Genomic DNA, 56798 nt, shown 5'->3' on the forward strand with positions numbered 1-56798 from the left:
GGGGGCCGGGGGGGGGCGGTCGCCGCGGCGGTTCTCTCCCTGGTGGCGGCGGTGCTCGCGGGCGTGGCGCCCGCCGCCCGCGCCGACCAGGTGACCGCCGGCGGCGACAACCTGCGGACCAGCTGGGACCGGAACGAGCCGGGGCTCTCCCCGGCCGCCGTGCAGAGCTCGGTCTTCGGCCAGTTGTTCCGGACCCAGCTCGACGGGCAGGTCTACGCCCAGCCGCTGGTGATCGGCGACGAGGTGGTCGCGCTCACCGAGAACGACACCGCCTACGGGCTCGACGCGGCCACCGGCGCGGTGCGCTGGCACGTCCACTACGGGACGCCGTTCCAGGCCTCCTCGATCGGGTGCGGCGACCTGACGCCGACGATCGGCGCGACGGCCACGCCCGTCTACGACCCGGCCACCGGCACCCTGTACTTCACCACCAAGGTCGCCGACGGCACGGCGGCCGACCTGCACCCGACCTGGCTGATGCACGCCGTCGACGCGACCAGCGGGGCCGAGCGGCCGGGCTGGCCGGTCACCATCGCGGGCACGGCCACCAACCAGCCCGGGGGCACCTTCGACCCGTTCCACGAGATGCAGCGTCCGGGCCTGCTGCTGCTGGACGGCGTCGTCTACGCCGGCTTCGGCGCCCACTGCGACGTCCAGCCCTACCGCGGCTACGTCGTCGGCGTCAGCACCACCACCCACAGCATCACCTCGATGTGGGCCTCCGAGGCGGGGGCCAGCACCAGCGGGGCCGGGGTGTGGCAGTCCGGCGGCGGCCTCGTCTCCGACGGCTCCGGCCGGATCTTCTTCAGCACCGGAAACGGCATCAGCCCCAGCCCCGGGCCCGGCAGCAGCCCGCCCGGCACCCTCGCCGAGTCGGTCGTGCGGCTCCAGGTCGGCAGCGACGGCTCGCTGACCGCCGCCGACTACTTCAGCCCGACGAACAACGCCACGCTCGACCTCAACGACCAGGACATCTCCTCCGGCGCCCCGTTGGCCGTCCCGGACGGCTACGGCACCGCCGCGCACCCGCATCTGATGGTGGAGCAGGGCAAGGACGGGCGGGTCTTCCTGCTCGACCGCGACCACCTCGGCGGCACCGCCCAGGGCAACGGCGGCGGCGACGACGTCCTCGGCGTCTCCGGCCCCTACCAGGGGCAGTGGGGCCACCCGGCCTTCTTCGGCGGCGACGGCGGCTACGTCTACCTCGTCGGCAACAACGGACCGCTGCGCGCGCTGCACCTGGGCGTCGGGGGCGACGGCCTGCCGGCGCTCACGCAGACCGGCCAGACCCAGGACGTCTTCGGCTACACCAGCGGCTCGCCGCTGGTCACCTCCGACGGCACCACCGACGGCAGCGGCGTGGTGTGGACCGTCTCCGCGTCCAACGCCGCGGGTGCGAACGGGACGCTGCGGGCGTACTCGGCGACCCCGGACGGGAACGGCCTGCTCCAGCTGCTGTGGTCCGCGCCGATCGGCAACGCCGCCAAGTTCGCCACCCCGACCGCGGCGGCCGGCCGCGTCTACGTGGGCACCAGGGACGGCTTCCTGTACGGGTTCGGCAGCCCGGCCGCCACCGCGCTGACGGCCGCCCCGGTCGACTTCGGACCCACCGCCGTCGGCGGCACCGCGCAGGGCACGCTCCAGCTGACCGCGACCGTCCCGGCCGGCGTCACCGTGACTGGGGCGAGCACCGCCGCACCCTTCGCCATCGGCCCCACGCCGCCCGCCTTCCCCGCCACGGTGGCGAACGGTCAGACCCTGTCCCTGCCGGTGCAGTACACGCCGACGGCCACGGGAGGCGCCAACGGCGCGGTCAAGGTGTCGCTCTCCGACGGCTCGAACCTGGTCTTCGCGCTGCACGGGGTCGGCACCCGGCCCGGACTCGGTGCCGCGCCCGCCTCGCTCGACTTCGGCGAGGTGCCGACCGGCACCAGCCTGACCATGAACGTGCAGCTCACCAACACCGGGACCGTCACCGAGACGGTCGGCGCCGCCACCGCGCCCACCGGCCCGTTCCAGGCCGCGGGGCTGCCGGCCGCCGGCACGCAGATCGCGCCGGGCGGCTCGGTCGTGGTCACCGTCGTCTACACCCCGCAGGCGGCCCAGCAGGACACCGGTTCCCTCGCGGTGACCAGCACCGACGGGACCGTCACCGTCCCGCTGACCGGCACCGGCGTCGCCGGGCACGGCCACCTGGCGCTGTCGACGGCCACCACGAACTTCGGCGCCGTCCCCGTCGGCGCCTCCAGGACGCTGTCCTTCACCCTCACCAACGACGGCAACATCCCCGTCACCGTCACCAAGGCCAAGGCGCCGACGGGGGACTACAACAGCGCCGTCGGCCTGTCCGAGGGCCTGGTCATCGGCCCCGGGCAGAGCGCGGTCCAGCAGGTGACGTTCACCCCGCGCAGCTCCGGGACGCTGACGGCCGCCTACGAGATCACCGGCGACGGCGTCGACGCCGCGGGCGCGCCGCAGGGCGCGATGTACGAGCAGCTGACCGGGGTCGGCCAGGGGACGGCCGACGTCGCCGGCGTGCAGACCGGCGCCTGGACCGTCAACGGCTCGGCGAGCCTGCCCGGCGACGGCAGCATCCAGTTGACCGGCGCGGTGGGCGGCCAGGCGGGCAGCGCCTACCTGACCAGGCCGCTGCGCACCGACGGGCTGCGCGCCACCTTCACCGCCAAGCTCGGCCAGGGCACCGGCGGCGACGGGCTCGCGTTCGACCTGCTCGACCCGGCGCTGGGCCGGACCACGGCGCTCGGCACCGGTGGCGCGGGCGTCGGCGCGGCCGGTGTGCCGGCGGTCGTGGTCAAGCTCGGCACCACCCCCGACGGCCCGATCGCCGGCCGCAACGACCTGGCGGTCGCGCTGGCCACGCCGGGCTCCGGCGCGCTGCACTACGTCGCCTGGACGGGGCTGCCCAACTCGTTGCGGCAGGGCACGCACCAGGTCGACGTGCAGGTGACCGGCGGTCAGCTCTCGGTCTGGTTGGACGGGGTGCAGCGCCTGACCTGGCAGGGCTACGTGCCCTCCGCCGCGTACGTCGGCTTCTCCGGCGGCACCGGGGCCCTCAACGACGTGCACGCGGTGAGCGGAGTGGTCGTCGGCGGCGGCGCGGCCGCCGGCTACGTGCCGGTGACGCCGGGCCGGGCCCTGGCCACCTGGGCGGGCGCCGGCCGTCCCGGCACCACGCCGCTGGCCGCCGGCGCGACCGCGAGTGTCGTCGTGGGCGGCGCGTTCGGGGTGCCGGCGGGCGCGAGCTCGGTGTTGGTGGAGGTCCAGGCGGCGTCCCCGAGCACCTCGAGCGGCTCGCTGACGGTGCTTCCGCACGGCGGCACCGCTCCGGCCCACGGCGTGCTCAGCTGGAACGCGACCGGGCAGAACGTGGCCCGTACGGCGGTGGTGCCGCTGGGCACGGGCGGCCGGATCGACGTGGTGAACTCCAGCCGCGGCAGCGTGCACGCGGCGCTGTACGTGCTCGGCTACACCATGCCGGGCGCCGGGAGCGGCTTCACCCCGGTCCCGCCGGTCTTCGACCTGGACACTGCCCGCGCCGTCGGCCAGCACGGCACGGCGGCGCTGGCCCCGCACGGCACGCTGAACGTCAAGGTGGCCGGGGTCGGCGGGGTTCCCGCCACGGCGCGCTCGGTGGTGGTCAACCTGACCGCCTCGCGGGCGTCGGCGGACGCCTCGGTCACCGCGTACCCGCAGGGCGGGGCGCGTCCCGGCTTCGGCAACGTGTACGTGAAGCAGGGCGGCGACCTGATGTCGGACCTGCTGACCGTTCCGGTCGGCGCGAACGGCGGCATCTCGCTGTACAACTGGGGCGGCGGCAGCGTCGCGCTGACCGCGGTCGTCGTCGGCTGGTACGGCCCGGCCGGCGGCGTGGTCGCGCCCGCGTCGGGCTTCGTGTCCACGACGCCGAAGCTGCTGCTGGACACCGCCGCCGGCGTCGGCCAGACCGGCACCGGCAGGCTCGCCGCGGGGGGCACCGTCACGATGGCGGTCTCGGGCGCGGGCGTGCCCGCGGGCGCGAGGGCGGTCCTGGTCGACCTCGACGCGGACGGCAGCGCCGCCGGAGGCTCCCTCACCGCCTGGCCCGCGAACGGCGTCCGCCCGGCCACGACGGCGTTCTTCTGGAGCGTCCCCGGCCACCTGTGCGGCGACCTGGCGTTGGTCCCGCTGGACTCCTCGGGCCGGATCGCCGTGCGCAACAACGGTTCGGCGCCGACTGCCCTGCACGTGCAGGTGCTGGGCTACTTCTCCTGACCGACGCACGACCAGGGCCCCCGTCCGCGCTGCGGACGGGGGCCCTGCCTGTGATCCGGGTGACGGCGGAGCGTCAGGACAGGTCGTGGAACTGGCCCCAGCCCGACGTGCCGATGAGCGTCTTGGCGCCGAACATGCCGTTGCCGATGCCCGGGTAGAGCCAGAGCCGACCAGAGGAGTCCACTGCGGCCAGGTCCGCCTTGCCGTCGCCGGTCAGGTCGCCCGGGGCGACGAGGTGCGTGTAGTGCTCCCAGCCGTAGCCGACCTCGACGCGAGTGCCGAACTTCCCGTTGCCGAGGCCCGGGTAGAGGTACATGACGCCGCCAGGCGTGACGGCGACCAGGTCCGCGATGCCGTCGCCGTTGAGGTCGCCCGCGCCGACGATCCAGCGGTACTGGTTCCAGCCGCCGCCGATCAGGACCGGCCGTTCGTCGACGGAGGTCCCGCCGTTGCCGGGGATGAACCAGAGCCGCCCCGATCGGTCGCGGGCGACCAGGTCCGACTTGCCGTCACCGTTGAGGTCGCCCGGGCCGATGACGACGTTGTACCAGCTCTGCGGGAAGTTGCCGGTGGCCCCGATACCCGTCAGGTGACCGGTCGGGTCGACGCCCACCAGGCCGACCATGCCGGTGTCGTCCGGGGAGACGGTCGCGGACAGGATCGTGTACGACCCCACGTCGTTGCCGCACTGACCGGACGCGAGGGTGCCGTTCTCGTTGCCCTCGTACCAGCAGAAGGTGCCGTTGGAGTGGCGGGCCATGATCTCGCCCTTGCCGAAGTCGGGCTGGTGCCCCTCGTCGGCGAGCGCGTTGGTGCGGGACCACCCGGAGTCGACCTTGACCGGTTGGGCCAGGCCGCCAGCGCCGTTGCCCGCGTGCAGGTACAGATCGCCGGACTCGGTGCGGCCGACGACGTCGCCGTGGCCGTCCTTGTTCCAGTCCAGTCCGAGCAGCTGGTTGTAGCCGCCGAACCCGGAGCCCACGAGCCGACGCCCGGACAGCGAGCCGTCGCTGTGCCCGTCGTAGGCCCACAGGCGGCCCTGGAGGTCGCGGGCGAGCACGGTCGCGTTGGAGCCAGTGTCGAAGTTCGCGGCCCCGATCAGCTGGTCGTACCCGTTCCAGCCGCCGGTGCCGACGAGTACCCGGGGACGGAACGGGGAGGTCAGGCTCGTCTGGCTGGCGTAGTACCAGAGCCGACCCTGGTGATCGCGGGCCATCAGATCGGCCCGGCCGTCGCCGTTGAGGTCGCCGGCGACGAAGATCTGGCTGTACGTCTGCCAGCCCGAGCCGATCAGGATGTACTTGTCGCTGGGCCGTGCGTAGGTGGACGGGAACAGCCGCAGCTGTCCGGAGGCGGTGACGGCGAGGTAGTCCTCGCCCTGCCCGCCGCTGATGTTGCCGATGTCCAGCAGTTGCCGGTACTGGGCGTGCCTGGACGCTCCGCCGTCCTCGACGATGAGGTCGCCCATGGAGCCGACGGAGTAGAAGCCGTTGCCGTAGCCCGAGACGGTGAGCATGCTGGCCTCCGACCAGCTGGCACCCGCTGCCGAGGCGGAACCGGGCAGGGCGGTGAGGGCGAGGGCGGCGCCCGTCGCGAGGATGGCGAGGCGACGGAGGGCACGCCGCCCGAAAGTGGAACGAATGGTCACAGTCCCCCCAGGACTGAGTCGGAAGGCCACGCGCGATGCGGGCGGGGGGACTGTACACCGACGACCGACGGGGTTCAGCTCACTTTCCCGGCAGCGTCGCCGCGTGGTCCGGGACGTACTGCTGTTCGTCGCGCGGAGGGCGGACGTAGCCGGTCGGGGCGGGACGGTCGGGGAACTTGATCTTGCGGGCCCGCTGCTCGACGTAGGGGACCGCGGAGAGCAGGTGGGCGATCATGTTGATCCGGGCCCGCTTCTTGTCCTCGCTCTCGACGACGTTCCAGGGGGCCTCGGGGATGTCGGTGTGGACGAACATCTCGTCCTTGGCCCGGGAGTAGTCCTCCCAGCGCGTGATGGACTCCAGGTCCATCGGGGAGAGCTTCCAGCGCCGCATGGGGTCGTCCCGGCGGGCCCGGAACCGGCGTTCCTGCTCGCGGTCGCTGACCGAGAACCAGTACTTGAGCAGGATGATCCCGTCCTCGACCAGCATCCGCTCGAAGATCGGGCACTGGTGCAGGAACCGGTGGTACTCGTCCTGGGTGCAGAACCCCATGACCCGCTCGACGCCGGCGCGGTTGTACCAGCTGCGGTCGAACAGGACGATCTCGCCGGCGGCGGGCAGGTGGGCGATGTAGCGCTGGAAGTACCACTGCGTCCGCTCGCGTTCCGTCGGCGCGGGGAGCGCCGCGATCCGGGCGACGCGCGGGTTCAGGTACTGCGTCACCCGCTTGATCGCTCCGCCCTTGCCGGCGGCGTCGCGGCCCTCGAAGACGACGACCACCCGCGCGCCGGTGGCCTTCACCCACTCCTGAAGGGTGACCAGCTCGGCCTGGAGGCGGAAGAGTTCTTGCTCGTAGACCTTCTTGGGCAACTTGTCAGCCATTGCAGGAGGGTAACCACAAGGGGCGCGGAGAACGGCGCGACAAGCCAGTCCCCCGCGCCCCGACGGTTCAGCGGGCCGCCACCTGCTCGCGCGGTTCCGCGCTCAGCGGCTGCCGCTTGCGGGAGAGGGCCGAGGGCCACCACAGGCGGTGCTCCAGGTCCATGGCCAGGGCCGTGACCAGGATGGAGCGGACCACGAAGGTGTCCAGCAGGACGCCCACGCAGACCGCGAAGCCGATCTCGGCGAAGCCGACGATCGGGAGGGTGCCGAGGACGCCGAAGGTGCTGGCGAGGATCAGGCCCGCGGAGGTGATGACGCCGCCGGTGGCTGCCAGGCCCGCCAGCGCGCCGCCGCGGGTGCCGCGCCGGTCGGACTCCTCGCGCACCCGGGTCATCAGGAAGATGTTGTAGTCGATCCCCAGAGCCACCAGGAAGACGAAGACGAACAGCGGGAACGCGTTGTCCTCGCCCTCGAAGCCGAACAGGTGGGTGAAGGCCAGCGAGGAGATCCCGAGCGCCGCCGCGAAGGACAGCACCACGGTCAGGATCAGCACGATCGGCGCCACGACCGCCCGCAGCAGCAGGCCGAGGATGACCAGGACGACGACCAGCACCAGCGGGATGATCACCTGGTTGTCGTGGTTCGAGGCCCGCTGGACGTCCAGGCGCACGGCGGTGTCGCCGCCGACGTAGGCGTTCGCGCCCGGTACCGCGTGGACCGCGGCGCGGGCGGCGTCGACGGTGTTCTCCGCGGCCTTGGTGTCGGGGGCGTTGGTGAGCGTGGCGGTGACGTAGGACAGGCCGTTGCGGCTCACCGGCGGGGTGACGCCGGTCAGGCCGTGGCCGTCGAGACGGCTGAGGGCGGCCGAGACCTGGTCGCCGGCGGAGGCGTTCGCGATGACCTGGAGCGGGGAGCCGGTGCCGGCCGGGTAGTGGGCGTCGATGACCGTCTGCGCGGCGACCGAGTCGGGGGTGTTGCTGAAGGAGCCGGCCGTGGAGAGGCCGTCGGCCTTGAGACCGAGCATGCCCAGCGCCAGCGCGCCCAGCGCGAGCGCCGTGCCGACCCAGACGATCCGCGGGCGGTGCGAGATCCCGGTGCCGATCCTGGCCCACACGCCCGTCTCGGTCGGCTCGGCGGAGCCGAACGCCGGGCGGACCGGCCAGAAGACCCAGCGGCCGCAGATGACCAGCAGCGCGGGCAGCAGCGTGATCATGGCGAGCAGGGCGACGCCGACGCCGATGGCGCAGACGGGACCGAGGCCGCTGGTGGAGTTCATCTCGGCGACCATCAGGCAGAGCATGGAGACGGCCACCGTCGCGGCGGAGGCGAGGATCGCGGGGCCCGCGCGGTGCAGGGCCTCGGCCATGGCCTCGTGGCGGTCCTCGTGGCGGCGCAGCTCCTCGCGGTAGCGGGCGACCAGCAGCAGGGCGTAGTCGGTGCCGGCGCCGATGACGAGCACCGTGAGGATGCCCTGGCTCTGTCCGTTGACGGTCAGTCCGGCGTCCTTGGCCAGCAGGTAGATGACGCCCTGCGCGGCGGTGAGGGCCAGGCCGGAGGAGAGCAGCGGCAGCAGCCACAGGGTCGGGCTGCGGTAGGTGAGCAGCAGCAGCACGATGACGACGCCGAGTGTGGAGTACAGCAGCGTGCCGTCGATGCCGGCGAAGGCCTTGCTCTGGTCGGCGCCGTAGCCGCCGGGGCCGCCGACATGGGCGGTCAGGCCCGGGTCGCCGGTCGTCGCGACGGTGCGCATGCTGTCGACGGCCGGGCCGAGGTTGTTCCAGCCGTCCTTGGACAGGTCGATCATGACGGTGGTCTGCAGCGCCTTGCCGTCGGCCGAGGTGCGCGGCGGCTGGACGGGGCCGAGCACGTGGGCGATCCTGGCGAAGGCGGTGGTGTCGGCGGTGGCCTTCTGGACGTCGGCCGGGGTGATCCCGCTGTCGCGGGTGTAGACGACGATGGTCGGCGTCGACGTGCTGGACACGAACCGGCCTTCGAGGTTCACGACCTTGGTCGACTCCGCGCTGCCGGGCAGCCAGCTGGACGTCTGGTTGTTCTCAGCGCTGGTGAGCTTCCCGGCGAGCGGGCCGAGAGCCACCAGGGCCACCACCCAGAGCGCCAGGACGACCCACTTGGTTCTGCGGCCGGCAGGAAGGGCGGCGAGCCGCCGGGCTTGGTTCATCTGTGTGCATCCCCCAACTTAACGCGATACATCGCGACTGTTGCGTCCACGATGTGTGCGGGCGTCGGGGGCTGTCAAGCGTTCCAGGTCAGCGTGCGGCCGATGTTCACGCCGTTGTCGGCTCAGCGCGGCTCGGCGTTGTAGCGCTCGAGGAGGTCGGCGAAGACCGCGACGTCGTCGTCGGACCAGTGCGCCAGGCGGTTCAGGAAGGCCTGGCGGCGCTGCTCGGCCGCCTTGCGCAGCAGTTCGGCGCCGGTCTCGGAGGGGTGGATGATCTGGCCGCGCTGGTCCTCCGGGTCGGGGCTGCGCTCGACCAGGCCGAGCTTCTCCAGGGTGGCGACCTGGCGGCTGACGGTGGACTTGTCCAGCAGGAAGTGGGTGGCCAGATCGGTGCCGCGACAGCCGCCGACGTCCCGCAGGTGGTCCAGGATCGCGTAGCTGACCAGCGTCAGCCCCGGGTGGATCTGCGAGGCCATGGCGCGGGCGCGGCGCGAGAAGGCGGTCAGTTCGCGCTGGATGGAGTCGATGCTGTCCATGCGCGTACGCGCGGAGGTGGTGGGCATGGTTGCACTATACAACCAAGCTCGGCCTTGCGCGAGCCCCCACTACGACCGCCCGGGCAGCGGCGGCAGCGGCGGCACGGGCTGCTGCACCGGCAGCGGCAGCTCGAACCAGACCACCTTGCCGACCGCCTTGCGGCTGGTGCCCCAGCGCGACGCGAGCTGGCTGACCAGGCCGAGGCCGCGGCCCTCCTCGTCCAACAGCTCCGAGGGCTCCAGCGACGGCAGGTTGTGGTCGTCGTCGCTGACCTCGACCAGCAGCTTGCCGACCCGCATCAGCTGCAGCTCGACACTGCCCTTGGCCACGCGCAGCGCGTTCGTCACCAGCTCGCTGACCAGTAGTTCGGTCAGTTCCGACAGCTCTGCGAGGCCCCAGCGGGTCAGTTGGTCGTGCACCAGACTACGGGCCCGGCGCACCTCGCTCGCGTCCAGCGCGAGCGACCAAGAGATGACGTCCTGCGGCGGGATGCCGTCGAACCGGGCGATCAGCAGTGCCAGGTCGTCGCCGCGGTCCTCGGTGTGCAGGCGCTCCAGCACGGTGTCGCAGACCTCTTCGGGGCTGCGGCGCGGGTCCACGATGTCGCCGCACAGGGCGGCCAGGCCGTCCCCTATGTCGCCGCCGCGCATCTCCACCAGGCCGTCGGTGCACAGCACCAGCATCGAACCGTCCGTCACCTTGACCTCCTTGGAGGCGAAGGGCACGCCGCCGACGCCGATCGGCGCGCCGGAGGGGATCTCCAGCAGCTCGCCGCGGCCGTCCGGATGGACCAGCACCGGCGGCACGTGGCCGGCCGAGGCGATCGTGCAGGTGCGGGCGATCGGGTCGTAGACCGCGTACAGGCAGGTGGCGAGGTGGTCGTCGCCCAGACGCTGCGACAGGTTGTCCAGGTGGCGCAGGATCTGACCGGGCGGCAGGTCCAGGGCGGCCAGCGTCTGCATCGCGGTGCGGAAGCGTCCCATCGCGACGGCGGAGTGCAGACCGTGGCCCATCACGTCGCCGACCACCAGCGCCACCCGACTGCCGGGCAGTTGGACCGCGTCGAACCAGTCGCCGCCGACCTCGGCGCGGCGGTCGCCGGGCAGGTAGCGGTGGGCGACCTGGACCCCGGGGACGCGCGGCGGGCGGCTCGGCAGCATCGAGCGCTGGAGCGTGATCGCGGTGCGCGCCTCCATCCGGTGCAGTCGCGCGTTGTCGATCGACAGCGCGGCGCGTGCGGCGAGCTCGCGCAGGTAGGAGGCGTCGGCCTCGTCGAAGGCGGGACGGTGCGCGTCGCGCAGCAGGGTCAGCACGCCGAGCACGGTGCCGCGCGCGGTCAGCGGCAGCGTCAGCATCGAGCGGCCCTCGAAGAGCGAGGTCAGCCCCGGGCCGCCGCGCCCGAGCGCGCAGGCCTCGGCGGTCGCCGGATCGAGCCGGGGGACCAGCACCGGACGGCCGCCCTGCAACGCGTACCCGGACGGCGTCTCACCGGCGAGGGTGACCAGCGACCCCTCGGTGACCAGGTGCTTCCACGGCAGCGTGCTCTGGCCGAAGGAGCAGGCGACGCGGCGCAGCTGCGTCTCGTCGTCCGGGCGCTCGCGCGGCGGCTCGCTGTCGGTGATCAGGCGGTCCCGCAGCTCGACGCAGGCGAAGTCGGCGATGCCGGGGATGACGACGTCGCAGACCTCGTGCACGGTGCGGTCCAGGTCGAGCGTGGTGCCGATGCGCGCGCCCACGTCGCTGAGCAGCAGCAGCTGCGGGTTGACCGGATCGGCGTCCAGCTCCTCCCCGACCGCGGCGGCGCCGGGGCCGAGGCTGACGCTGGCCCGGGTGGGCGGCCCGCTGAACGGCCCGTCGTCGGCGGCGGCACGGCGCGGGGCGGACGGCTGCCCGCCGACCTCCCCCTCGAGCTCCTCGACCTCCTCGACCGCCCGGGAGCGGGCCTGGGACGGCACGGCGGCCCGGCCGCCGTGCTCGGGCTGCTCGGTGGCCAGCCGTCCCGGCGTCCGCCGGCCGCCGCCCCGGCCGGGCTCGGCGGTCGTCGCGTCGGCGCGCTCGGCGTCCGTGGACGTCGATGCGGACGTCGATGCGGACGCGGATGTCGACCCGGACGTCGACCCGGCTGTGGTCGCCTGGGCGCGGGCCGGGGCGCCGGCGGCGGTCGCGGCGGTGGTCGCGGCAGTGGTCGCGGAGGCCCGGGCCGCGACGGTGCGGGACGTCGTCGTGTGGCCGGACTTCTGGGCGCCCGTCCGGGCGCCGGCGGGCGGCTCGCTGTCGGGCACCGGCGCGACCGGCAGCACCATCGCGTCGAGCCGCAGAGCGGGCGTGCCTGCGGCGACGAGCTGGGTCAGCAGCGCTCGGCGGCGGTCCGCGGCGATCCGGGGGAGCATCTGCGCCAGGCGCCTGGCCGCGCGTTCGCGCTCCCCACGACTCCCGCACGGGGCCAGCACCGGTTGCACACGCGCCGCACCGGCCACGGCGCCGCCGCCGGGCAGGTCCGCGGCGAAGGTCAGCTGCTGCTCGCCCAGGGCGATGCGCAGGCCCGAGCCGCTCAGCCGGTGCGCGTCGGCGGCCAGCACCAGCATGCCCCGGCCGCTCGGCTCGACGGTGCGCCAGGCCCAGCAGCAGACCTCCACCCGGCGGCCGTCACGGTCGGTGACGGTCAGCTCACCGGCCCAGCCGGGGGCGAAGTCGACCAGGTCGTCGAGGTGGTCCAGGGCGTCGCCCGAGGGCTTGCCGGCGAGCGGCAGCAAGCCGGTGGTGGTGCGGTCCAGCACGTCGTTGCGGCGGTGGCCGAAGAGCTCCTCGGCGCCGAGGTTCCAGTGGGTGAGCCGCCCGTCGGAGTCGACCACCAGCGCGGCGAGCCGCGCCAGGGCGACCACCTCGGGCGCGCTCGGCGCGGGGCGACGCGCCGCGGCCTCGGACGCTGCGAAGGACTCCTCCGTCATCTCACCCTCTCTCAGCGGCTCCGCGGCTCCATACAGTTCGGGTACCCCAGGCAAGCACGAAACCTGCGGGTCTAACCCGATATTGAAGAACATTTGCCGTGTTCCGTAGCGCGTACACCTGCGCACGCCCTAGTGTGCGCCCTTTGTGCCCGCAGCGGGGACAGTAGGGTGGCCGAACGGACACGCGCGTCGAAGAACGAGTAGTGAGGTTCCAGATGACTACCGACCGTGTCGGAGAGCCGGTGCCGCCGGTCCGGTGGGCGGACCCGGAGGAGCCCGAACTGGAGGCCCGCGTCGCCCATGCCGAGGCCGAGTGGGTCGACGCCGAGGTCGGCGTGGAGACGCTCCGGGTGGAGCTGGACAACTTCGCCCTGGTGCACCACCAGCGGCTCGGTCCGATGTACGTGCGCCTGGACGAGCTGGACGCGCTGATCGCCGAGGCGCGCGCCGCGCGCACCGGCAGCCCGGAGGATCTGCGCCGCGCCTACGAGGCGCGCAGCGTGCTGGAGCCCATGCCCGACCTCGCCGCCTTCTTCGACGAGGGCGACGCGGCCGGGGAGGGCGCGGTGCCGCCGGTGTCGATCGAGGCGCCGGAGCGGATCCGCCCCGACCGGGAGGCCCAGCGCCTCTTCCGCGAGCTCGCGCGTCGCGCGCATCCGGACCTTGCCCAGGACCCGGAGGAGGTCCAGCGTCGCGGCGAGTTCATCGCCCGCGTCAACGAGGCCTACGCCCGTGGCGACGTCCTGGCCCTGGAGCAGCTGGCCCAGGAGTGGGCCGACGGCGACCCGGCCGCCTTCCAGCCCGCCGCCGGCACCCCCGAGCGCGTCGCCTGGCTGCGTCGGCGCCTGGAGTGGCTGGAGAGCCGACTGCACCGGCTGGAGGCGGCGCGGGCGGAGCTGGCGGACAGCCCGATGGGCCAGCTGCTGATGCTGCACCCCGACGACCCCGACGCCCTGCTGGAGGTCCTCGCCGAGCAGCTGCTGGCCAGCGTCGCCGAGCGGCAGTCCGAGCTTGAGACACTGTTGTCGTAGTCCGTTTGTTTCTGAGGAGATCCTCGTGTTCCAGCCCACCGTCCCCACCGTCGACATCTCCGCGGTCCCGGCCGACGCCGTCCTGCTGGACGTGCGTGAGCAGGACGAGTGGGACGCGGGTCACGCGTCGGACGCCGTCCACATCCCGATGAGCCAGTTCGTCGCCCGCATCGGCGAGCTTCCGGAGGCGGAGCCGCTGTACGTGGTCTGCCGGGTGGGCGGCCGCTCGGCGCAGGTCGTCCAGTACCTGGTCGCCCAGGGCCGGAGCGCCGTGAACGTGGACGGCGGCATGCTGGCCTGGGAGGCGTCGGGCCGCGAGCTGGTCAGCGACAGCGGCCAGGCCTTCGTCGCCTGACCGACCCCTTTTCGGGCCCGTCCCTGCTCCTTCCCTGCTCCCTCCCCGCCCTCTTGAAGGGGCGGCTCGCGAGGCGGTATCAACAGGTTGCCTGACGAAGCGTCAGAAACCTTGGGGGTGCCGCCGTGAACGCACTCGTGGAAGCCGTCCTCGCCCAGCGGGGCCGGGAACGGAACGCGCTGGTCGGGGAGGGCTTCGCGGACAGCGGGGACGAGACGCTGCGCGCCGTCCGCGCACGGGCCGCGTACCTGGGCGAGCACCTCGCCGCGGCCGCGTACCCGCACGTCGGGCTGCTGCTGGAGAACACCCCCGCCTACCTGTGGTGGCTGGAGGCGGCGGTGCTCGCCGGGGCGACGGTCGTCGGCGTCAACCCGACCCGGCGCGGCCCCGACCTGCGGCGGGATCTGACGCACACCGACTGCGCCCTGCTGGTGACCGAGACCCGGCTGCTGCCGCTCGTCGCGGACCTCGGCCTCGGCATCCCCGTCCTGGTCGTGGACTCCCCCGGTCACGACGAGGCGCTCGCGCCGTTCGCCGACGCCGATCCGCCCGCCCGGCTGCCCGCGCCGGAGACCCGGCTGCTGCTGACCTTCACCTCCGGCTCGACCGGAGCGCCGAAGGCGGTCGTCTGCAGCCAGGGCCGGATCGCCCGGGCCGGCGAGAAGCTCCGGGCCCAGTACGGCCTGACCGAGGCGGACACCGGCTACGCCTGCATGCCGCTCTTCCACGGCAACGCGCTGATGGGCCTGTGGGCCCCGCTGCTCCTCGCGGGCGGCACGATCGCGCTGCGCCGCCGCTTCTCCGCGACGCGCTTCCTCGGCGACGTCCGCGCGTTCGGCGCCGGCTACTTCACCTACGTCGGCCGTGCCGTCTCCTACGTGCTGGCCACCGAACCGCGCCCCGACGACGCGGCCAACCCGCTGCGGCTGGGCTTCGGGACGGAGGCCGGGGCGGTGGACGCCGCCCGCTTCGAGCGCCGTTTCGGCTGCCGTCTGGTCGAGGGCTACGGGTCCTCCGAAGGCGGCTGCAACCTCCGGCAGGACCCGGCCGCGCCGCCCGGCGCGGTCGGACGCCGGGGCTCCGGGCCCCACGACGACCTCGCGGTCGTCGACCCGCGGACCGGGGAGGAACGCCCGCGTTCCCGCTTCGACGCGGCCGGGCGGCTCCTCAACGGCGACGAGGCGATCGGGGAGCTGGTCAACCGGACGGCCCGCGCCGGGTTCGAGGGCTACTGGCGCAACGAGGAGGCGGGCGCGGCCCGCCTGCGGAACGGCTGGTACTGGACCGGCGACCTCTTCCACCGCGACGCCGACGGCTGGTTCCACTTCGCCGGCCGCAGCGCGGACTGGCTCCGCGTGGACAGTGAGAACCTGGCCGTCGCCGACATCGAGAACATCCTCGCCCGCTGGGAGGCGGCCGCGGCGGTCGCCGTCTACGCCGTTCCCGACCCGGTCGCGGGCGACCAGGTGATGGCCGCCGTCGAACCCCGGCCCGACGCCGCGGGCACGGACGTGGACGGGATCGCCGCCGACCTCGGGCGGTTCCTGTCCGTTCAGCCCGACCTCGGGACCAAGATGCCGCCGCGCTTCGTCCGCCTCGTCCCGCGGATGCCGGTCACGGCCACCCACAAGACGGCCAAGACGGGTCTGCGGGAGGAGCGTTGGGACGCGGTCGGCGACGACACCGTGCTGTGGCGGCCCTACCGGCGGTCGACGGGCGGTGAGCTGAGCTATCGCGTGCTCACCGCGGAGGACCGGGAGAAGCTCGCGGCGCTCTTCGCCGAGCACGGCCGGGCCGCCTTGATCGGTCGAAACCAGGTGCCGCCGCCGTGAGTCTCAGCGAAGATGTTGTCCCGGACGGGTGACCCCGCCGCGAGACGGACTGGCTACGAAGGGCCCACATGACCGACGGAATCGGTGAGCTGCTCCAGACGGAGCGGATCGAACTGCGTCCCATCACCCCGACCGTCGCCGCGGCTCTGCGCGCGGGCGGAAGCGGCGGCCTCGACTGGCTGGGCGGCGCTCCGTACGAAGGCACCGTGGACGCCTGCGGCGGCCTGCTCAAGGCCCACGAGGCGGGTGTCTACCAGGAGGCGTGGGGCGCGTACGCGATCGTGCTGCGCGCCGAGGGCGTCGCGGTCGGCGGTGTCGGCTTCCACGGGGCGCCCCGCGGCGGCAGTTGCGAGATCGGCTACGACCTCGTGCCTCCGGCCCGGGGCCGCGGTCTCGCCACCGAGGCCGCACGGCTGGTCACCGCGTTCGCGCTCACCCAGCCCGGCGTCGAGTTCGTGGTGGCCCACACCGAGCCGGACAACGTCGCCTCCCAGGCGGTCCTCCAGCGCGCGGGCTTCACCCGTGACGGCGAGACCGAGGGCCTCCTCCGCTTTGTGAGGCGGTAACAGGAACCTTCAGGGGCGCGGGGAACTGCGTGAGCGACCACCCGGTGCGGATGGCCCTGGCCGCTCGGCGATTCACCACACAGGGTGGCTTGTCGCGCAGTTTCCCGCGCCCCTGAGGTGTTGCGACTAGAGGTGGCGCAGGAGTCCCACGGGTGACTCCACCGCGTCGGCGACGAAGCGGAGGAAGCCGCCCGCTGTCGCGCCGTCGCACACCCGGTGGTCGAAGGTGAACGAGAGCTGGACGACGCTGCGGACCGCCAACTCCTCCCCCACGACCCAGGGCTTGCGCGCGATCCGGCCCACACCGAGCATCGCGGCCTCGGGGTGGTTGATGATCGGTGTGGAGCCGTCGACGCCGAAGACGCCGTAGTTGTTGAGGGTGAAGGTGCTGCCCGTCAGCTCCGCCGGGGTGAGGCTGCCGGCGCGGGCGGACTCGGTGAGGCGGGCGATCTCCGTCGCCAGCTCCTCCGTGGTGAGCCGGTCCGCGTCGCGGACGACCGGGACGACGAGGCCGCGTTCGCTCTGCGCGGCGAAGCCGAGGTGGATCGCGCGGTGGCGGCGCACGCCCGTCGGGTGGCCGTCCGGGCCCAGCTCCACGCTGGAGTTGAGCGCGGGGAAGCGGCGCAGCGCGGCGACGCAGACGCGGGCGAAGAGCGGCAGGACGCCGACTCCGACGGCGGCCTTCGCCTCCAGCAGGCCCGTGGCGTCCGCGTCGACCCAGCAGGTGGCGTCGGGGATCTCGCTGCGGCTGCGGGCGAACCGCTCGGCGGCGATGCGCGCGCCGCCGCGCAGCGGGACGAACTCGCCCTCCGCCGTTGCGGGCTGTGCGACCGGGACCGCCCGGGTCTGGACGGCGCGTTCCACGTCGGCGCGCATGATCAGACCGTCCCGGCCGGTGCCGACGACGGTGGCGAGGTCCAGGCCCTGCTCGCGGGCGAAGCGCCGCACCAGCGGCGAGATGACCGCGACGGCGTGCCCCGTCGGGGCCTTCACCGCGACCGGCGCGACCGGCGCGACCAGCGCGACGGGGACGACCGGGGCGACCGGCGCAGCCGGAGTCGCGGGGGAGCCCGGGTGGGCGACCCTGCGGCGGCGCGGTCCGCTGCTGTGGCTGGTGCCGTAGCCGACCAGGACGTTGCCCGAGCCGCTGTCGGCGTCGCCCTTGCCCTTGCCCGTGGGCGGCTCCTCGCCGGATGCCGCGCTCGTGGCGACGGTGATGAGCGGGGCGCCCACGGGGACGACCGCGCCCTCGGGGCCGGCCAGGGTGGTCACCACGCCCGGGTAGGGGCACGGGACTTCGACGACCGCCTTCGCGGTCTCCACCTCGGCGACGGGCTGGTCGACGGTGATGACGTCGCCGACGGCGACGAGCCAGCGGACGATCTCCGCCTCGGTGAGGCCCTCGCCGAGGTCGGGCAGGACGAATTCGCGCACGGAGGCCATCGCGGTCACTGCTCCCACTGGAGTCGGGCCACCGCGTCGAGGATGCGGTCGACGCCGGGCAGGTGGTGGCGCTCCAGCATCGGCGGCGGGTAGGGGATGTCGAAGCCGGTGACGCGCAGCACGGGCGCGGCGAGGTGGTGGAAGCAGCGCTCCGTGACGCGGGCGGCGATCTCCGCGCCGGGGCCGCCGAAGCCGGTGGCCTCGTGCACCACGACCGCACGGCCGGTGGCGCGGACGGCCGCGGTCACGGTCTCGTCGTCGAAGGGCGTCAGCGAGCGCAGGTCCACGACGGCCAGGTCCCAGCCCTCGGCCTTGGCCGCCTCGGCGGCCTCCAGGCAGACCGGCAGGGAGGGCCCGTAGGTCAGCAGCGTCGCGCTGGCGCCCTGGCGGCGGACGACGGCCCGTCCGATCGGCTCGACCGGTCCTGGGGTGACCTGGTCCTTGGACCAGTACAGCCGCTTGGGCTCCAGGAAGACGACCGGGTCGTCGGAGGCGATGGCGGCACGCAGCATGCCGTAGCCGTCGGCGACGGTGGCGGGGGTGAGCACGTGCAGACCCGGCGTGTGGGCGTAGTACGCCTCGCTGGAGTCGCTGTGGTGCTCGACGCCGCCGATGCCGCCGCCGTAGGGGATGCGGATGGTGATCGGCAGCGGCAGCCGCCCGGCCGTGCGGTTGCGCATCTTGGCGACGTGGGAGAGGAGTTGCTCGAACGCCGGGTAGGCGAACGCGTCGAACTGCAGCTCCACGACGGGGCGCAGGCCGTACATGGCCATGCCGACGGCGGAGCCGAGGATGCCGGCCTCGGCCAGTGGGGTGTCCAGGCAGCGGTCCGCGCCGAACTCGGCGGCCAGGCCGTCGGTGATGCGGAAGACGCCGCCGAGGGTGCCCACGTCCTCGCCCATCACCAGGACGGTCGGGTCCTCGCGCATGGCGTCGCGCAGCGCGGAGTTGAGGGCCTGGGCCATCGTCAGGGTCGTGGTGGCGCCGGAGGCGGCGGGTGCGGTCGCGGTGCTCATCGTGCGTCGGCCTCCGCCGCGAGTTCGGCGGCCAGCAGGTCGGCCTGCTCCCGCAGTTGGGGGGTGGGCTCGGCGTAGACGTGGGTGAACAGGGACATCGGGTCCAGTTCCGGCTCGCTGTGGAACTCGGCGCGCATCTCCGCCGCGAGCTCCTCGGCGGCCTCGGCGGCGGCCGCCACGCCCGCGTCGTCGATCAGGTCGCGGTCGCGCAGGTGGCGCTCCAGGACGGTGAGCGGGTCGCGGGCCTGCCAGGCGTCGACCTCGTCGGGGGTGCGGTAGCGGGTCGCGTCGTCGGCGTTGGTGTGCGCCTCGAGGCGGTAGGTGACGGCCTCGACCAGGACCGGGCCGCGGCCGGAGCGGGCGTGCTCGACGGCCTCGGTGAGGACGGTGTGCACGGCGGCGGCGTCGTTGCCGTCCACGAGGCGGCCGGAGATGCCGTAGCCGACGGCCTTGTGCGCCAGCGTGGGGGCCGCGGACTGCTTCGACAGCGGAACGGAGATCGCGTAACCGTTGTTCTGCACCAGGAAGACCACCGGCGCGTTCAGCACCCCGGCGAAGTTCAGGGCCTCGTGGAAGTCGCCCTCGCTGGTGCCGCCGTCGCCGACCAGCGTCAGCGCGACCACGTCGTCGCCGCGGAGGCGGGCGGCGTGGGCGAGCCCGACGGCGTGCGGGGCCTGGGTGGCGAGCGGGGTGGACAGCGGCGCGGTGCGGTGGGCCTTGGGGTCCCAGCCGTGGTGCGCGTTGCCGCGCAGCAGCGTCAGCGCCTCGACGGGGCGCACGCCACGGGAGACGACGGCGAGGGTGTCGCGGTAGCTGGGGAAGAGCCAGTCGTCCTCGCGCAGCACGAGCGCGGCGGCGATCTGGCAGGCCTCCTGCCCGGTCGAGGCCGGGTAGACCGCGAGTCGACCCTGCTTGGTCAACGTGGTGGCCTGCTGGTTGTAGCGGCGCCCGAGCACCAGGCGGCGGTAGAGGTCACGCAGCAGCTCGGGGTCGAGCTTGTCGGCGGCCGGGGTGTCGAGCAGGCGGAACGGCTCCGGGTCCGGAAGCAGCGGCGCCGGGTCGCGGCGCGGGCCGTGGGCGTTCGGCGGCCAGACGGAGGCCGAGGAGCCCGCGGGTTGGTCGAGAAGGGTCATCTCGGCACCTCCGAGTGGGTGGGGTGAGGGTGGGGAGATGCAGGGGCACGGTGAGGCGGTGGGAGCGGTCGCTCTCCCTACCGATTGTTCGGTCGAGAGATCGAACTGACTACTCTTGCGGCGCAGTGGTGGACAGACGGTCCACGGAGCGCTTCGCTGGAAGCAGGTCGTCCATTTCGGGAGGGCAGGGGGCCATGACCGCTGAACAGATGGCCGGTGGGGAACAGCGCTCGCTGGACCGGGTGGACCGGGCGATCCTGCGGCTGCTCCAGCAGGACGGGCGCGCCTCGATCCGCTCGGTCGCCGAGCGGGTGCACGTCTCGCGCGCCAACGCGTACGCGCGCATCGCGCGGATGGTGGAGGACGGCGTGATCCGGGGCTTCACGGCCCGCGTCGACCACGAGCGCGCGGGTCACGGCGCGTCGGCGTACGTGACGCTGAAGGTGGTGCAGAACTCCTGGCGGCAGGTGCGCACGGCGCTGCTGGAGCTGCCGGGGGTGGAGCACATCGCGCTGGTCGGCGGCGAGTTCGACGTGCTGATGCTGGTGCACACGGTCGACAACCGCGCGCTGCGCGACCTGGTGCTGAACAAGATCCAGTCGATCCCGGGCGTGCTCGCCACGCAGACGCTGCTGGTCTTCGAGGAGACGGACCGGCTGCCGTTGCTGCCCGACTAGCGTGGCGTTCTCCGGCCGCGGCCGGGGCTCCGGGTCAGGCGGCCCGCAGGCCGTGGAAGGCCAGCTCGGTGACGGCGTCGACGACGCGGGCGGCGGACTTCGCCCCGTCCGGGCCGTCCGGGCGGTACCACTCGACCAGCGAGTTGATCATGCCGAAGAGCAGGCGGGTCGCCAGCCGCGGCTCGACGTCCGCGCGCAGGGAGCCCTCGGCGACGGCCTCGGCCAGCAGCTCGGCGACGCGGTGGTCGAACTCGCGCCGGCGCTGGAGCGCCCACTGCTCGGTGGCGGTGTTGCCGCGGACCCGCAGCAGCAGCGTCACGTAGGGGAGCTCGGCCAGCAGCACCTCCGTCGTGCGGTGCACGACGTGCTGGAGCCGGGCGAGCGCCGTGCCGCGCGTCGCCTCGGGCTCGTCCAGGGTGCCGAAGAGGCCGTCCAGGGCCCGGCCGACGGCGAGGCGGAGGAGCTCCTCCTTGCCCTTGACGTGGTGGTAGATCGAGGACTTGGAGATCCCGGCCGCCCGTGAGAGGTCCTCCATCGAGGTGCCGTCGTAGCCCCGCTCGTTGAAGACCCGGACGGTGACGGCCAGCAGCGTGTCGACGGTGTAGGCGTCGCGGCGCGGGGCGCGGGAGGTCTCGACCATGTGGACGAGTATCACATCACGTTGTCCCACCTCGCTCCCGTGTTCCCCGGCTTATCGTTGTAGTGCTATAACTGTTACAGGCATACAATGGATAGAGGAGAGGGGGCGGGCATGCCGGAGCTCAGCGCACGACGACGACTCCTGGTCCTGGCCATCTGCTGCATGAGCCTGTTCATCGTCGGGCTCGACAACACGATCGTGAACGTCGCGCTGCCGTCGATCGCACACGCTTTTGATCCAACGAGCCTCGGTGGGGACGTCTCCAGCCTGCAGTGGGTGGTCGACGCCTACGTGGTGGTGCTCGCCTCGCTGCTGATCCTCGGCGGCTCGATGGGGGACCGCTTCGGCCGCCGCCGGGTCTTCCAGACCGGCCTCGCCCTCTTCACCCTCGGCTCCCTGGCGTGCAGCCTCGCGCCCGGCCTCGGCTGGCTGATCGGCGCCCGCATGCTGCAGGCGGTCGGCGGCTCGATGCTGAACCCGGTCGCCATGGGGATCATCACCAACACCTTCACCGATCCCAAGGAGCGCGCCCGCGCCATCGGCGTCTGGGGCGGCACGGTGGGCTTCAGCATGGCGCTCGGCCCGGTCGTCGGCGGCCTGCTGGTCGGCGCGGTGGGCTGGTCCTCGATCTTCTGGATCAACATCCCGGTCGGCCTGGCGGCCCTGGTCCTGGCCGGACGCTTCGTCCCCGAGTCCCGGGCCCCGCGCCCGCGCCGGATCGACCCCTTCGGCCAGCTCGCGGTGATCACCCTGCTCGGCTCGCTCACCTACGGCATCATCGAGGCCCCGAAGGCCGGCTGGGGCTCGGCGCAGTCGCTCACCTGCTTCGGCCTCGCGGCCGCCGCACTGGTCGCGCTGCTGATCGTCGAGTCGCGCCGCGAGGAGCCCCTGATCGAGCTGCGCTTCTTCCGCAGCGCGCCGTTCAGCGGCGCGACGCTGATAGCCATCAGCGGCTTCGCCGCACTCGGCGGGTTCCTCTTCCTCAACACCCTCTACCTCCAGGACGTCCGCGACTTCAGCGCGCTGCGGGCGGGCCTGGCCACCCTCCCGATGGCGCTGGCCACGGTCGTCTGCTCCCCGCTCAGCGGCCGCCTGGTCGGCTCGCGCGGCCCCCGGCTCCCGCTGGTGGTCGCCGGCATCGCGATGACCGCCAGCTCACTGCTGATGGTCGGCCTGCGGCCGGACACCCCGATCTGGCAGCTGCTGCTGGCCTACCTGGTGTTCGGTCTCGGCTTCGGCATGCTGAACGCGCCCATCACCAACACCGCGGTCTCCGGCATGCCCCGCGCCCAGGCGGGCGTCGCGGCGGCCGTCGCCTCCACCAGCCGGCAGACCGGCCAGGCGCTGGGCGTCGCGGTGATCGGCTCGGTGGTGACCTCCGCCGTGGTCGGCGGCCTGCACGCGGGCTTCGCGCAGGCGAGCCACGTCGGTTGGTGGATCATGGTGGGCTGCGCGGCGGTCGTGCTGGTCCTGGGCGTCGCGACGACGGGTCAGTGGGCCCGGGGGACGGCCGAGCGGGTCTTCACCTCCGCGCCCGAGGAGAAGCGAGCGAGTGTGAGCGCGGGATGAGCGGGCAGGCGCAGGAGAAATCGGCGCAGGAATCGGCCCAGCGGGTCTACGCCGTCATGCGACGGCTGGTCCTGGAGGCGGACGACCGCAAGCAACGGGTGGCGGAGGCGCTGGGCATGAGCTTCAGCCGCGCCAAGGCGCTGCGGCTGCTGGCGGAGGGCCCCTTGCGGATGCGCGAGCTGACCTCCCGGCTGATGACGGACAAGCCGTACACCACGCTGGTGGTCGACGACCTGGAGGGGCGCGGCTTCGTCGTCCGCTCCCTGGACCCGGACGACCGCCGCTGCAAGGTCGTCACCCTCACCGAGGCCGGCCGCGAGGCCGCTGCGCGGGCGACGGGGATCCTGACCACGCCCCCGGCGGAGCTGGCGGCGCTGCCGCCGGAGGATCTGGCGGATCTGGATCGCATCCTGGGGAAGTTGCACTGACGTAAGGGGCGCGAGGCTCTGCTGATCTGCGGCTCCGCCGCGCGGGCGCGACCAGCCCACCCGGGCGGATGGTTTTTAACGTCGAGGACCATCCGCCCCAGGTGATATCTCGCGCCGTTCCCCGCGCCCCTGGGTTGGAGCATGGCCAGCCGACCGATCATTCGGTTACCTTGGGTGCTGGCAGAGTCGCCGCCCGGAGCCCATGAGGAGTGCGCGTCATGACCGCAGCCACGGTCCACCCGATGATCGACCGTCACCAGGAGACCCTTGAGCGCGCGGTGAGCGCCCTCGCCGAGCGGGACTACTGGTCGCCGTACCCCGAGTTCCCGAAGGCCTACGGCGAGGACGCCCTCGCTGTCGGCGGCGCCGCGTTCGAGGCACTGAAGGGCACCACGCGCTTCGCCGCGGACGAGCTCGTCGGTCCCGCCGCCGACGCCGGGGGCGAGGTCTCGCCGTTCGGGGGGCCGCTGGACATCGCCTACGGCTACCGCTCCGCCGACGCGCTGATGGCCGCCGCCGTCGCCGCGCAGCCCGCGTGGGCGCAGGCGAGCCCGCTGCCGCGGGCGGCGGTCTGCCTGGAGATCCTGGCGCGGATCAACGCCCGCTCGGTCGAGTTCGGCTTCGCCGTCCAGCACACCACCGGCCAGGCCTTCGGCATGGCCTTCCAGGCCGGCGGCCCGCACGCGCAGGACCGCGGGCTGGAGGCCGTGGCCGTCGCCTTCGCCGAGCAGACCCGGATCCCGGCCAAGGCGAACTGGACCAAGCCGCAGGGCAAGCGCGACCCGCTCCAGATGGAGAAGGAGTTCATCGTCCGGCCGCGCGGCGTCGGGCTGGTCATCGGCTGCAACACCTTCCCGACCTGGAACGGCTTCCCGGGCCTGTTCGCCTCGCTCGCGACCGGCAACGCCGTGGTCGTGAAGCCGCACCCGCGCGCGATCCTGCCGTTGGCGCTGACCGTCGAGATCGCCCGCGAGGTGCTGACCGAGGCCGGTTTCGACGCCGACGTCGTGCAGCTCGCACCGGAGAAGCCGGGGGAGGGTCTGGCCAAGACGCTGGCCACCCGGCCCGAGGTCGCCATCGTCGACTACACCGGGTCCACCGCCTTCGGCGACTGGCTGGAGGAGAACGCCCGCCAGGCGCAGGTCTACACCGAGAAGGCCGGCGTCAACACCGTCCTGGTCGAGTCCACCGACGACTACGCCAACGCGCTGGGCAACCTGGCCTTCAGCCTCTCCCTCTACAGCGGCCAGATGTGCACCACGCCGCAGAACCTGCTGATCCCGCGTGCGGGCATCGCCACCGACCAGGGCGAGAAGTCCTTCGCCGAGGTCGTCGCGGACCTGTCCGCCGCCCTCGGCAAGCTCCTCGGGGACGACGCGCGCGCCGCGCAGATCCTCGGCGCCGTGGTGAACCCGGGCGTGCTGCAGCGGGTCGAGCAGGCCGAGAAGGGCGAGTACGGCGAGCTCGCGCTGGCGCCGCGCGCGGTGGTGAGCCCGGAGTTCCCCGAGGCCGTGATCCGCACGCCTGCCCTGGTCACCCTGGACGCGGCCAAGGACGCGCTGCCGGGCGAGTGCTTCGGCCCGGTGGCCTTCGCCATCGCCGTGGACTCCGCCGCGCAGGGCGTGGAGCTGCTGGCCGAGACGGTCCGCACCCGGGGCGCGATGACCGCGGCCGCCTACACGACCTCGCCCGAGGTCGAGCGCGCGGTGGTCGAGGCGGCCGTGGACGCGGGCGTCTCGCTCTCGCTGAACCTGACCGGCCAGGTCTTCGTGAACCAGACCGCCGCCTTCTCCGACCTCCACGGCACCGGGGCCAACCCGGCCGCGAACGCGGCCTACGCCGACGCCGCCTTCGTCGCGAGCCGATTCCGCGTGATGGAGGTCCGCCGCCACAACGGCTGATTCCGCGCGGGTGTTGGCATAAGCACAAGCGCAGGTGTTGGCATAAGAAAATGCGGGGCCGCCCAGGATTCTCCTGGGCGGCCCCGCTGCTTTGCACTGACACGGGTGTAGGCGTTCTGTTGCGCCTTTTACACGCTGTAGGTGGCCCTGGGAGGCCTGAATCACGCAGGGTAAGCGGTGATGCGGATCACGTCGTCGTGGCCGGGCTTTCATAACAATTCCGCCCCCAACTCACTGTCGGGGCATGGAATCCGCAGCTCATGGGCCTTAATGTCGGTCCCCATCGCAGCGTCGGAAAGGACCTCCGGACAGCCCCCGCGTCTTTGAGAAAGGCACTCCCCCGAACATGACGCCCCCGAACATGACGAACGCCAGCTCTTTTGAGCTCGCGCGCTACACGAACCGCACCAGGCTGACGTCGACGGCTCGCCGCATGAGCCGGCGTTCGCTGCTGCGCGGCGCGATGGTCGGCGGCGTCGCCGTGGCGGGCGCGAGTGCGCTCTCCGCGTGTGGTGTCCAGGGCCATGTGCTGCCGCCGGGCTCCAAGGAGAACGGCCAGGCCGGCCACGACTACTCGGACGTCGAGAAGAAGGTCGTCTTCGCCAACTGGCCGGCGTACATCGACGTCGACCCGAAGGACCAGAACAAGCGGCCGACGCTGGACGCCTTCGTCAAGCAGACCGGCATCCAGGTCGACTACCTGGAGATCATCAACGACAACAACGACTGGTACAACAAGATCGACCCGTCGTTGGTCAAGGGCATCGACACCGGCTACGACATCATGGTCGTCTCCGACTACATGGTGGCCAAGTACCGGACGTACGACTACATCCAGTCGTTCGACCTGGCGAACATCCCGAACCACTCGAAGCTGCTGCCCAGCGTGCTCAAGGACCCGACCGACCCGGGCCGCATGCACTCGATCCCGTGGGCGTACGGCTACACCACCATCGCGTACAACTCCAACCTGGTGAAGACGCCGATCACCTCGATCGCCGAGCTCTTCACCCGCCCCGACCTCCGGGGCAAGGTCTCCCTCTTCGCGGAGATGGAGGACACCGTCGCGATGGCCCTGCTGGCGCAGGGGATGAACCCGGAGCACTTCACCGACGCGCAGTTCAACCAGGCGCTGGAGTACATCCGCCGGGCCAAGGACGCGGGCCAGATCCGCTCCTTCACCGGCAACGACTACCTGAGCGACTTCCAGCAGGGCAACACCGCCGTCACCATGGCCTACTCCGGTGACGTCGCCCAGCTCGGCAAGGCGAACCTGGTGACCGTGGACCTGCCCAAGGAGGGGCTGCTGGCCTGGTCCGACAACATGGTCATCCCCAACTTCGCGCGGCACAAGAAGAACGCCGAGAAGCTGATGAACTACTACCTCCAGCCCGAGGTCTCGGCCGAGCTGACCGACTACATCGACTACATCCCCTCGGTGCAGGGCGCCGTCGCCGCCCTGCAGCAGCTCGATTCCACGGCGGCCTCGGTACCGCTGATCGTGCCGACCAAGGCGATGGAAGCCAACGCGCACGGCTTCATGGCGCTCAGCATCGCCCAGTTGAACGACTACACCAGCCGCTTCCAGCAGATCACCGGCCAGTAGTCCCGCCCACGGAGAGAAGAGTCCCGATGAGTTCCCACGACGTACTCGGCCGCACCGAGGGCGGAGACCTCCGCCTGGCCGGCCTCACCAAGCGCTACGGCTCCTTCACCGCGGTGGACGACCTGAGCCTGACGATCCCGCAGGGGTCGTTCTTCGCCCTGCTGGGCGCCTCCGGATGCGGCAAGACCACGACGCTGCGCATGGTCTCGGGTCTGGAGGACCCGACGGTCGGTCAGATCTTCCTGGGCGAGCAGGAGGTCACCGACCTCAAGCCCTACCGCCGCCCGGTCAACACGGTGTTCCAGAACTACGCGCTCTTCCCGCACCTGGACATCTTCGAGAACGTGGCCTTCGGCCTGCGCCGCCGCGGCGTGAAGGACGTCAAGAAGGCCGTGACCGACATGCTCGACCTGGTCGAGCTCGGCCACCTGGCCAAGCGCAAGCCGACCCAGCTGTCCGGCGGTCAGCAGCAGCGCATCGCGCTGGCCCGCGCGCTGATCAACCAGCCGCAGGTGCTGCTGCTGGACGAGCCGCTGGGCGCGCTCGACCTCAAGCTGCGCCGCCAGATGCAGATCGAGCTCAAGCGCATCCAGACCGAGGTCGGTCTCACCTTCGTGCACGTCACCCACGACCAGGAGGAGGCCATGACCATGGCCGACACCATCGCGGTGATGAACCACGGCCGGATCGAGCAGCTCGGCTCCCCCGCCGACCTGTACGAGAACCCGACCACCACCTTCGTGGCCAACTTCCTCGGCCAGTCCAACCTGATCCCGGCCTCCGTCGAGGGCGAGAAGGACGGGATCGTCTCCGTCTCCGCGCACGGCCAGCAGCTCAAGGTCGACGCCAAGCGCTGCCGCTCCACCAGCGGCAAGATCATCCTCGGCGTCCGCCCGGAGAAGGTCCAGGTCGCCACCGACCGCGGCGAGGTCCCGGACGGCTACAACGCGCTGGTCGGCGGCAAGGTCGTCGACACCAGCTTCATCGGCGTCTCCACCCAGTACCTGGTGCAGATGCCGTCCGGCGAGGAGCTGTCCGTCTTCGAGCAGAACACCGGCCGCGCCATCCAGCGTCCGGGCGCCGAGGTCGTCGTCTACTGGGACCCGAGCCAGGGCTTCGGTCTTGAGGGCTCCCAGGACATCGAGGCCGGCGCCGAGGCCGACGAGGAGGCCGCGGCATGACGACTCTCACCGAGGCGCCCGCCCCGGTCGAGGAGCGCGCGCCGGACCGCAAGCCCCGCCGCAACTGGACCCCGTGGGTCCTCCTGCTCCCCGGCCTGCTCTGGCTGACCGTCTTCTTCCTGATCCCGATCCTCACCTCGGTCTCGGCCTCGGTGCAGACGGGCGACTACGACGACGGCTTCAAGCTCACCTGGCACTGGGCCAACTACCGCGACGCGATCACCGACTTCGGCCCGCAGTACTACCACTCCCTGGTGTACTCGCTGCTGACGACCATCGTCTGCCTGGCGCTGGCCTACCCCGTCGCGTACTTCATCGCCTTCAAGGGCGGCCGCTGGAAGACGCTGCTGATGGCCCTGGTCATCGTGCCGTCCTTCACCAGCTTCCTGATCCGCACCATCGCCTGGAAGACGATCCTCGCGGACAACGGCACCGTGGTGCACACGCTCAACAGCCTGCACCTGCTGAAGATCACGACGGCGCTCGGCTGGACCGTCGGCAACCACGTGCTGGCCAGCCCGGCCGCGGTGGTCTGCGGCATGGTCTACAACTTCCTGCCGTTCACGATCCTGCCGCTGTACACCTCGCTGGAGAAGATCGACCCGCGCCTGCACGAGGCCGGCGCCGACCTGTACTGCAGCGCTTTCACCACCTGGCGTCGGATCACGCTGCCGCTGTCGATGCCCGGCGTCATCGGCGGCACCCTGCTGACCTTCATTCCGGCGGTCGGTGACTACATCAACGCCCAGCTGCTGGGCAACCCGAACACGACGGTGGTCGGTCAGCGCATCGAGGACCTGTTCCTGCGTCAGACCAACGGCTACCCGGTCGGCTCCGCGATGTCGGTCGTGATGATGGTCGGCACGCTCGTCATCGTCATGACGTACATCTGGCGGGCCGGGACGGAGGACCTGCTCTAGTGGCTACTCAGACCATCGCCGCCCCCGCTTCGGCCGGGGCGCCCAAGGAGCGGCGCAAGAGCCCGCTCGCCTGGGCCAAGCAGCACGTCCTGCTGGTCGTCACCTTCCTGGTGTTCGTCTTCATGCTGCTGCCGAACGCCGTCATCCTGTGGATGTCGTTCAACTCGCCCGCGGGCAAGTTCAACTACACCTGGAACAAGTTCTCCCTGGACGCCTGGAAGAACCCCTGCTCCAACAGCACGATGTGCCACAGCATCGGGCTGTCGCTGGAGATCGGCGTGGTCGCGACGATCATCGCGACGATCCTCGGCACGATGATCGCCTTCGCCATGGTGCGGCACCGCTTCAAGGCGCGCAGCGGCATCAACGCCCTGCTGTTCCTGCCGATGGCCGCCCCCGAGGTGGTCATGGGCGCGACGCTGGCGGCGCTGTTCTTCAACACCATCGGCCCCGGCGGCATGGGCTTCTGGACGATCACCATCGCCCACGTGATGTTCTGCATCTCGTACGTCGTGGTGACGGTCAAGTCCCGTCTGGCGGGCATGGACCCGACGCTGGAGCGGGCGGCGCAGGACCTCTACGCCACCCCGACCCAGACGTTCATGAAGGTCACCCTGCCGCTGGTCGCCCCCGGCATCGGCGCGGCCGCGCTGCTCGCCTTCGCGATCTCCATCGACGACTACATCATCACGGTCTTCACCGCGGGCAACTCGGAGACCTTCCCGATGTACATCTTCGGCTCGGTGCAGCGCGCCTACCCGGCGCAGATCGACGTCATCGGCTCGCTGATGCTGCTCGGCACCATGGCCGTGATCGCCGTCTCGCAGGTCCTCAACCAGATGCGGGCCGCGCGCAAGAAGTAGCCCCGGCCCGTTCTCTGAATCCCCCGCTGATCCCCGTCCGGCCCGTCCGGACGGGGATCAGCTTTTTGCGTTCGGTCAGCTCTTCGCCTTCGTGTAGTGGCGGGCGGCCTTGGCGCGGTTGCCGCAGTGGGCCATGTCGCACCAGCGGCGGCGGCCGTTCTGGGAGGTGTCGAAGAAGGTCAGGATGCAGCGGTCGTGGGCGCACTCGCGGATGCGCGCGGGGCCCCTGGCCAGCAGGCGCAGGTAGTCGTCGGCGGCGAGCCAGGCCGGCAGCCAGACCGGGTCGACGACCTCGGGCTCGTCGTGGGGCAGGCCCTCGGCGTCGAGGGTGCGGCGGATCCGGCCGTGTGCGAGCACCGCGTTCAGCGCTGCGGTGTCGCGGGGGTCGGCGCGCAGCGCGAGCAGCGCGGCACGGGCCTGGAGCAGCGCGTCGAGGGTCTCGGGGACGTCGGGTGCGCGGTCGGTCAGGCCGTTGGAGGCGAGCCAGATCGCAAGGCCCTGCGGCTGCTGGAAGAGCTGCTCGTCGTGCCAGCGGGTGTTGAGCAGGTCGAGCGAGAGCGGTTCGCCGCGCAGCGGGCGGGGGTCCAGGTCGACGAGGGCTTCCATGAAGAGAGTCTAACCGTTCAGGTGTCGAGTAGCGGTTGCGGCCCTTCGCTTCTAACCCTTACTGTCGTGTTGAACGGTTAGAGATCGCCCTGTCTGCCTCTTTCTCTTCTCGGAACGGGAGTCCGTCCATGCCCGCCTCGCTGCGCACCGGCCACATCGGCATCAACGTCACCGACCTGGACCGCTCGGTCGCCTTCTACCGCGACGTCCTGGGGCTGGAGGTGATGGGCGGCAGCGAGCCCGGCACGCCCCCGGAGCGTCGCCGGGCGCGGCTCGGCAAGAAGGGCGAGCTGGTGCTCACCATCTGGCAGCAGGCGTCCGGGGCCCACCCGACCGACCTGGCCGGCCTGCACCACCTCTCCTTCGAGGTGGACTCCGTCGAGGAGGTCCGCGAGGCGGAGTGGGCGCTCAAGGAGCGCGGCGCGACCTTCCACCACGACGGGATCGTGCTGCACGGCCCCGGCCAGGACTCCGGCGGCATCTTCTTCACCGATCCGGACGGCACCCGGCTGGAGATCTTCACCGCGAGCGGCGTCGCCGCGGAGGGCTCCGCGCCCTTCGCCGACGCGCCCACCTGCGGCTTCTTCTAAGGCGATTTCTTCTCAGGAGGGCTGGGTCATGGCGAAGGCGACCGGCTACCACGCGGGCGAGCTCGCGGCCCAGGCGCGGCTCGGGGACACCGCGCGGGCGGAGCACCTCGGCCGCAGCATCCGCAGCACCGTCCCTTCGGTCGCGGCGGCGTTCCTGGCGGAGCGGCAGCTGCTGGTCGTCGGCGCCGCCGACGAGACCGGGCGGATCTGGGCGACGGTGCTGACCGGCGAGCCCGGCTTCGTCTCCGTTCCCGACGAGCGGACGATCGTCGTGGCCGCGTCCCCGCGCCCCGACGACCCGCTGGCCGGCGTGCTGCGGGGGAGCGCGCCGGCCAGCGTCGGCACCGTCGCGCTCGAACCCGCGACGCGACGCCGGATGCGGGTCAACGGCCTGGCGGAGGCGGCCGGACCGTCCGGTCTGCGGCTCCGCACCGAGCAGGTCTTCTCCAACTGCCCGAAGTACATCCAGAAGCGGCGCCCGGTCCGGCACACCCCGACCACCGCGCCCGGACCGGCCCGCTGGAGCTCCGCGTTGTCGGCGGCGCAGCAGGCGTTCGTCGCGACCGCCGACACGTTCTTCCTCGCCACCGCCGATGCGGACGGTCACGTGGACGCCTCGCATCGGGGCGGCCTGCCCGGATTCGTCGAGCTCCTCTCGCCGACCCGGCTGCGGTGGGCCGACTACGCGGGCAACGGCGCCTACATGACGCTGGGCAACCTGGAACTGAACCCGCGTGCGGGCCTCGTCCTGCCGGACTGGGAGAGCGGTGACACGCTCCTCCTCACGGGTGAGGCCCGGACGAACTGGCAGGAGCGGTCGGTGGAGTTCGAACTGACGGCCGCGGTCCTGCTGCCGGGCGCGCTGCCGATGCGGTGGACCGAGCCGGAGTACTCCCCGGCCAACCCCCCTCTACGCTGAGGACCGTGATCGACGTCGAGGAACGCTGGGCCCAGCTGGCCGCGAGCGGGGACACCGTCCTGCTGGAGGGTTTCCACGCGCTCAAGCACGCGCTGCGCTTCGGGGCGGTGGTGCCGCTGGCGGTGACCTCCGACCCGGCGGGGCTGGCGCGCCTGGCCGCTGACCTCGCCCCCGACCTCGCTCCAGACCTCGCCCCTGACCTGGGCGGCGTCGATGCCGTCCCCGTGACGGGCGAGGTGCTGCGCCGCCTCGTCCCCCGGCCCCACCCGACGGGCGTGGCCGCCCTGGCGTTTCGTCCACAGCCTGTGGACAACGCGACGCGGACCAGCCCGTTCGTGGTCCTGGAGAACCCGCGCAACCTGGGCAACATCGGCGCGGTCGTCCGCCTCGCGGCCGGCTTCGGTGCGGCGGGCGTGCTGACGACGGGCGACGTCGACCCCTGGCACCCCACGGCGGTCCGCGGCGCGGCCGGCCTCCACTTCGCCACCTCGGTGGCGCGCACCTCCCTGGACGCCCTGCCCTCCGGGCCGGTCTTCGCGCTGGACCCGGAGGGCGAATCCATCCACGACGTCACCTTCCCGGATGACGCTCTGCTCGTTTTCGGCTCGGAGCGCCACGGGGTGACGGATGATGTGAAAGGGATGGCCACCTCTACTGTGGCCATCCCTATGCGTCCTCAGGTGTCCAGCTTCAACCTCGCCACCTCGGTCGGCATGGCGCTGTTCCACTGGCAGGGGCGTTCTTCAGCAGGTCAGTAGGCGGGAGCGGCCATCCCCAGCCTGTGGAGAACCTCGGCGATGTGCGCGGGCCTGCCGCGCAGCTCGGCCGAGCCGAGGCTGACGGTGATGTCGGCCTCCGGCAGCGGCGGGTGCGAGCGATGCAGCAGGTGCCGCACCACGGAGGCGAACAGCAGCCGCTGACAGGGCCGATGGCCCTTGTGCCGACGGATTCCGACGCGCTCGACCTCCGAACAGAGGAGGTAGGGGCCGAAGGGCGGTTCGAGCTCGTCCTTCGTGACGGGGGCGATGAGCCGCATCTGCCCGTGCGGGCAGTGGATCGATCCGTCGCCTAGAACCTCGAAGGGCTGATCGTCGATGTCCAGGCGGCGGTCGCCGATCACGGGTTGGTCGAGATCCAGTGCTTCGGCGAAGGTCTTGGCCATGCGCTCGCGCGCGGCGCCGAGGTCGGCGTCGCCACGGCGGATGGAGGGCAGGAGCTCGCGGGTGACCCAGTCCTGGAAGGGACGGGCCGTGGGCTTCCGGGACCGCATGATGAGGGTGTAGAGCCCGCTCTCGTTGGTCGCGGTCACCCGGGGGTTTCCGGCGGTGTACCCACGCTGAGCAGTGGTTTCTCGATTTCCGTCAGTTGAACTGACGGAACTCTCCCGGAGGTCGACGGTAAGGCGCTGGTCCGGGGCCAGTGCCGTCGCGGCCATGCGGGAGTTGCCGATCCCGAGGATCCGGCAGATGTCCGGCACGGCGAACCACGGCTCGCCGTCGATGATCACGACGCGGATGGGCTGTCCCGTCGTCGGGAACTCGGTGTGGATCAGGCGGGTGGCCATGGTCTAGCGGACTCCGTTCAGGACGGTGAGGACGTCGGTCGGGGTGCCGGCGATGAGCAGGACCGAGCCGGGTGGCGCAGCCGGCCGGCGGTGGCAGGCGCGGGCGAGGTCGGTGAGGCGGACCGGCGGGCAGAGGCGGCGGGCCCTGCTGCCGAGGAGCCTGACGCGCTCGGTGCGGGTGCAGCGGAAGTGCGGTCCGTAGGGCGGGCCGTCGTCCTCGTCAGGGGCGGGGAACACCGGGTCCATCGCTCCGTGCGGGCAGTGGACGAAGCCGTCGGAGTAGAGCTGGAACGACTGCCCCAGCAGCTCGAACGCGCTGACGGGCTCGGGGTCCGGGACGGTGCCGAAGTTGATCGCCTCGGCGAAGGTCTCGGCCGTGTGCTCGCGCGCGGCGCCGAGGTCGGTGTGGTCACGGCGGATGGAGGGGAGGAGTTCGCGCGTGACCCAGTCCTGGAAGGGGCGGGCGGTGGGCTGGTCGGAGCGCACGATCAGCCGGTAGAGGCCGCTCTCGCTGACGACCTCGAGGTCGGGGTTTCCGCGTGAGAACCCACGCTGACCTGCGGCTTCGTGAACACCCTCCTGCGGAGTGCGGGTATTCACGACACGGACCTCGTCCTCGCCGAGGAACTTGACGGCCTGGCCGGGTTGGGTCCTGCCGAGGATCCGGCAGACGTCGGCGACGGCGAACCACGGCTCGTCGTCGGTCAGGATGACGCGGATGGGTTGCCCCGTGGTGGGGAACTCCGCGTGAAGCATTCGCGTGTGCATGACGCGCCCTTTCGGGTGGGTGCTGGAGCGCCCTGCACAACGCGGGTTATCGGATGACCGACACGGCCTCCTGCTCGCGCTCGGTGGCGCGGGGGGCGCGCATGATCGTCTGGCGCAAGACTGGCGTGGCGACGACGCGCGCCACCCCCTTAGCCACCCCCTGGCCGGTCAGCCTGAGGAAGCCGGTGGGGAGGAAGACCGCGTCTGCAGTGATCATCGCGAGGGAGAAGAAGGGGAGCCCGAGGACGACCGCGATGGCCAGGTGCTCGGTCATCATCAGCGCCAGCATCACGTTCTTGATCCGCCGGTTGAAGACCAGGAACGGGAAGCCCACCTGGGCGATCACCGTGCCGTACGTGATGACGGTGACCAGCGTGCTGTTGTTGCCGAGCATGCTGTTGAGCGCCGGCCACGGCTCGAAGTAGTGCAGGTGGAGCGGGAACCAGAGGGCGGTGCCGCCCTGCCACAGCGAGCCCTGGATCTTGTACCAGCCGGCGGTGGCGTAGATGAAGCAGACCTCTGCGGCGATCACCAGCATCGCGGCGTTGTGGAGCAGTGCGCCGAGCGCGTCCAGCAGTGCCGAGCCCTCGCTCTCCGGCGCGCGGCGGGCCAGTGCGCCGCGCAGGCCGGCCAGCAGCCAGCAGAGCCAGAAGAAGGTGCCCCAGGTGTAGACGCCGAGGTCCAGCATGCCGAGCTTCGCGAAGCCGGAGAGCTGACAGAACGCCAGGGCCAGGCCCAGCAGCAGCCACACCGCGACCCCCACCGGATCCCGCTCGTCGCGGGTGCCGCGCCGCGCGGCGCGCGCGTCCAGGGACCAGACCTCGCCGCACCGGGTGAAGACCAGGTAGATCGCCATCAGGTGGACGACGTTGTCCCCGCCGTCGCCGACCAGGACCGCGCGGTTCTGCAGCGACAGCACCAGGACCATGAAGACCAGCGAGGTCGCCCGGGTGCGCCACCCCAGCAGCATCAGCACGCTGACGGCGATCGCCGCCACGTAGACGCACTCGAACCACCAGCCCGCGTCCGACCAGGCCAGGACGGAGAAGGCGTGGTTCGCCGAGAGCATCTGCCGCGACAGGTCCGCGCTCCACGGCGAGAGGTCGCCGTACAGGACGCGTCGGTTCGGCCACTCGCGCAGCAGGAACGCGCCGAAGGTCAGCGCGACGCCGATGCGGACGATCGCGGCCTGGTAGCGCGCGAGGGTGCTGCCGGTGACGGTGGTCCAGGCCCGGAACGCGGCGTCGCCGGCACGCCTGCGGCCGTGGGTCAGCAGGGCGTGCATCAGGAGGCCCCCAGGCCGCGGTAGTCGTCGTCGGTGGCGGGCCACCAGGGCAGCTGACGGTAGGACGGGGTGGCGGTGGCGGGCGCACCGGTCCAGGTGGGGCCGGTGACGTCGGTGGTGGCGGAGCGGAACTGGATCTGGATGACCGGCTCCCCGCGCCAGTCCCGGCCGATCCGCTGCAGCCCGATGCGCTTGAGGTACTCGACCGAGAGCGGACCCCCGAAGCCGGTGGACTTCTCGTTCTGGTCGTGCCAGGCGGTGTAGTAGTCCCAGGCGCGGCGCAGCAGGTTCTGGTTGACGTGGCTGGGGAACGCGTTGCCGCGGATCGCGGCCACGTCCTGGGCGGTCAGGTCGATCCACGGCGACTCGGTGCGGCCGCCGTCGGCGGCGAGGGTCTGCACGCGCGCCTGGACCGCGATGTTCTGCTGCAGCGGGTTGGGCGCGAACAGTTGCCAGTTCTGCTCGAACTCGGGCATCACGTGCGCGTTGATGGTGGTGGCGTTGCGCTGCGAGACCGGGTTGCTCGGCGCGATGGAGAGGAAGACGGTGCCGAGGTGGTAGACCACGGCGAGTGCGACGGCGACCACGGCGGCGTAGAGGACCAGCAGGGAGGGCAGCGACCAGCGGCGTCCCTGCGCGGGATCGGGCCGGTCGGCACCGCTGTCTTCAGCGCCGTTGTCCTCGGTGCCGCTCTCCGCAGGATCGTTCTCCGCAGCATCGTTCTCCGCGGCGCCGCTCTCCGCGGTCGTGTCCTCCGGCGCGGTTCGGGGCGCGGGTATGGGTTCGTGCGTGGTTGCGCCGTCCGGCTCGTCTGCCACTTCTGCCCGCCTTGCCGCTCCGCTGATTCCTGAGCACGGTACTGATGTCGACGGCCTGTGCGCGACCCTTCCGTGTATCTAGAACTTGTTCTAATCTGACGTCGCGTCAGCAACTGCATCGGAAGGGGCGCCCCGTGGACTTCACCTTCACCGACGCGCAGCAGGCCGCGGCCGAGGCGGCCCGCGGCGTCTTCGCGGACGTCGCACCGGACGGGGGCGTGCCCAGCCCCGCCCTCGGCGTCGAGCCGGTGGCCCCGGACATCGACCGGGAACTGTGGCAGCGCCTGGCCAAGTCCGACCTGCTGGGCATCGCGCTCGCCGAGAGCCACGGCGGCGCGGGGCTGGACGAGATCGCCTGGTGCCTGGTGCTGCGCGAGTCCGCGCGCGTGCTGGCGCGTGTACCCCTGCTGGAGACCGGCGCCGCCGCTCTGGCCGTCCAGGTCTTCGGCACGGACGAGCTGCGACGCAGGCTGCTGCCGGAGGTCGCGGCCGGTCGTCTGCTGCTCGGCGTCGCCGCGCACGGCCGCAGCGGCCACGAGCCGGCCGACGAGGCGGTGACGGCGCTTCCGGTCGCGGGCGGCTGGACCCTCACCGGGGAGCAGACCGGGGTCGCCTGGGCGCCGGTGACGGATCTGGTCCTGGTCCCGGCCCGCGGACCCGAGGGCACGGTGCTGCTGCTCGTCGACCCGCGCGGGGCGGGGGTGACGCTGGAGCGCCAGGTGTCGACCAACGGCGAGCTCGCCGGGCGGCTGGTCTTCGAGGGCGCGGTGGTGGAGTCCTCCTGGCAGCTCGGCCCGGTCTCGGCGGACGGGGCCAACTGGCGCGCCGTGCGGGCGTGGCTGATCGTGGGCGTGGCCGCGCTCTGCCTGGGCCTCGGCGAGGCGGCGTTGAAGCTGACCTCGACGTACGCGTCCAAGCGTGAGCAGTTCGGGCATCCGATCGCGACCTTCCAGGCGGTCGCGGTCCAGTCCGCCGACCGCTACATCGACCTGCGGGCGATGGAGGTCACCCTGTGGCAGGCCGCCTGGCGCGTCGCCCACGGCGTCGACCTCGCGGACCGCATGCCGCTGGACGCGGACCTGGCCACGGCGAAGATCTGGTCCGCGGAGGGTGTCCGGGCGGTGGCTTCGACGGCCCAGCACCTCCACGGCGGCATCGGGGCGGACCTCGACTACCCGCTCCACCGGTACCACGCCTGGGCGAAGCACCTCGAGCTGCTGCTCGGCCCGGCGGCGGCGTTCGAGCAGGAGTTGGGCGACCTGCTGGCGGAGCACCAGCTGCCGTAGGCCTGCGGGAAAGCCGTCCGGCGCACTGTGGTTGCATGGGGGCACCATGGAGCGCTGCGCATACGAGGCCGTCGTCCTGGCCGGTGGAGCCGCCCGCAGGCTGGGCGGCGAGGACAAGCCCGCACTGGTCGTCGGGGGCACGACGCTGCTCGACCGCGTCCTCGCGGCCTGCGCGGACGCGGAGACGACGGTCGTGGTCGGCCCCGAGCGCGTCACCGCACGCGACGTGCGGTGGGTGCGCGAGGAGCCGCCCGGAGGCGGACCGGTCGCCGGGCTGGCGGCCGGCCTGGCGCAGGTCACCGCCGAGGTGACGCTGCTGCTCGCCGCCGACCTGCCGTTCCTGGATACCGTCACCGTGCACCGCGTGCTCGGCGCCTTGACCGCGCCCGAGGTCGACGCCGCCGTCCTGGTCGACGAGGAAGGCCGCGAGCAACTCCTCACCGCCGCCTACCGCACCGCGCCGCTGCGGAGCGCCCTCGCCGCCGTCGGCGATCCGGACGGCGCACGGCTGCGGGCCGTCACGAGCCGTCTGCGCACCCTGCGCCTGCCGGACACGGCCGGCGCGGCCGTGGACTGCGACACCTGGGACGACGTCGAACGGGCCAGGCGACGCGCCGGGTAGCCGGCCGGGAGACGCGCTCGGGAGACGAGCCCGGGTGACGCGCACGGAAGCGGGCCGGGGAAACGGGCCGGGGAAACGGGCCGGGAACGACGCGGACACGCAGGTGACACCACCCTGATGCGCGCCGTCGGCACGCCCATCGGGGACGATGGAGGCGTGCTGGATGACTGGATCGCCGCTGCCAAGACCGAACTCGGGATCGACCTTGAGGTCGACATCCACGGGCTGCTCGACATGACCCGCGATGTCGCGCACGGTGTCGCGCGCCCCGCCGCGCCGTTGACCGCCTTCCTGGTCGGCTACGCGGCCGCCACGGCCGGCGGTGGACCGGAGGCGGTGGCGGAGGCGAACCGGAAGGCCGCGCAGCTCGCGCTGCGCTGGGCGGCGGACCGCGCCGAGGAGCACCCGGAGTGACCGGTCGCGAGGGCGAGGCGGATCTGCTGGCCGCCTATCCGTATCTGCTGCCACAGGCGTCGACCCCGCCGCCTCCGCCCGAGCCGGACCGCCCGTTCGACTACGAGGCGGCGGCGGAGGAGCCGACGTCTGCTCCCCGTCCGCGTAACGCCGACTCCTCCTTCGATCAGGCCCTGGACGACGCCATCGGCCTGGTCGGCCCTTCGGCGGTATCAAGATCGCGAAATGCCACACGTGGCGCATTTGATGATCTTGATCAGTCCGATGCCGCCGATCCCTCCGTCCCGCCGCCCGCGACGCACGCACGAGAGCTCGGCTGGTCGCAGGCGCGCGCGGTCGCCAGACGCGCCGGCGCGCGCCCGCTCGGCACACAGGAGCGGGACGCGGCGGACGCGCTGGGCGCGGTGCTCGCCGCGCCGCTGGCCGCTGCCACCCACCTGCCCCCCTTCGACACCTCGGCGATGGACGGCTGGGCCGTCTCGGGGCCCGGGCCGTGGCGACTGCGGGAGCCGGCCGAGGGGGAGGGCCTGGCGGGACGGCCGCCCGCAGCGTCGTTGCAGGACGGGGAGGCCGTGCGAACAGCGACCGGCGCGCCCGTCCCCGGAGGCGGCACCGCCGTGCTCCGGCGCGAGGACGGCGTCGTCCGCGCCGACGGCGCCGAACTGGCCTGCCGTCCCGGCAGGCGGACGCCGCCGCTCGGCCGGGACATCCGCCCGCGCGGCCAGGAGTGCCGTAGCGGCGAGGCGCTGCTGCCGGCCGGGACGCTGGTGACGCCCGCCGTGCTGGGCCTGGCCGCGGCCGCCGGGGTCGACCGGCTGGCCGTGCACCGCCGACCCACCGTCGAACTGCTGGTGCTGGGCGACGAGTTGCTGACCGAGGGTCTTCCCAGGGGCGGGCGGATCCGCGACGCGCTCGGCCCCATGCTGCCCGGCTGGCTCGCCGCCTACGGCGCGACCGTCACCGGCGTGCGCCGGATCGGCGACGATCGGGAGGCGCTCGTCGCCGCCCTGCGCGCCACCGGCGCCGACGTCGTGGTCACCACCGGCGCGACGGCGTCGGGACCGGTGGACTTCCTGCACCCGGCACTGGACGAGATCGGCGCGCGGCTACTGGTCGACGGGGTCCGGGTGCGTCCGGGCCACCCGATGCTGCTGGCCGAACTGCCGGAGTCGACCGAGCCGTCGGTGAAGTCGGTGAAGTCGGGGGCGTCGGAGCAGTCGGAGCCGGCCGCGCGGTCGGGCGGGTCGGCGGCGGGCGGCGGGCCCCGCTACCTCGTCGGGCTGCCAGGCAACCCCTTCGCCGCCGCCGTGGGCGCGGCGACGCTCGCCGAACCGCTGCTGCGCGGCCTGGCCGGCTGCCCGGCGGCGGAGCCGTACCGGGTCCCGGCCGCGGCGGAGTTCCCCGGTCAACCCGGCCACACCCGCCTCGTCCCGGTCGCCCTGCCCGAACGCGGCGCGGTGCCGCTGCGACACGACGGCCCGGCGATGCTGCGCGGGCTCGCGCTGGCCGAGGGCCTGGCCGTGGTGCCGCCGGGGGGCGTGGCGACGGGCCGCCCGATCGAGGTGCTGGACGTGCCGTGCGGCTGAGGCCACACGGTCGGACGGCCCCGGCCTCGGGGGCGGGCGCGCGGGAGAGCGACCCGGGCGGTTCCGCTGCCGAACTGCGGCAGATCGTGCTGCCCGAGTCCGAACGCGCCCACGACTCGCCGCTGCGGCAGGTCGGGCGGCGGCTGGCGGTGGCCTTGGCCCTCCTGGTCGCCACCGCGCTGCTGGTCTGGTTCGGCCGTGACGGCTACCACGACAACGCGCACGACCACCTCGACCTGCTGGGCGCCTTCTACTACGCGACCGTGAGCCTCTCCACCACCGGCTACGGCGACGTCACGCCGGTCAGCGACGGCGCCCGGCTCACGAACATCCTGCTGATCACGCCCTTGCGCGTGCTGTTCCTGATCGTCCTGGTCGGCACCACGCTGGAGGTGCTCACCACCCGCGGCCGCCGGCTGTGGCGCATCAACCGCTGGAGGCAGGAGTTGGACCGGCACATTGTCGTGGTCGGCTACGGCACCAAGGGCCGCAACGCGGTGGAGACGCTGTTGCAGAAAGGGACGCCGAAGGCGTCCATCGTGATCGTCGACCCGCAGCGACGCGCGATCGAGACGGCCGCGAACGAGGACGGCCTGGCGGGCGTCGTCGGCGACGGCACCCGTACGGACGTGCTGCGGCGCGCCGGGGTCGAACGCGCGGCGCAGGTCGTCGTCGCGCCCCAGCGGGACGACACCGCCGTGCTGGTCACCCTGACGGTGCGCCAGCTGAACAAGGAGGCGGTGGTGGTCGCCGCCGTGCGCGAGGACGAGAACGCCCCGCTGCTGCGCCAGAGCGGCGCGACCGTCGTCGTGACGAGCGCGAGCTCGGTGGGTCGACTCCTCGGCGTCTCCACGCTGAGCCCGAGCACCGGCGCGGTCCTGGACGACCTGCTGACGGCGGGCCACGGCCTCGACGTCATCGACCGCCCGGTCACCCACGAGGAGTCGGGGCGTTCGCCCCGCGAGTGCGGCGACCTCGTCGTCGCCGTGCTCCGCGGTCACCGCAGGCTCGCCTTCGGCGACCCGGAGGCGGCGGTGCTGCAGCCGGAGGACCGGATCATCGCGATCCACCGCAGCAGCTAGTGCGGTGGGCCCGCCTGCCGTTGCCGGGCCCGCGGGTTCGGCCGTGACCCGGGGGCGGTTACGGGGGGCCGGGGCCCAGGAGCCAGACTGCGCCGTAGGCGGCGGAGGAGAGGGCCAGCAGCGTCATGGTGACGGCGACCCGCTTCAAGCGGACCGTCGCCAGCCAGGCCGCCGGCGGCAGCAGCAGCGGGAAGCCGGGCATCAGCAGGCGGGGCTTGGAGTTGAAGTACGCCTGCGCCCCCAGCGACAGCGCGACGATCACGGCCGCGTAGGCGAGGACCGGCAGCGGCTGGCGTTGCCGGACGCACGCGACCAGTGCCCAGACGACCAGGCCCACGAAGGCCAGCAGCCCGAGCCCCGCGCCGGGGTTCGTCGCCAACTGGTGGCCGATGAAGCGGGCGTAGGCCGCGCCGAAGTCGAAGCCGTTGCCCCACTGGCTCTGGACGTGCAGGTATGCGGAGAGGCCGCCGACCCAGCCGGCGTAGGCGAGCAGGCCCGTCGGGGCGAGCAGCGCGCCGAGGACGGCGCGGACGCGGCGGTCCTCGCGGCGCCACAGCGCGACGGCCGCGCCCACCCAGACGGCGGCGATCACGGCGGCCGCGCTCGGCCGGGTGAGGCCGGCGAGCGCGGCGAGCAGCCCGGCGGTGATCCAGCTGCGGCGCAGCACCGCGTACAGGCACCAGGCGGCGAGCGCGGTGAAGAGGGACTCCGTGTAGGCCATCGACTGGAGCACGCCGATCGGCAGCGCCGCCCACAGCAGGACCAGCAGGGTGGCCGCGCGGCGGCCCGCCACGCGCTCGCCGACGGCGAAGACGCCCAGCGCGGCGACCAGCGAGGCGACCGCGCTGACCAGCAGGCCCGCGTCGGCGTAGGACAGGCCGACGGCGGTGTGCAGGCCGCGCTCCAGCCAGGGCAGCAGCGGGAAGAAGGCCAGGTGGGAGTGGGCTCCCGCGCCGCGGGTGTGCAGGGTCGTCTGGTAGCCCGGCCAGTGGTAGCCGTGCGCGGCGATGTCGGTGTACCAGAGCGAGTCCCACCGACCCGACAGCAGTTGGTGCGGGCTGCGCCCCTCCGCGCCGGCCCAGACGGCCAGCACGACGAGGCCGAGCACCCGCACGGCGGCGAAGAGGCCGAGGGCGGGCAGGGCACGGGTGAGCAGGGCCGTCGCGCGCGGACGCAGCGGGTGCGGCGGGCGCGGCGGGCGCGGTGCGAGGAGCCGTGTTCCGGGAGCCCGCACCGCGGTCGGCGGGACGGTCGGCGTGTCAGACGATGCGGCCACGCGCGAGTCCCTTGGGGGTGTGCGCGGCGTCGACCGCTCCGCCGACCGTCCCGCCGACGGCGCTGAGGCCGGGTCCCTCGGACTCCTCCTGTGGGTCCTGGGCGGAGAGCTGGCTGACCATGAGCCGGACGACCGCGGCCAGGTAGGGGTCGTCGACGAGGTAGACCTGTCGGCGGCCCTCGCGACGGGAGCGGACGAGTCCGGCCAGGCGGAGCTTGGCCAGGTGCTGGCTGACGGCGGGGAGGGTGCCGCCCACCTGCTCGGCGAGGCCGGTGACGTCGCACTCGCCTCCGGCGAGGATCCAGACGATCTGCAGACGGGTGGGCGAGGCGAGCATGCCGAACGCGGCGGCGGCCTGGTCCATGACCTCGGGGCCGGGCATGTCGTCCGGCGCGGTCGCGGCGGCAGCGCCGATCACGGCTCCGATGGCCTCCCGGACCTCTGCGCCACTCGTCATGCGCGTTCTCCTTCGTCCTCGCTCTCCCCGGATCCCTGCCCGCGCCCCACCAAGACTAGTGCCGGGGCCGCCCACCTTTGCCGGGTCGACCACGGCGTCGAGGGGGTGCCGTGACCGCGGGCGCGGCGAAGGGGAGTCCGGGGAGGCGGGCCCCGAGGAGGTGCGTCCCGAGGAGGTCCGGCCGTGTGGCCGGGTGCTCACGGGGCCGAGTCCGGGACGTTCTTGGCTTCGGCGTAGGCCTGGATCGGGGACATCGGGACGCCGTCCAGCTCGACCGTCTGCTCCTGGCTGACCTGGGCGCACCCGTTGGTGTCGCCGGCGGTGCGGGCGCTCGCGCCGTTCAGGGCCTGCTGCGTGTCGGCGGGGGCCGGCTTGCCGGACGCGCCGGGGAAGACGGTGCCGGAGGGCCAGTCCGCGCCGATGACCAGGGTCACCCCCGAGCCGGCGGAGGAGGCGCTCAGCGCGCTGTCCGGCAGCCCGAGGGCGGCGGCGACGGTGTGGGCCGCGGCCTGGTCGCCGGGGGCGTACTGGAGCCGGGTGGTCGTGGTGGTCGTGGGCGAGGTGACGGCGGTGGTCCCGGAGCCGAAGCCCTGCGACGTCAGGGCGTCGGCGAGCTCGGTGGCCCGGCCGCGGGTGCCGCTGGCGTTGTCGACGTGGACGTCGATCCGCGCGGCCGCGAGGGAGTCGGAGCCGTCCCCGGTCGCGGACGCGGACGGCGAGGCCGACGGTGAGGCCGACGACGACGCAGGCGCGGCGAAGGCGGCGGCGGACGCGGAAGCCGCGGCGGTGCTGGACGGTGAGACGGAGCCGGAGGGCGAGGAAGGCGAGGAGGACGCGGACGGCGACGCCGAGCCGCCGCCGGGCGAGGTCAGCGACTGGTCGTTGGCGATCGTGGCGAACAGCGCCTGCGCGTCGGGACCGACGATCAGGCGGTTGGGATCGTTCGGGTCGGTCTCGGTCTGCATGGTCGTGAAGGTCATCCGGTTGGTCGGCACCTTCGCCACGTCGTTGGCCAGGCCGAGCAGGGAGGTCACGTTGCCGAGGCCGCTGTCGACCGTCAGCGCCTTGGTCGCGGAGTCGGCCAGGTCGAACAGGCGGGTCGGGTCGGTCAGCGTTCCGGCGCTGCGCATGGACCGCATCATCGAGCTCAGGTAGAGGTGCTGGGCGGCCAGCCGGCCGAGGTCGCCGCCGTCGCCGAAGGCGTGCCGCGAACGGACGAACTCGAGCGCCGCGTTGCCCTTGAGGTTGTGGGTGCCCTTGGCGAGCTTGAGGTGCGAGTAGGTGTCGTAGACGTTGTCGTCCACACACACGTTGACGCCGCCCACGGCGTCGGACATGGAGACCACGCCGGAGAAGGTGACCATCATGAAGTGGCTGACGGGGATGCCCGTCAGCTGGTGGATGGTCTGCATCTGGCACTGCGGGCCGTAGGCGAGCGCGCTGTTGACCATGCCGCGGTAGCCCGCGGTGCGGTTGGCCTTGTCGTTCGGGTCGGTGCAGGCGGGCACGTCGACGATGGTGTCGCGGGGGATGCTCATCACCGTCGCGTTGGACCGGTCGGCGGAGACGTGGACGAGCATCTCGACGTCGGCGTTGCCGTAGCCGCCACCGCCGACGTTGCAGTCGCCGCCGAGGTTGCAGTCCGCCTGGGTGTTCCGCGAGTCCGTGCCGATGACCAGGATGTCGATCGGTGTCCGGCCGAAGGCGTCGGGCTTCTCCTGGCCGAGGGTCTTCCTGGTGTCGCCGCCCAGGTGGACGGTATGCAGGTTGCCGCTGAAGCGGTTGTACAGCCAGGTGCCCAGCCCGGCGACGACCAGGACCAGCACGGACAGCACCAGGGCGAGGATCTTCAGGACGCGCCGCGCCCTCGAACGCGGTCTGCGTTCGATGGGCTCGTCAGGGGCGTCCGACTGGTCCTGCATGTCCTGGTTCCCCCGTCGTGGTGTCCGGCGAGTACCTCGGGCGTCGACTCCGCCTTCGATGCTTGCGCAATTCTGCAAGCGTACGCCTGTTCTCTGTGCGCGGCCCGTGTGGCTCACCGTGACGGGAGGTGCACGGAACGTCCTTGCCCGGCGGTCTCCGGCGCGGTCCCGGGCGCGGTGTCCGGCGCGTGGGAGGCGGGGCAACGACGCTGCCCTTCCGGCGGGGTCGGGGGCTCGGGGAGCGCCCCGGCGGGGTAGCGTCGGCGCCATGCGAGCGATCACGATTGAGACGCCGGGCGGCCCCGAGGCGCTGGTGCTGCGTGAGGTCCCGGATCCGGTCCCCGGTCCGGGCGAGGTTCTGGTCGAGGTGGCGGCCTCGGCCGTGAACCGTGCCGACGTCCTGCAACGGCAGGGCTTCTACGACCCCCCGCCGGGAGCGTCCCGCTACCCGGGCCTGGAGTGCTCCGGCCGCGTCGCCGAGATCGGCGACGGCGTCGTCGGCTGGTCCGTCGGCGACGAGGTCTGCGCCCTCCTCTCCGGCGGCGGCTACGCCGAGAAGGTCGTGGTGCCGGCCGGCCAGTTGCTTCCGGTCCCCAAGGGAGTCGACCTGGTGACCGCGGCGGGCCTCCCGGAGGTCGTCTGCACCGTGTGGTCGAACGTCTTCCAGGTCTGCCACCTGCGGCCGGGCGAGACGCTGCTGGTGCACGGCGGCTCCAGCGGCATCGGCACGATGGCGGTCCAGCTGGGCAAGGCCATCGGCGCCCGGGTCGCGGTGACGGCGGGCTCGGCGGAGAAGCTGGCCGCCTGCGCGGAGCTCGGCGCGGACGTGCTGATCAACTACCGCGAGCAGGACTTCGTCGCGGAGCTGGCCGCGCTCGGCGGCGCGGACGTGATCCTGGACGTGGTGGGCGCGAAGTACCTCGACCGCAACATCGACGCGCTGGCGCTGAACGGACGGCTCGTCATCATCGGCATGCAGGGCGGGGTGAAGGCCGACCTGAACATCGCCAAGCTGATGTCCAAGCGCGCCGCGGTCGCGGCCACCTCCCTGCGGGCCCGCCCCCTGGAGGAGAAGGCGGCGGTGGTGGCCTCGGTGCGCGAGCACGTCTGGCCGCTGATCGAGTCCGGCGTGGTCAAGCCCGTCATCGACCGCACCTTCCCCCTCGCGGACGCGGCGGAGGCGCACCGGCTGATGGAGTCGAGCAGCCACGTCGGCAAGATCCTGCTCCGGGTCTGAGCAGACGGGGCGGCGGGGCGGCGGGGTGGCAGGCTCGCGGGGTGGTTGCGGCAAGGGGATGAAGAGTGGGGTGGGGCGTGGCTGAATGGCCCAGCCACGCTTGCCCGGGGGTGGGGCTGATGTCCTAATTGCGATATATGAGCGCTTTGTCGGCCCTGGGGACGGGTGCTGCGAGGGCCGCCGGGACGGCCCTCGTGGCGGGGTTGATGATGGTCGTCGGCACCGCGGGCGCGCAGCAGGCGGTGGCGGCCGGGTGGTCGGAGGCGCAGCCGCTCGGTCCGGTGAAGGCGCTGGTGAAGGCGAAGCCCGGCGGGACGTCGCGTGGCTTCGCGCTGCGGCTGCCGGACGGGCGGATCCTGCGCTTCTCCTACGTGCCCGGGTACGGCGCCGGCCACGCCCCCGTGCCAGGAGCCGGCGCGCACCGACCCCCGCACCGCCCCCCGGACCAGGATCCGTCCTCGGGAGACCCCGGCACCGGCGCGCCGCCGTCCGGAAATCCGACGGACACGGGAAGCCCCTCGGCGTCCGACTCCCCGAGCGTCGACCCCTCCCTGAGCGGGATGCCCATGCCGGTGGTCGGCTCCCTGTTCCCCTCGCCCGCGTCGTCGTCCGGGAGCGCCGACGGCGGCCACGCGCCGGACGCGCGGCCGGGGCACGGGGCCGCGGGCGCGCCGCGCCCGTCCGTCACGCCCGCGCGTTCCGCGCAGAGCGATCCGGCCCAGGACGGCGCGGGAGCGGGCGCGGACGCGGTCGTGCCGGGCGTGGCCGCGCCGGAGCGCCCCGCCTCCACGGTTCCGCCCCCGCTCGGCCCGCAGGCGCTGCTGCATCCCGGGGCCGCGACCGAGCAGATCGCCACCCGCAACACCGCCTCCGGCGGCCTGGGTCCGCGCGCCCGGCTCCTCGGCGTCGGCCTCGCCCTCATCGGCGCGGGGGCAGCGCTCTTCGGCTGGCGCATCCGGCGACTGTGAGCGTACGGGCGGCCACCGGGTGCGGTCGTCCCACCGCTGTCCACGGAACAGGCGCACACTTGTTCTGGCGAATATCACGCCGTCCTGACACCCCCGTAAGACAGAATGACGTCCATGAACAGCCCCAGCCAGCGGCCCGAAGACGGCCCCCACGTCCTGATCGTCGGTCCCGACGGCCTGCCGGTCGCCGGTGGCAAGTCGGCGGAGGGGGGCGGCGACGCCCGGGAGCTGCCGATAACGGAGATGGTGGAACAGCCCGCCAAGGTCATGCGGATCGGCAGCATGATCAAGCAGCTGCTGGAGGAGGTCCGCGTCGCGCCTCTCGACGAGGCCAGCCGGGTGCGGCTGAAGGAGATCCACGCCAGCTCCGTCAAGGAGTTGGAGCAGGGGCTCGCGCCCGAGCTGGTCGAGGAGCTGGAGCGGCTCTCGCTCCCCTTCACCGAGGACGCCGTCCCCTCCGAGGCGGAGCTGCGGATCGCGCAGGCGCAACTCGTCGGCTGGCTCGAGGGCCTCTTCCACGGCATCCAGACCGCTCTGTTCGCCCAGCAGATGGCCGCACGGGCCCAGTTGGAGCAGATGCGGCGGGCCCTCCCGCCCGGCATGGCGGGCCACGAGGACGGCGAGGAGGGCCACGGCGGAATCCGCTCGGGCCCCTACCTGTAAGTCAGTTCCACAGGCCCGTTGTAGGTCCGTCTGCGAAGTATGCGCAGGGCGAGAACCCGGCTGTTTCCCGCCCTGCTCATCGCGCTAACGTTGGCCCCTGACGGCGTACCAGGCGGGTCGCCGGGTTGGGGGAGCGAGAGCGCATGAGCGAGCTGGGCGGCGCGGCCGACACAGGACGGACGGTCGGCCACGGCCGTTACGTGCTGCGGGATTTGCTCGGTCAGGGCGGCATGGCCACCGTGCATCTGGGCGACGACACGGTGCTGGACCGGCCCGTCGCGGTCAAGACCATGCTCGGCGACATGAGCCGCGAACCCTCCTTCCGCGAGCGGTTCCGCCGCGAGGCGCAGGCCGTCGCGAGGCTCAACCACACCAACATCGTCGCCGTCTACGACAGCGGTGAGGACGACCAGGCCGGCACGCCCGTCCCCTTCATCGTGATGGAGTACGTCGAGGGCTCCTCGCTCAGCTCCATCCTGCGCAAGGACATCGCCGAGCACGGCGCGATGCCCACCGACAAGGCGCTGGAGATCAGCGCCGACGTGCTGGCCGCCCTCGCCGCCTCGCACGAGCAGGGCCTGGTCCACCGCGACATCAAGCCCGCCAACGTCATGGTGACCAAGCGCGGTGTGGTCAAGGTGATGGACTTCGGCATCGCCCGCGCCATGCAGTCCGGCGTCACCTCGATGACGCAGACCGGCATGGTCGTCGGCACCCCCCAGTACCTCTCCCCGGAGCAGGCGCTCGGCAAGGCCGTGGACGCGCGTTCCGACCTGTACTCCGTCGGCTGCATGCTCTTCGAACTGCTCACCGGGCGGCTGCCGTTCGAGTCCGAGTCGCCGCTCGGCATGGCCTATCAGCACGTCCAGGAGACGCCTCCGGCGCCGTCCAGCATCAACGCGGCGGTGCCGCCCGCGGTGGACGCGCTGGTGGCGCGCGCGCTGCGCAAGGACCCGGCGCACCGCTTCCAGTCCGCGGACGAGATGCGCGAGGAGTGCCGCCGCGTCGCCCAGGCCGCGACGGGTGTGGCCAACCGGCCGCAGGTGTCCGGCGACGGTCAGCGGATGAGCAACGTCGGCGGGTCCGGCCAGAACGCGGTCTTCCCGCCGGCCCAGGGCCCTCTCAACACGCCCTACCCGCCCGGTCCCCACACGCAGATGCCGCGGCCCGGCATGGGTCCGACGCCGATGCCGCAGCCGCCGATGGGCCAACCGCCGATAGGCCAGACCCCGCCCCCGTACGCGCAGCAGCGCCCCAACACGCCGCCCCCGTACGCCCAGCAGCGGCCGGGTACGCCTCCGCCGTACGCGCAGCAGCGGCCGGGCACGCCGCCGCCGATGGGGCGTCCGACCCCGCCGCCGTACGCGCAGCAGCGCCCCAACACGCCTCCGCCGTACGCCCAGCAGCGGCCGGGCACGCCGCCCCCGATGGGGCGTCCGACCCCGCCGCCGGCGGTGGCGCCGCGGCCCATGGCCGCGCCCACCCCACCGCCGTTCGCGGCGCGGCCTGTCGCGCCCACCCCGCCGCCGCAGTTCCAGCCGAACCCCGGTGCGGCGCCCACCTCGGCCGCGAAGGGCTGCGGGCGTCTGGCGGTGGTCCTGATGATCCTCGGCGTGCTGCTGATCGCGTTGATCCTGGTGCTCGTACTGGCCGTCGACCATGCGACGCACAACACTTCGACCGACGGTATGGGTACTTCGGCGAAAATCGTCGTCAGCCTGACGGGCAACGGCGGGTAAGAGGCTCCGCATCCGCCGCCGGAAACCGGTAGCGTGCGGAGGAGGTGCATCATCCGCGCACGGCGCGGAGGGTGGCGGTGCGGTGCGCGTCGGTGCGCCGGCGCGACGGCGCAGCAGGAAAAGGCGCGGAACGCGCGGAACGATTGCGGAGAACGATGGCAGACACGCAGCACCCGCGGGACGAGGACGGCCAGGACGGCCGAGGGCCCCGACCTGAGGCTGACGCTGCCGCGGACACCGCCGCCGGGCAGGCGGGGGAGGCCTTCGTCACCACGAGCGGGCTGAGCGTCGTGGGCGAGGGCCGGTACCGGCTGACCAGCCGGCTGGGCCGGGGCGGTATGGCCGAGGTCTTCGCCGCGATGGACCAGCGGCTCGGCCGCACGGTCGCGATCAAGGTGCTTCGCCCCGAGCTCGCCGAGGACTCCATCGCGCGCACCCGCTTCACCCGCGAGGCGCACTCGGTTGCCTCGCTCAACCACCATGCCGTGGTCGCCGTCTACGACACCGGCGAGGAGGCACGCGGCAACGAGACCGTCCCGTACATCGTGATGGAGCTGGTCGAGGGCCACACGGTCCGCGAGCTGCTGCAGAGCCAGGAGCCGCCGCCGGTCGACCAGGCGCTGATCATCACCGCCGGGGTGCTGGAGGCGCTCGCCTACAGCCACAAGCACGGCATCGTGCACCGCGACATCAAGCCGGCGAACGTGATCATCACGAGCACCGGCGCGGTCAAGGTGATGGACTTCGGCATCGCGCGGGCGCTCACGGGCGTCACGTCGACGATGACGCAGACCGGCATGGTCATGGGCACCCCCCAGTACCTCTCCCCGGAGCAGGCCCTCGGCAAGGCCGTCGACCACCGGTCCGACCTGTACGCCACCGGCTGCATGCTCTACGAACTGCTCACGCTGCGCCCGCCGTTCACCGGGGACACGCCGCTCTCGGTCGTCTACCAGCACGTCCAGGACCCGCCGAAGCCGCCCTCGCAGGCGAACCCGCGCGTCCCCGCGTCGCTGGACGCGCTGGTGCTGCGCGCGCTGGCCAAGGACCCGGACGACCGTTTCCAGTCGGCGGACGAGTTCCGCGCGCACGTCCAGCACGCGCTGCGCCAGATGCACGGCGCCGCGGCCGAGGCGACGCAGGTTCTCGGCGCGGTCCCGCCGGTCTCCCCGACCGCCCCGACGACGGTCCTCCCCCAGGGCCCCGGCGGCCCGGGCGGCCCCGACGACCACGCCCCCACCACGGTCATGGCCGCGGCCACCCCGCCCCCGGCGCCGCCGTCCGGCCGGCCGCCGGTGTACGAGGACCACTACGACGACGAGGGCGACCACGGAAACCGCCGCGGGCTGTTCGCGGTGATCGCGGTCCTGGTCGTGATCGCGGCCATCGGCGTGGGCGTCGCCCTCGCCCTCAACGGCGGTGGCGGTGGCGGCGGCGGTGGCGGCACTCCGTCGCAGTCGCCGACGGTGACGCCGACGACGACGCAGACGCAGCAGAACACGCCGACGGAGCAGCCGACTCCGTCGCAGAGCCCGAGCTACTACAGCCCGACCCCGACTCCCACGCCGACGCCGACCCCGACGCCGACTCCCACGCCGACGCCGACCCCGACGCCGACTCCCACGCCGACGCCGTCGAACTCGCCGAGCGACACGAGCTCCCCGACGACGCCCGCCAGCTCCCAGTCGGCCGGGGCGGGCGGCGCGGCCGGTGGCGACACCGGCACCCCCAAGGCCGGCGCCTGACCGCTCGCGCGCCGGCCGGCCTCGCTCCCCCGGCCGACTCCGCGCTCCCCGGGCGGTGCGACCGCCCGGGTCAGTTCACGTAGGCGTCCAGCACCTGCTGGTACTCCTCGCACCACCAGACGATCTGTGCCGCGGCCGCCGGGAACAGCTCGTTCGCACGGTCGTCACGCCGCGCGTAGCGCCAGCGCAGCATCCAGAAGTCGTTGAGGCGTTCCCACCAGACGCGGTGCACCCCGGCAGCCATCTGTTCCGCCGTGTGGCCGGAGGCCGCGCGGTAGGCGCGGGCGTAGGCCCGCAGGCGGGCGAGGTCGAGGACGCCGGAGACGGGTGCGCAGAAGAACTGGGTGGCCGCCCGGACCGCCTCGTCGGTGACGGGCTTGACGCCCAGGCGGTCCCAGTCGAGGACCGCCACCGGCCGCTCACCCCGGTACAGCAGGTTCAGCGGGTGGAAGTCGCCGTGGACCCAGCCGGCCGGCGGTGCGCTGCGGGGGCCCGGTCGGCGGCCCGCGTACGCGTCCAGCAGGACGAGCCGTTCGCGCAGGCGCTGCTCGGCGAGGGCGTCGAAGGGCTCGCGGGGGGTGCGGGCGCGGGCCGCGCCGAGGAGGGTGGTGATGGTGATGCGGGTCTGTTCGGGGTCGGCCGTCGGCCACGGGCCGCAGGCGTCGAGGACGGGCGGCTGGATGCGACGGAGTTCGGCGTGTATGGAGCCCAGCAGCGTGCCGAGCCCGGCCGCGGCCGGGAGCGAGAGGGAGCCTGGCGGGGCGCCGTCCACGAAGGGGAAGAGCGCGTAGCGGCGGCCGCGCTGCAGGACGAGGGTGCGGCCGTCCTCGGCCGCTGCGGGCGGGACGGTGGGGAGTCCGGAGGCGGCGAGCGCGGCGATGGTGCGGTGCTGCGCGGTGAGCGCGCCGCTCGAGGCGTGGCCGGCGTCGTCGAGGTACTGCTTGAGGACGAAGCGGCGTCCGTCTGCCGCGTCGACCTGCCAGACGCGGTTCAGCAGACCGTGGGCGGTGCGTTGCATCCGCACCGGCCCGTCGATGCCGAAGCGTTCCAGCACCGCCCGAAGGCGGGCCGGAACGGCTGATAAACCACTTGTCAGCGTGAGTGTCTGGGCCTCCGTCACGCGGCAGATGCTACTGCCGGGGTGCGTGAGGAAAGCCTTACTGATCTTCTGTGACCGTTAACCCTCCGTCGCGTGCATCTTCGCGACATAGGCGGCGGCCTGGGTGCGTCGTTCCATGCCCAGTTTTGCCAGCAGGCTGGAGACGTAGTTCTTGACGGTCTTCTCGGCCAGGTGCAGTTCGGCGCCGATCTGGCGGTTGGTCATCCCCTCGCCGATCAGGTCGAGGATCCGCCGTTCCTGCTTCGTCAACTCCGCGAGGCGTTCGTCCTCCTTCTGTCCGCCGTCACGGAGCCGCGCGAGGACGCGGGCGGTCGCCACCGGGTCGAGCAGGGACTTGCCGGAGGCGACGTCCCGCACGGCGGAGAGCAGGTCGGTGCCGCGGATCGCCTTCAGGACGTAGCCGGACGCCCCGGCCATGATCGCGTCGAAGAGCGCCTCGTCGTCCGGGAAGGAGGTCAGCATGAGGCAGGTGACCTCGGGCAGCTGGGAGCGGATCTCCCGGCAGACCTCGACGCCGCTGCCGTCGGGCAGCCGGACGTCCAGGACGGCGACGTCGGGACGCGTGGCGGGGATGCGGACCAGTGCCTCGGCCGCGGTGCCGGCCTCGCCGACGACCTCGACGTCCGGCTCCAGCGAGAGCAACTCGTGGACGCCGCGCCGGACGACTTCGTGGTCATCGAGCAGGAATACCCTGATTCGTCCCGATTCACTCATGGTCACAGCCTCGCATACGGGCCGGAAACCTGCCGGTCACCCGGGGTGATTTGCCCCGGTTTGGGGATGAGCATGGTAGTTGGACGTCCTAGGACAGAAGAAATTGGGTCTTCCCCTGGGTAACGTTCTCGAAGAGGATCAGGGCACACCTATCCGCCGATCCGAAGTCGTCGCCCACCCGAAGCGAGGACGCGAGGAGCAGGCGACCGGACCGGTTGCCGGCAACCCCGGAGGCCGGAAATACCGAGGAGTGAACGTGACCGTCGAGAGCACGGCGGGGACGGCGACCGCTGCCGTCCCGGAGCTGGTGCAGCTGCTCACCCCCGAAGGGGAGCGAGTGGAGCATCCGCGCTTCTCCCTGGAGACGACTCCGGAAGAGCTGCGCTCCATCTATCGTGACCTGGTCCTTGTACGCCGCTTCGACGGCGAGGCCACCGCTCTGCAGCGCCAGGGCGAGCTGGGCCTGTGGGCCTCCCTGCTGGGCCAGGAGGCCGCCCAGGTGGGCTCCGGACGCGCACAGCGTCCGGGCGACTGGGCCTTCCCGACCTACCGCGAGCACGGCGTCGCCTGGTGCAAGGGCGTCGACCCGCTGAACCTGCTCGGCATGTTCCGCGGCGTGAACCACGGCGGCTGGGACCCGTACGAGAAGAACTTCCAGCTCTACACCATCGTCATCGGCTCGCAGACGCTGCACGCGACGGGCTACGCGATGGGCATCACCAAGGACGGCACCGACGACGCCGTGGTCGCCTACTTCGGCGACGGCGCGTCCAGCCAGGGCGACGTCAACGAGGCCTTCACCTTCGCCTCGGTCTACAACGCCCCCGTGGTCTTCTTCTGCCAGAACAACCAGTGGGCCATCTCCGAGCCCACCGAGCGGCAGACGCGAGTGCCCCTCTACCAGCGCGCGGCCGGCTTCGGCTTCCCCGGTGTCCGGGTCGACGGCAACGACGTGCTGGCCTGCCTGGCGGTCACCCGCTGGGCGCTCGAGCGCGCCCGCAACGGCGAGGGCCCGACCCTGATCGAGGCCTTCACCTACCGCATGGGCGCCCACACCACCTCCGACGACCCGACCCGCTACCGGATCGCGGACGAGTTGGAGGAGTGGAAGCTCAAGGACCCGATCGAGCGGGTCAAGGCCTACCTGGTCCGCGAGGAGTGGGCCGACCAGGAGTTCTTCGACGCCGTGGACGCCGAGAGCGAGCAGCTCGCCCGCCGCGTCCGTGAGGGCGTCCGCAACATGCCCGACCCGGACCCGACCTCGATCTTCGGGCACGTCTACGCCGAGGGCCACGCGCTCGTGGACGAGGAGCGCGCGCAGTACGTGGAATACGCGGCGTCGTTCGACGGCTCCGAAGAGGTTGGGGAGGGCCGCTGAGATGGCTGCCGAGAACTACAGCATGGTGAAGGCCCTCAACGAGGCGCTGCGGCGCTCGCTGGAGGCCGACCCGAAGACCCTCGTCATGGGCGAGGACGTGGGCCGCCTCGGCGGCGTCTTCCGGGTGACCGACGGCCTGCACAAGGACTTCGGCGACGCCCGGATCATCGACACCCCGCTGGCCGAGTCCGGCATCATGGGCACCGCGATCGGCCTGGCGCTGCGCGGCTACCGCCCGGTGGTGGAGATCCAGTTCGACGGCTTCGTCTACCCGGCCTTCGACCAGATCGTCACCCAGCTGGCCAAGATGCACGCCCGTGCGCTCGGCCACGTCAAGCTGCCGATCACCGTGCGCATCCCGTTCGGCGGCGGCATCGGCGCCGTCGAGCACCACAGCGAGTCGCACGAGGCGTACTTCGCGCACACGGCCGGCCTCAAGGTCGTCTCGCCGTCGAACCCGGTGGACGCGCACTGGATGCTGCGCCAGGCGATCGCCTCGGACGACCCGGTGATCTTCCTGGAGCCGAAGCGCCGCTACTGGGACAAGGGCGTCGTGGACCCGCTGGGTGAGGCCCCGGCCCCGCTGCATTCCGCGCGCGTCGCGCGTCCGGGCCGGGACCTGACCCTGATCGCCTACGGCCCGATGGTCAAGGTCTGCCTGGAGGCGGCCGAGGCCGCGGCCGAGGACGGTCACCAGATCGAGGTCGTCGACCTGCGCTCGCTGTCCCCGGTGGACTTCGACACCCTCGAGGCCTCCGTCAAGCGCACCGGCCGCGCCGTGGTCGTGCACGAGGCGCCGGTCTTCATGGGCATGGGCTCGGAGCTGGCCGCCCGGATCACCGAGCGCTGCTTCTACTCGCTGGAGGCCCCCGTGCTGCGGGTGGGCGGCTACTTCGCCCCGTACCCGCCGTCCCGGGTGGAGGAGACATACCTGCCGGACCTCGACCGGGTGCTCGACGCCGTCGACCGCGCCCTCGCCTTCTGACGGGGGTTGGAGAGCACGATGAGCACTGCAGTTTCGAACGTCCGACAGTTCAAGATGCCGGACGTCGGCGAGGGACTCACCGAGGCCGAGATCCTCAAGTGGTACGTGCAGCCGGGTGACACCGTCACCGACGGCCAGATCGTCTGCGAGGTCGAGACGGCCAAGGCCGCCGTCGAGCTGCCGATCCCCTTCGACGGGGTGGTGCAGGAGCTGTTCTTCGGCGAGGGCACGACGGTCGACGTCGGCACGGCGATCATCAGCGTCGCGGTCGCGGGCGGCGCCCCGGCCGAGGAGGCGCCCGCTCCCGCGGCCGCCGTCGAGGAGGAGCCGGAGCCGGAGCGCCGCGAGGTGCTGGTCGGCTACGGTCCGCGCTCGGGCTCGTCCCGCCGTCGCGCGCGCAAGACGACCGCCCCGGCTGCCGCGCCGACCGTGGTGCAGGCGGGCGGGGAGGCGACGTACCACGCGCCGGCTCCGGCCGCCGCGCCCGCGCCGGTCGCCCCCGCGGCTCCGGCCGCAGTCGCCCCGGTCGCTCCGGCCGCCCCGGTCTCCGGCGAGCGTCCGCTGGCCAAGCCGCCGGTCCGGAAGCTGGCCAAGGACCTCGGCGTGGACCTCGCCGCGGTCACCCCGACGGGCCCGAACGGCACCGTGAGCCGCGAGGACGTGCACGCGCACGTCGCCGCGGCGAGCGCGCCGGCTCCGGCGGCCGTGGTCGCCGAGCCCGCCGCGGCTCCGGCCGGGTCGGTCGCCCCCGCTCCCGTGGTCGGCGCGCTGGGCGACACCCGCGTCCCGATCAAGGGCGTGCGCAAGGCGACGGCGGCGGCGATGGTCTCCTCCGCGTTCACCGCCCCGCACGTGACGGAGTGGGTCCAGGTGGACGTCACCCGCACGATGAAGCTGGTCGCCAAGCTGAAGGAGACCGGCGAGCTGGGCGCGGGCGTCCGCGTCAGCCCGCTGCTGCTGGTCGCCAAGGCCCTGCTGATCGCGATCCGGCGCCACCCGGAGATCAACGCGAGCTGGGACGAGGCCAACCAGGAGATCGTGATCAAGCGCGCGATCAACCTCGGCATCGCCGCGGCCACGCCGCGCGGCCTGATCGTCCCGAACATCAAGGACGCGGGCAGCATGGCGCTCCCCGAGCTGGCCCAGGCGCTGACGGGGCTGATCGAGGTGGCCCGCGAGGGCAAGACCTCGCCCGCGGCGATGCAGGGCGGGACGGTGACGATCACCAACGTGGGCGTCTTCGGCGTCGACTCCGGCACCCCGATCCTGAACCCCGGTGAGGCCGCGATCCTGGCCTTCGGCCAGGTCCGGGAGCTGCCGTGGGTGCACAAGGGCCGGGTCGTCCCGCGCCTGGTGACGACGCTGGCCCTCTCCTTCGACCACCGCATGGTGGACGGGGAGCTGGGTTCGAAGGTCCTCGCCGACACCG

The 56798-nt window shown here is 72.7% G+C and carries 47 protein-coding genes and 1 pseudogene (1 of these 48 cut by a window edge); 29 read left to right on the forward strand and 19 right to left on the reverse strand.

Annotated elements, in window-relative coordinates:
• Nucleotides 1-42 precede the first annotated feature (42 nt).
• Complete coding sequence (locus tag TR50_RS06955) at nt 43-4272, forward strand: choice-of-anchor D domain-containing protein (protein ID WP_052440805.1); 4230 nt, start codon at nt 43-45, stop codon at nt 4270-4272.
• A gap of 73 nt (nt 4273-4345) precedes the next feature.
• On the opposite strand, the gene TR50_RS06960 is transcribed toward TR50_RS06955, so the two are convergent.
• From TR50_RS06960 to TR50_RS06980, 5 genes are all read right to left on the reverse strand, one after another.
• A complete protein-coding gene (locus tag TR50_RS06960; protein WP_152648288.1) occupies nt 4346-5920 on the reverse strand; it encodes an FG-GAP repeat domain-containing protein in 1575 nt (524 codons plus the stop codon).
• 79 nt (nt 5921-5999) lie between these two features.
• A complete protein-coding gene (gene ppk2 / locus TR50_RS06965; RefSeq protein ID WP_042415986.1) occupies nt 6000-6800 on the reverse strand; it encodes a polyphosphate kinase 2 in 801 nt (266 codons plus the stop codon).
• Between the two features lie 67 nt (nt 6801-6867).
• The gene (locus tag TR50_RS06970; RefSeq protein WP_042415988.1) at nt 6868-8979 is read right to left on the reverse strand and encodes an MMPL family transporter; all 2112 of its coding nucleotides are present in this window, start codon (nt 8977-8979) and stop codon (nt 6868-6870) included.
• Between the two features lie 122 nt (nt 8980-9101).
• Nucleotides 9102-9542 (reverse strand): MarR family winged helix-turn-helix transcriptional regulator, encoded by a 441-nt coding sequence (locus TR50_RS06975; protein WP_042415990.1) that lies wholly within the window; start codon nt 9540-9542, stop codon nt 9102-9104.
• 42 nt (nt 9543-9584) lie between these two features.
• The gene (locus TR50_RS06980) at nt 9585-12464 is read right to left on the reverse strand and encodes an ATP-binding SpoIIE family protein phosphatase (protein ID WP_063775020.1); all 2880 of its coding nucleotides are present in this window, start codon (nt 12462-12464) and stop codon (nt 9585-9587) included.
• 215 nt (nt 12465-12679) lie between these two features.
• Here TR50_RS06980 and TR50_RS06985 point away from each other — a divergent pair, with 215 nt between their 5' ends.
• From TR50_RS06985 to TR50_RS07000, 4 genes are all read left to right on the forward strand, one after another.
• Entirely contained in the window at nt 12680-13495 is an 816-nt protein-coding gene (locus TR50_RS06985; protein WP_052440807.1) for a hypothetical protein, read from the forward strand.
• Between the two features lie 25 nt (nt 13496-13520).
• Nucleotides 13521-13850 carry a rhodanese-like domain-containing protein gene (locus tag TR50_RS06990; RefSeq protein WP_084699834.1) on the forward strand — a complete coding sequence of 110 codons (330 nt, stop codon included), beginning with the start codon at nt 13521-13523 and terminating at the stop codon, nt 13848-13850.
• Nucleotides 13851-13975: 125 nt separating this feature from the next.
• Entirely contained in the window at nt 13976-15682 is a 1707-nt protein-coding gene (locus TR50_RS06995; RefSeq protein ID WP_052440808.1) for an AMP-binding protein, read from the forward strand.
• Between the two features lie 68 nt (nt 15683-15750).
• A complete protein-coding gene (locus TR50_RS07000; protein ID WP_052440809.1) occupies nt 15751-16248 on the forward strand; it encodes a GNAT family N-acetyltransferase in 498 nt (165 codons plus the stop codon).
• Nucleotides 16249-16374: 126 nt separating this feature from the next.
• On the opposite strand, the gene TR50_RS07005 is transcribed toward TR50_RS07000, so the two are convergent.
• Genes TR50_RS07005 through pdhA (TR50_RS07015) form a run of 3 tightly spaced genes read right to left on the reverse strand, consistent with a single transcriptional unit; the run spans nt 16375 to nt 19840 of the window.
• The gene (locus TR50_RS07005) at nt 16375-17691 is read right to left on the reverse strand and encodes a dihydrolipoamide acetyltransferase family protein (RefSeq protein ID WP_042416305.1); all 1317 of its coding nucleotides are present in this window, start codon (nt 17689-17691) and stop codon (nt 16375-16377) included.
• 5 nt (nt 17692-17696) lie between these two features.
• Nucleotides 17697-18707, reverse strand: a complete 1011-nt coding sequence (locus TR50_RS07010) for an alpha-ketoacid dehydrogenase subunit beta (protein WP_042415993.1) — start codon at nt 18705-18707, stop codon at nt 17697-17699.
• The gene (gene pdhA / locus TR50_RS07015; RefSeq protein WP_042415996.1) at nt 18704-19840 is read right to left on the reverse strand and encodes a pyruvate dehydrogenase (acetyl-transferring) E1 component subunit alpha; all 1137 of its coding nucleotides are present in this window, start codon (nt 19838-19840) and stop codon (nt 18704-18706) included. Before pdhA (TR50_RS07015) ends, TR50_RS07010 begins: the two co-directional genes overlap by 4 nt.
• A gap of 194 nt (nt 19841-20034) precedes the next feature.
• Here pdhA (TR50_RS07015) and TR50_RS07020 point away from each other — a divergent pair, with 194 nt between their 5' ends.
• Complete coding sequence (locus TR50_RS07020; protein ID WP_084699836.1) at nt 20035-20517, forward strand: Lrp/AsnC family transcriptional regulator; 483 nt, start codon at nt 20035-20037, stop codon at nt 20515-20517.
• A 34-nt stretch (nt 20518-20551) separates the two neighbouring features.
• Here TR50_RS07020 and TR50_RS07025 read toward each other — a convergent pair whose 3' ends face one another.
• A complete protein-coding gene (locus TR50_RS07025; RefSeq protein ID WP_042415999.1) occupies nt 20552-21157 on the reverse strand; it encodes a TetR/AcrR family transcriptional regulator in 606 nt (201 codons plus the stop codon).
• A gap of 111 nt (nt 21158-21268) precedes the next feature.
• Between TR50_RS07025 and TR50_RS07030 the strand changes: the two genes are divergently transcribed.
• From TR50_RS07030 to TR50_RS07060, 7 genes are all read left to right on the forward strand, one after another.
• A complete protein-coding gene (locus TR50_RS07030) occupies nt 21269-22726 on the forward strand; it encodes an MFS transporter (RefSeq protein WP_042416003.1) in 1458 nt (485 codons plus the stop codon).
• On the forward strand, nt 22723-23154 hold the full coding sequence (locus tag TR50_RS49670) for a MarR family winged helix-turn-helix transcriptional regulator (protein ID WP_042416008.1): 432 nt from the start codon (nt 22723-22725) through the stop codon (nt 23152-23154). The genes TR50_RS07030 and TR50_RS49670 overlap by 4 nt, the downstream gene beginning before the upstream one ends.
• A 218-nt stretch (nt 23155-23372) precedes the next feature.
• The gene (paaN, locus tag TR50_RS07040) at nt 23373-25055 is read left to right on the forward strand and encodes a phenylacetic acid degradation protein PaaN (RefSeq protein ID WP_042416010.1); all 1683 of its coding nucleotides are present in this window, start codon (nt 23373-23375) and stop codon (nt 25053-25055) included.
• Between the two features lie 433 nt (nt 25056-25488).
• Nucleotides 25489-26661 carry an ABC transporter substrate-binding protein gene (locus TR50_RS07045; RefSeq protein ID WP_052440810.1) on the forward strand — a complete coding sequence of 391 codons (1173 nt, stop codon included), beginning with the start codon at nt 25489-25491 and terminating at the stop codon, nt 26659-26661.
• Nucleotides 26662-26687: 26 nt separating this feature from the next.
• Complete coding sequence (locus tag TR50_RS07050; protein WP_042416013.1) at nt 26688-27842, forward strand: ABC transporter ATP-binding protein; 1155 nt, start codon at nt 26688-26690, stop codon at nt 27840-27842.
• Complete coding sequence (locus TR50_RS07055; protein ID WP_042416016.1) at nt 27839-28762, forward strand: ABC transporter permease; 924 nt, start codon at nt 27839-27841, stop codon at nt 28760-28762. Before TR50_RS07050 ends, TR50_RS07055 begins: the two co-directional genes overlap by 4 nt.
• A gap of 122 nt (nt 28763-28884) precedes the next feature.
• Entirely contained in the window at nt 28885-29625 is a 741-nt protein-coding gene (locus TR50_RS07060) for an ABC transporter permease (RefSeq protein ID WP_084699880.1), read from the forward strand.
• 75 nt (nt 29626-29700) lie between these two features.
• Here TR50_RS07060 and TR50_RS07065 read toward each other — a convergent pair whose 3' ends face one another.
• Nucleotides 29701-30231 carry a CGNR zinc finger domain-containing protein gene (locus tag TR50_RS07065; RefSeq protein WP_042416019.1) on the reverse strand — a complete coding sequence of 177 codons (531 nt, stop codon included), beginning with the start codon at nt 30229-30231 and terminating at the stop codon, nt 29701-29703.
• 128 nt (nt 30232-30359) lie between these two features.
• Here TR50_RS07065 and TR50_RS07070 point away from each other — a divergent pair, with 128 nt between their 5' ends.
• The 3 genes from TR50_RS07070 to TR50_RS07080 are packed head-to-tail and all read left to right on the forward strand — an operon-like array spanning nt 30360 to nt 32498.
• Nucleotides 30360-30821, forward strand: coding sequence for a VOC family protein (locus TR50_RS07070; protein WP_042416021.1), 462 nt, complete (start codon nt 30360-30362; stop codon nt 30819-30821).
• A 28-nt stretch (nt 30822-30849) separates the two neighbouring features.
• A complete protein-coding gene (locus TR50_RS07075; RefSeq protein WP_042416024.1) occupies nt 30850-31740 on the forward strand; it encodes a pyridoxamine 5'-phosphate oxidase family protein in 891 nt (296 codons plus the stop codon).
• A gap of 5 nt (nt 31741-31745) precedes the next feature.
• Entirely contained in the window at nt 31746-32498 is a 753-nt protein-coding gene (locus TR50_RS07080) for a TrmH family RNA methyltransferase (protein ID WP_236654303.1), read from the forward strand.
• Here TR50_RS07080 and TR50_RS42355 read toward each other — a convergent pair.
• Genes TR50_RS42355 through TR50_RS07100 form a run of 4 tightly spaced genes read right to left on the reverse strand, consistent with a single transcriptional unit; the run spans nt 32492 to nt 36175 of the window.
• Complete coding sequence (locus TR50_RS42355; protein ID WP_052440811.1) at nt 32492-33304, reverse strand: BRO-N domain-containing protein; 813 nt, start codon at nt 33302-33304, stop codon at nt 32492-32494. The genes TR50_RS07080 and TR50_RS42355 overlap by 7 nt on opposite strands.
• A gap of 3 nt (nt 33305-33307) precedes the next feature.
• Nucleotides 33308-34072 carry a BRO-N domain-containing protein gene (locus TR50_RS42360; protein ID WP_084699840.1) on the reverse strand — a complete coding sequence of 255 codons (765 nt, stop codon included), beginning with the start codon at nt 34070-34072 and terminating at the stop codon, nt 33308-33310.
• 46 nt (nt 34073-34118) lie between these two features.
• Nucleotides 34119-35357: an HTTM domain-containing protein gene (locus tag TR50_RS07095; protein WP_063775021.1), complete on the reverse strand. Its 1239-nt coding sequence runs from the start codon at nt 35355-35357 to the stop codon at nt 34119-34121.
• Nucleotides 35357-36175: a DUF5819 family protein gene (locus TR50_RS07100; protein WP_052440813.1), complete on the reverse strand. Its 819-nt coding sequence runs from the start codon at nt 36173-36175 to the stop codon at nt 35357-35359. Before TR50_RS07100 ends, TR50_RS07095 begins: the two co-directional genes overlap by 1 nt.
• 134 nt (nt 36176-36309) lie before the next feature.
• Here TR50_RS07100 and TR50_RS07105 point away from each other — a divergent pair, with 134 nt between their 5' ends.
• The 5 genes and pseudogenes from TR50_RS07105 (at nt 36310) to TR50_RS07120 (ending at nt 41165) form a co-directional block, all read left to right on the forward strand.
• Nucleotides 36310-37461: an acyl-CoA dehydrogenase family protein gene (locus tag TR50_RS07105; protein WP_042416026.1), complete on the forward strand. Its 1152-nt coding sequence runs from the start codon at nt 36310-36312 to the stop codon at nt 37459-37461.
• Between the two features lie 46 nt (nt 37462-37507).
• Entirely contained in the window at nt 37508-38083 is a 576-nt protein-coding gene (mobA, locus tag TR50_RS50330) for a molybdenum cofactor guanylyltransferase (protein ID WP_063775022.1), read from the forward strand.
• Nucleotides 38084-38221: 138 nt separating this feature from the next.
• Nucleotides 38222-38497 (forward strand): annotated as a pseudogene (locus tag TR50_RS50335) (DUF6457 domain-containing protein); the annotation flags it as partial.
• Nucleotides 38494-40083 (forward strand): molybdopterin molybdotransferase MoeA, encoded by a 1590-nt coding sequence (locus tag TR50_RS07115; RefSeq protein WP_236654304.1) that lies wholly within the window; start codon nt 38494-38496, stop codon nt 40081-40083. The pseudogene TR50_RS50335 and the gene TR50_RS07115, both read left to right, overlap by 4 nt.
• Nucleotides 40074-41165 (forward strand): potassium channel family protein, encoded by a 1092-nt coding sequence (locus TR50_RS07120; RefSeq protein ID WP_439654203.1) that lies wholly within the window; start codon nt 40074-40076, stop codon nt 41163-41165. The genes TR50_RS07115 and TR50_RS07120 overlap by 10 nt, the downstream gene beginning before the upstream one ends.
• Nucleotides 41166-41223: 58 nt before the next feature.
• Here the strand turns inward: TR50_RS07120 and TR50_RS07125 are convergent, their stop codons facing one another.
• The 3 genes from TR50_RS07125 to TR50_RS07135 all read right to left on the reverse strand — a co-directional run bounded on the left by TR50_RS07125 (nt 41224) and on the right by TR50_RS07135 (nt 44820).
• On the reverse strand, nt 41224-42441 hold the full coding sequence (locus tag TR50_RS07125) for a glycosyltransferase family 39 protein (RefSeq protein ID WP_236654305.1): 1218 nt from the start codon (nt 42439-42441) through the stop codon (nt 41224-41226).
• On the reverse strand, nt 42425-42823 hold the full coding sequence (locus TR50_RS07130) for an ArsR/SmtB family transcription factor (RefSeq protein WP_042416339.1): 399 nt from the start codon (nt 42821-42823) through the stop codon (nt 42425-42427). Before TR50_RS07130 ends, TR50_RS07125 begins: the two co-directional genes overlap by 17 nt.
• A gap of 272 nt (nt 42824-43095) precedes the next feature.
• On the reverse strand, nt 43096-44820 hold the full coding sequence (locus TR50_RS07135) for an LCP family protein (RefSeq protein WP_084699844.1): 1725 nt from the start codon (nt 44818-44820) through the stop codon (nt 43096-43098).
• Nucleotides 44821-45088: 268 nt separating this feature from the next.
• On the opposite strand from TR50_RS07135, the gene TR50_RS07140 reads away from it, so the two are divergent.
• The 5 genes from TR50_RS07140 (at nt 45089) to TR50_RS07160 (ending at nt 51172) form a co-directional block, all read left to right on the forward strand.
• Nucleotides 45089-46057, forward strand: coding sequence for an NAD(P)H-quinone oxidoreductase (locus TR50_RS07140; protein WP_042416028.1), 969 nt, complete (start codon nt 45089-45091; stop codon nt 46055-46057).
• Between the two features lie 194 nt (nt 46058-46251).
• Complete coding sequence (locus tag TR50_RS07145) at nt 46252-47025, forward strand: hypothetical protein (RefSeq protein ID WP_042416031.1); 774 nt, start codon at nt 46252-46254, stop codon at nt 47023-47025.
• 114 nt (nt 47026-47139) lie between these two features.
• A complete protein-coding gene (locus TR50_RS07150; RefSeq protein ID WP_042416035.1) occupies nt 47140-47688 on the forward strand; it encodes a bacterial proteasome activator family protein in 549 nt (182 codons plus the stop codon).
• Nucleotides 47689-47831: 143 nt separating this feature from the next.
• Nucleotides 47832-49427 (forward strand): protein kinase domain-containing protein, encoded by a 1596-nt coding sequence (locus TR50_RS43980; RefSeq protein ID WP_084699846.1) that lies wholly within the window; start codon nt 47832-47834, stop codon nt 49425-49427.
• Between the two features lie 155 nt (nt 49428-49582).
• Nucleotides 49583-51172, forward strand: a complete 1590-nt coding sequence (locus TR50_RS07160) for a protein kinase domain-containing protein (protein WP_084699848.1) — start codon at nt 49583-49585, stop codon at nt 51170-51172.
• Nucleotides 51173-51242: 70 nt separating this feature from the next.
• Here TR50_RS07160 and TR50_RS07165 read toward each other — a convergent pair whose 3' ends face one another.
• Both TR50_RS07165 and TR50_RS07170 read right to left on the reverse strand, forming a co-directional pair.
• Nucleotides 51243-52226: a phosphotransferase enzyme family protein gene (locus TR50_RS07165; RefSeq protein WP_236654306.1), complete on the reverse strand. Its 984-nt coding sequence runs from the start codon at nt 52224-52226 to the stop codon at nt 51243-51245.
• Nucleotides 52227-52349: 123 nt separating this feature from the next.
• Entirely contained in the window at nt 52350-53006 is a 657-nt protein-coding gene (locus tag TR50_RS07170) for a response regulator (RefSeq protein WP_042416038.1), read from the reverse strand.
• 250 nt (nt 53007-53256) lie between these two features.
• Between TR50_RS07170 and pdhA (TR50_RS07175) the strand changes: the two genes are divergently transcribed.
• The 3 genes in view from pdhA (TR50_RS07175) to TR50_RS07185 are tightly spaced (at most 18 nt apart) and all read left to right on the forward strand, a layout consistent with a single transcriptional unit that may run on beyond the window.
• Complete coding sequence (gene pdhA / locus TR50_RS07175) at nt 53257-54384, forward strand: pyruvate dehydrogenase (acetyl-transferring) E1 component subunit alpha (RefSeq protein WP_042416042.1); 1128 nt, start codon at nt 53257-53259, stop codon at nt 54382-54384.
• Nucleotide 54385: 1 nt separating this feature from the next.
• Nucleotides 54386-55369: an alpha-ketoacid dehydrogenase subunit beta gene (locus TR50_RS07180; RefSeq protein WP_042416045.1), complete on the forward strand. Its 984-nt coding sequence runs from the start codon at nt 54386-54388 to the stop codon at nt 55367-55369.
• An 18-nt stretch (nt 55370-55387) separates the two neighbouring features.
• On the forward strand, nt 55388-56798 hold the 5' portion of the coding sequence (locus TR50_RS07185; protein ID WP_042416047.1) for a dihydrolipoamide acetyltransferase family protein. Its footprint extends 44 nt past the window's final position; only the first 1411 of its 1455 coding nucleotides appear in the window; its start codon is at nt 55388-55390; the stop codon falls past the right edge of the window.

It is taken from the genome of Streptacidiphilus anmyonensis (assembly GCF_000787855.1).
GTDB lineage: Bacteria > Actinomycetota > Actinomycetes > Streptomycetales > Streptomycetaceae > Streptacidiphilus > Streptacidiphilus anmyonensis.

Coding starts and splice junctions, on each gene's coding strand:
- TR50_RS07160 (WP_084699848.1), top strand. CDS start 49,583: ATGGCAGACACGCAGCACCCGCGGGACGAGGACGGCCAGGACGGCCGA.
- TR50_RS42355 (WP_052440811.1), bottom strand. CDS start 33,304: ATGGCCACCCGCCTGATCCACACCGAGTTCCCGACGACGGGACAGCCC.
- pdhA (WP_042415996.1), bottom strand. CDS start 19,840: ATGACCCTTCTCGACCAACCCGCGGGCTCCTCGGCCTCCGTCTGGCCG.
- TR50_RS49670 (WP_042416008.1), top strand. CDS start 22,723: ATGAGCGGGCAGGCGCAGGAGAAATCGGCGCAGGAATCGGCCCAGCGG.
- TR50_RS42360 (WP_084699840.1), bottom strand. CDS start 34,072: ATGCACACGCGAATGCTTCACGCGGAGTTCCCCACCACGGGGCAACCC.
- TR50_RS07070 (WP_042416021.1), top strand. CDS start 30,360: ATGCCCGCCTCGCTGCGCACCGGCCACATCGGCATCAACGTCACCGAC.
- TR50_RS07050 (WP_042416013.1), top strand. CDS start 26,688: ATGAGTTCCCACGACGTACTCGGCCGCACCGAGGGCGGAGACCTCCGC.
- TR50_RS07010 (WP_042415993.1), bottom strand. CDS start 18,707: ATGAGCACCGCGACCGCACCCGCCGCCTCCGGCGCCACCACGACCCTG.
- mobA (WP_063775022.1), top strand. CDS start 37,508: ATGGAGCGCTGCGCATACGAGGCCGTCGTCCTGGCCGGTGGAGCCGCC.
- TR50_RS07130 (WP_042416339.1), bottom strand. CDS start 42,823: ATGCCCGGCCCCGAGGTCATGGACCAGGCCGCCGCCGCGTTCGGCATG.
- paaN (WP_042416010.1), top strand. CDS start 23,373: ATGACCGCAGCCACGGTCCACCCGATGATCGACCGTCACCAGGAGACC.
- TR50_RS06970 (WP_042415988.1), bottom strand. CDS start 8,979: ATGAACCAAGCCCGGCGGCTCGCCGCCCTTCCTGCCGGCCGCAGAACC.
- TR50_RS43980 (WP_084699846.1), top strand. CDS start 47,832: ATGAGCGAGCTGGGCGGCGCGGCCGACACAGGACGGACGGTCGGCCAC.
- TR50_RS07095 (WP_063775021.1), bottom strand. CDS start 35,357: ATGCACGCCCTGCTGACCCACGGCCGCAGGCGTGCCGGCGACGCCGCG.
- TR50_RS07075 (WP_042416024.1), top strand. CDS start 30,850: ATGGCGAAGGCGACCGGCTACCACGCGGGCGAGCTCGCGGCCCAGGCG.
- TR50_RS06985 (WP_052440807.1), top strand. CDS start 12,680: ATGACTACCGACCGTGTCGGAGAGCCGGTGCCGCCGGTCCGGTGGGCG.
- TR50_RS07020 (WP_084699836.1), top strand. CDS start 20,035: ATGACCGCTGAACAGATGGCCGGTGGGGAACAGCGCTCGCTGGACCGG.
- TR50_RS07150 (WP_042416035.1), top strand. CDS start 47,140: ATGAACAGCCCCAGCCAGCGGCCCGAAGACGGCCCCCACGTCCTGATC.
- TR50_RS07135 (WP_084699844.1), bottom strand. CDS start 44,820: ATGCAGGACCAGTCGGACGCCCCTGACGAGCCCATCGAACGCAGACCG.
- TR50_RS07030 (WP_042416003.1), top strand. CDS start 21,269: ATGCCGGAGCTCAGCGCACGACGACGACTCCTGGTCCTGGCCATCTGC.
- TR50_RS07170 (WP_042416038.1), bottom strand. CDS start 53,006: ATGAGTGAATCGGGACGAATCAGGGTATTCCTGCTCGATGACCACGAA.
- TR50_RS07055 (WP_042416016.1), top strand. CDS start 27,839: ATGACGACTCTCACCGAGGCGCCCGCCCCGGTCGAGGAGCGCGCGCCG.
- TR50_RS07065 (WP_042416019.1), bottom strand. CDS start 30,231: ATGGAAGCCCTCGTCGACCTGGACCCCCGCCCGCTGCGCGGCGAACCG.
- TR50_RS07140 (WP_042416028.1), top strand. CDS start 45,089: ATGCGAGCGATCACGATTGAGACGCCGGGCGGCCCCGAGGCGCTGGTG.
- TR50_RS07045 (WP_052440810.1), top strand. CDS start 25,489: ATGAGCCGGCGTTCGCTGCTGCGCGGCGCGATGGTCGGCGGCGTCGCC.
- TR50_RS07005 (WP_042416305.1), bottom strand. CDS start 17,691: ATGGCCTCCGTGCGCGAATTCGTCCTGCCCGACCTCGGCGAGGGCCTC.
- ppk2 (WP_042415986.1), bottom strand. CDS start 6,800: ATGGCTGACAAGTTGCCCAAGAAGGTCTACGAGCAAGAACTCTTCCGC.
- TR50_RS06980 (WP_063775020.1), bottom strand. CDS start 12,464: ATGACGGAGGAGTCCTTCGCAGCGTCCGAGGCCGCGGCGCGTCGCCCC.
- TR50_RS07025 (WP_042415999.1), bottom strand. CDS start 21,157: ATGGTCGAGACCTCCCGCGCCCCGCGCCGCGACGCCTACACCGTCGAC.
- TR50_RS07180 (WP_042416045.1), top strand. CDS start 54,386: ATGGCTGCCGAGAACTACAGCATGGTGAAGGCCCTCAACGAGGCGCTG.
- TR50_RS07000 (WP_052440809.1), top strand. CDS start 15,751: ATGACCGACGGAATCGGTGAGCTGCTCCAGACGGAGCGGATCGAACTG.
- TR50_RS07060 (WP_084699880.1), top strand. CDS start 28,885: ATGCTGCTGCCGAACGCCGTCATCCTGTGGATGTCGTTCAACTCGCCC.
- TR50_RS06975 (WP_042415990.1), bottom strand. CDS start 9,542: ATGCCCACCACCTCCGCGCGTACGCGCATGGACAGCATCGACTCCATC.